45 protein-coding genes (1 of these 45 cut by a window edge) are annotated in these 57671 nt (G+C 50.6%); 18 read left to right on the plus strand and 27 right to left on the minus strand.

Annotated features, from left to right (window positions below; all coding sequences use genetic code 11):
- The first annotated feature begins 15 nt into the window (after window positions 1-15).
- Window positions 16-1008 carry a 3'(2'),5'-bisphosphate nucleotidase gene (locus tag P9L94_15570; protein MDP8245503.1) on the plus strand — a complete coding sequence of 331 codons (993 nt, stop codon included), beginning with the start codon at window positions 16-18 and terminating at the stop codon, window positions 1006-1008.
- On the opposite strand, the gene P9L94_15575 is transcribed toward P9L94_15570, so the two are convergent.
- Genes P9L94_15575 through P9L94_15595 form a run of 5 tightly spaced genes read right to left on the minus strand, consistent with a single transcriptional unit; the run spans window position 1005 to window position 6569 of the window.
- Complete coding sequence (locus P9L94_15575; protein ID MDP8245504.1) at window positions 1005-1757, minus strand: TylF/MycF family methyltransferase; 753 nt, start codon at window positions 1755-1757, stop codon at window positions 1005-1007. The two genes, P9L94_15570 and P9L94_15575, sit on opposite strands and share 4 nt — an antisense overlap.
- Window positions 1758-1762: 5 nt before the next feature.
- Complete coding sequence (locus P9L94_15580; protein MDP8245505.1) at window positions 1763-2596, minus strand: ABC transporter permease; 834 nt, start codon at window positions 2594-2596, stop codon at window positions 1763-1765.
- The gene (locus P9L94_15585) at window positions 2593-3519 is read right to left on the minus strand and encodes an ABC transporter permease (GenBank protein MDP8245506.1); all 927 of its coding nucleotides are present in this window, start codon (window positions 3517-3519) and stop codon (window positions 2593-2595) included. The genes P9L94_15580 and P9L94_15585 overlap by 4 nt, the downstream gene beginning before the upstream one ends.
- Window positions 3516-5090, minus strand: coding sequence for an ABC transporter substrate-binding protein (locus P9L94_15590; GenBank protein ID MDP8245507.1), 1575 nt, complete (start codon window positions 5088-5090; stop codon window positions 3516-3518). The genes P9L94_15585 and P9L94_15590 overlap by 4 nt, the downstream gene beginning before the upstream one ends.
- A 9-nt stretch (window positions 5091-5099) precedes the next feature.
- On the minus strand, window positions 5100-6569 hold the full coding sequence (locus P9L94_15595) for a sodium/solute symporter (GenBank protein ID MDP8245508.1): 1470 nt from the start codon (window positions 6567-6569) through the stop codon (window positions 5100-5102).
- A 177-nt stretch (window positions 6570-6746) separates the two neighbouring features.
- Here P9L94_15595 and P9L94_15600 point away from each other — a divergent pair, with 177 nt between their 5' ends.
- The 10 genes from P9L94_15600 to P9L94_15645 all read left to right on the plus strand — a co-directional run bounded on the left by P9L94_15600 (window position 6747) and on the right by P9L94_15645 (window position 22365).
- A complete protein-coding gene (locus P9L94_15600; protein ID MDP8245509.1) occupies window positions 6747-7799 on the plus strand; it encodes a 5-formyltetrahydrofolate cyclo-ligase in 1053 nt (350 codons plus the stop codon).
- Window positions 7800-7806: 7 nt separating this feature from the next.
- Entirely contained in the window at window positions 7807-8511 is a 705-nt protein-coding gene (tsaB, locus tag P9L94_15605) for a tRNA (adenosine(37)-N6)-threonylcarbamoyltransferase complex dimerization subunit type 1 TsaB (protein ID MDP8245510.1), read from the plus strand.
- Entirely contained in the window at window positions 8508-8963 is a 456-nt protein-coding gene (gene rimI / locus P9L94_15610) for a ribosomal protein S18-alanine N-acetyltransferase (protein MDP8245511.1), read from the plus strand. Before tsaB ends, rimI begins: the two co-directional genes overlap by 4 nt.
- A 91-nt stretch (window positions 8964-9054) precedes the next feature.
- A complete protein-coding gene (locus tag P9L94_15615; GenBank protein MDP8245512.1) occupies window positions 9055-11814 on the plus strand; it encodes a hypothetical protein in 2760 nt (919 codons plus the stop codon).
- The gene (gene argS, locus P9L94_15620; protein MDP8245513.1) at window positions 11804-13459 is read left to right on the plus strand and encodes an arginine--tRNA ligase; all 1656 of its coding nucleotides are present in this window, start codon (window positions 11804-11806) and stop codon (window positions 13457-13459) included. Before P9L94_15615 ends, argS begins: the two co-directional genes overlap by 11 nt.
- A 69-nt stretch (window positions 13460-13528) precedes the next feature.
- Complete coding sequence (locus P9L94_15625; protein ID MDP8245514.1) at window positions 13529-14518, plus strand: Gfo/Idh/MocA family oxidoreductase; 990 nt, start codon at window positions 13529-13531, stop codon at window positions 14516-14518.
- A gap of 18 nt (window positions 14519-14536) precedes the next feature.
- Window positions 14537-15532: a Gfo/Idh/MocA family oxidoreductase gene (locus P9L94_15630; GenBank protein ID MDP8245515.1), complete on the plus strand. Its 996-nt coding sequence runs from the start codon at window positions 14537-14539 to the stop codon at window positions 15530-15532.
- Between the two features lie 27 nt (window positions 15533-15559).
- Window positions 15560-16795 (plus strand): response regulator, encoded by a 1236-nt coding sequence (locus P9L94_15635; protein MDP8245516.1) that lies wholly within the window; start codon window positions 15560-15562, stop codon window positions 16793-16795.
- A 17-nt stretch (window positions 16796-16812) separates the two neighbouring features.
- Window positions 16813-18015, plus strand: coding sequence for a glycosyltransferase (locus tag P9L94_15640; GenBank protein MDP8245517.1), 1203 nt, complete (start codon window positions 16813-16815; stop codon window positions 18013-18015).
- 135 nt (window positions 18016-18150) lie between these two features.
- Window positions 18151-22365, plus strand: a complete 4215-nt coding sequence (locus P9L94_15645) for a response regulator (GenBank protein MDP8245518.1) — start codon at window positions 18151-18153, stop codon at window positions 22363-22365.
- A 5-nt stretch (window positions 22366-22370) separates the two neighbouring features.
- Here the strand turns inward: P9L94_15645 and P9L94_15650 are convergent, their stop codons facing one another.
- The 3 genes from P9L94_15650 to P9L94_15660 all read right to left on the minus strand — a co-directional run bounded on the left by P9L94_15650 (window position 22371) and on the right by P9L94_15660 (window position 25972).
- The gene (locus P9L94_15650; protein ID MDP8245519.1) at window positions 22371-23219 is read right to left on the minus strand and encodes a response regulator; all 849 of its coding nucleotides are present in this window, start codon (window positions 23217-23219) and stop codon (window positions 22371-22373) included.
- Between the two features lie 246 nt (window positions 23220-23465).
- Window positions 23466-24755 (minus strand): Gfo/Idh/MocA family oxidoreductase, encoded by a 1290-nt coding sequence (locus P9L94_15655; GenBank protein ID MDP8245520.1) that lies wholly within the window; start codon window positions 24753-24755, stop codon window positions 23466-23468.
- Between the two features lie 287 nt (window positions 24756-25042).
- On the minus strand, window positions 25043-25972 hold the full coding sequence (locus tag P9L94_15660) for a PmoA family protein (GenBank protein ID MDP8245521.1): 930 nt from the start codon (window positions 25970-25972) through the stop codon (window positions 25043-25045).
- 83 nt (window positions 25973-26055) lie between these two features.
- Between P9L94_15660 and P9L94_15665 the strand changes: the two genes are divergently transcribed.
- Window positions 26056-27165: a hydrogen peroxide-inducible genes activator gene (locus P9L94_15665; protein ID MDP8245522.1), complete on the plus strand. Its 1110-nt coding sequence runs from the start codon at window positions 26056-26058 to the stop codon at window positions 27163-27165.
- 185 nt (window positions 27166-27350) lie between these two features.
- Window positions 27351-29585 carry a catalase/peroxidase HPI gene (katG, locus tag P9L94_15670; protein MDP8245523.1) on the plus strand — a complete coding sequence of 745 codons (2235 nt, stop codon included), beginning with the start codon at window positions 27351-27353 and terminating at the stop codon, window positions 29583-29585.
- Between the two features lie 158 nt (window positions 29586-29743).
- Here the strand turns inward: katG and P9L94_15675 are convergent, their stop codons facing one another.
- The 15 genes from P9L94_15675 to P9L94_15745 form a co-directional block, all read right to left on the minus strand.
- Window positions 29744-30958 (minus strand): flagellar export protein FliJ, encoded by a 1215-nt coding sequence (locus P9L94_15675; protein ID MDP8245524.1) that lies wholly within the window; start codon window positions 30956-30958, stop codon window positions 29744-29746.
- Window positions 30955-32352: a FliI/YscN family ATPase gene (locus P9L94_15680; protein ID MDP8245525.1), complete on the minus strand. Its 1398-nt coding sequence runs from the start codon at window positions 32350-32352 to the stop codon at window positions 30955-30957. Before P9L94_15680 ends, P9L94_15675 begins: the two co-directional genes overlap by 4 nt.
- Window positions 32349-33074 carry a FliH/SctL family protein gene (locus tag P9L94_15685; GenBank protein MDP8245526.1) on the minus strand — a complete coding sequence of 242 codons (726 nt, stop codon included), beginning with the start codon at window positions 33072-33074 and terminating at the stop codon, window positions 32349-32351. Before P9L94_15685 ends, P9L94_15680 begins: the two co-directional genes overlap by 4 nt.
- Before the next feature lie 73 nt (window positions 33075-33147).
- Entirely contained in the window at window positions 33148-34164 is a 1017-nt protein-coding gene (gene fliG, locus P9L94_15690) for a flagellar motor switch protein FliG (protein MDP8245527.1), read from the minus strand.
- A 65-nt stretch (window positions 34165-34229) separates the two neighbouring features.
- Window positions 34230-35831, minus strand: a complete 1602-nt coding sequence (gene fliF / locus P9L94_15695) for a flagellar basal-body MS-ring/collar protein FliF (protein MDP8245528.1) — start codon at window positions 35829-35831, stop codon at window positions 34230-34232.
- Window positions 35832-35885: 54 nt separating this feature from the next.
- Window positions 35886-36152 (minus strand): hypothetical protein, encoded by a 267-nt coding sequence (locus tag P9L94_15700; protein ID MDP8245529.1) that lies wholly within the window; start codon window positions 36150-36152, stop codon window positions 35886-35888.
- The gene (locus tag P9L94_15705) at window positions 36149-36790 is read right to left on the minus strand and encodes a hypothetical protein (GenBank protein MDP8245530.1); all 642 of its coding nucleotides are present in this window, start codon (window positions 36788-36790) and stop codon (window positions 36149-36151) included. Before P9L94_15705 ends, P9L94_15700 begins: the two co-directional genes overlap by 4 nt.
- A gap of 234 nt (window positions 36791-37024) precedes the next feature.
- On the minus strand, window positions 37025-37348 hold the full coding sequence (gene fliE / locus P9L94_15710) for a flagellar hook-basal body complex protein FliE (protein MDP8245531.1): 324 nt from the start codon (window positions 37346-37348) through the stop codon (window positions 37025-37027).
- Window positions 37345-37653 (minus strand): hypothetical protein, encoded by a 309-nt coding sequence (locus P9L94_15715; GenBank protein ID MDP8245532.1) that lies wholly within the window; start codon window positions 37651-37653, stop codon window positions 37345-37347. Before P9L94_15715 ends, fliE begins: the two co-directional genes overlap by 4 nt.
- A gap of 31 nt (window positions 37654-37684) precedes the next feature.
- Window positions 37685-38125: a flagellar basal body rod protein FlgC gene (gene flgC, locus P9L94_15720; GenBank protein ID MDP8245533.1), complete on the minus strand. Its 441-nt coding sequence runs from the start codon at window positions 38123-38125 to the stop codon at window positions 37685-37687.
- Between the two features lie 24 nt (window positions 38126-38149).
- Window positions 38150-38575 (minus strand): flagellar basal body rod protein FlgB, encoded by a 426-nt coding sequence (gene flgB, locus P9L94_15725; GenBank protein ID MDP8245534.1) that lies wholly within the window; start codon window positions 38573-38575, stop codon window positions 38150-38152.
- A 146-nt stretch (window positions 38576-38721) separates the two neighbouring features.
- Window positions 38722-42465 carry a tetratricopeptide repeat protein gene (locus tag P9L94_15730; GenBank protein MDP8245535.1) on the minus strand — a complete coding sequence of 1248 codons (3744 nt, stop codon included), beginning with the start codon at window positions 42463-42465 and terminating at the stop codon, window positions 38722-38724.
- 19 nt (window positions 42466-42484) lie between these two features.
- On the minus strand, window positions 42485-43879 hold the full coding sequence (locus P9L94_15735; protein ID MDP8245536.1) for a sigma-54 dependent transcriptional regulator: 1395 nt from the start codon (window positions 43877-43879) through the stop codon (window positions 42485-42487).
- The gene (locus tag P9L94_15740; GenBank protein MDP8245537.1) at window positions 43879-45102 is read right to left on the minus strand and encodes an ATP-binding protein; all 1224 of its coding nucleotides are present in this window, start codon (window positions 45100-45102) and stop codon (window positions 43879-43881) included. The genes P9L94_15735 and P9L94_15740 overlap by 1 nt, the downstream gene beginning before the upstream one ends.
- Before the next feature lie 77 nt (window positions 45103-45179).
- Window positions 45180-45641 (minus strand): hypothetical protein, encoded by a 462-nt coding sequence (locus P9L94_15745; protein ID MDP8245538.1) that lies wholly within the window; start codon window positions 45639-45641, stop codon window positions 45180-45182.
- Window positions 45642-46251: 610 nt separating this feature from the next.
- Between P9L94_15745 and P9L94_15750 the strand changes: the two genes are divergently transcribed.
- From P9L94_15750 to P9L94_15770, 5 genes are all read left to right on the plus strand, one after another.
- Entirely contained in the window at window positions 46252-47964 is a 1713-nt protein-coding gene (locus tag P9L94_15750; protein MDP8245539.1) for a hypothetical protein, read from the plus strand.
- A gap of 106 nt (window positions 47965-48070) precedes the next feature.
- Window positions 48071-48844: a glucosamine-6-phosphate deaminase gene (gene nagB / locus P9L94_15755; GenBank protein MDP8245540.1), complete on the plus strand. Its 774-nt coding sequence runs from the start codon at window positions 48071-48073 to the stop codon at window positions 48842-48844.
- A gap of 40 nt (window positions 48845-48884) precedes the next feature.
- The gene (locus tag P9L94_15760) at window positions 48885-50141 is read left to right on the plus strand and encodes a putative sugar nucleotidyl transferase (protein ID MDP8245541.1); all 1257 of its coding nucleotides are present in this window, start codon (window positions 48885-48887) and stop codon (window positions 50139-50141) included.
- A gap of 140 nt (window positions 50142-50281) precedes the next feature.
- Window positions 50282-51430 (plus strand): LysM peptidoglycan-binding domain-containing M23 family metallopeptidase, encoded by a 1149-nt coding sequence (locus tag P9L94_15765; protein ID MDP8245542.1) that lies wholly within the window; start codon window positions 50282-50284, stop codon window positions 51428-51430.
- 55 nt (window positions 51431-51485) lie between these two features.
- Window positions 51486-51857 (plus strand): PilZ domain-containing protein, encoded by a 372-nt coding sequence (locus tag P9L94_15770; GenBank protein MDP8245543.1) that lies wholly within the window; start codon window positions 51486-51488, stop codon window positions 51855-51857.
- A gap of 1 nt (window position 51858) precedes the next feature.
- On the opposite strand, the gene P9L94_15775 is transcribed toward P9L94_15770, so the two are convergent.
- From P9L94_15775 to P9L94_15790, 4 genes are all read right to left on the minus strand, one after another.
- Window positions 51859-53631, minus strand: a complete 1773-nt coding sequence (locus P9L94_15775) for a hypothetical protein (GenBank protein MDP8245544.1) — start codon at window positions 53629-53631, stop codon at window positions 51859-51861.
- 62 nt (window positions 53632-53693) lie between these two features.
- Complete coding sequence (locus P9L94_15780) at window positions 53694-56465, minus strand: secretin N-terminal domain-containing protein (GenBank protein MDP8245545.1); 2772 nt, start codon at window positions 56463-56465, stop codon at window positions 53694-53696.
- 52 nt (window positions 56466-56517) lie between these two features.
- Window positions 56518-57213 (minus strand): hypothetical protein, encoded by a 696-nt coding sequence (locus P9L94_15785; protein MDP8245546.1) that lies wholly within the window; start codon window positions 57211-57213, stop codon window positions 56518-56520.
- Window positions 57210-57671, minus strand: partial view of a GspMb/PilO family protein gene (locus P9L94_15790; protein MDP8245547.1) — the 3' portion only. 114 nt of this gene lie beyond the right edge of the window; only the last 462 of its 576 coding nucleotides appear in the window; its start codon lies off the right edge, out of view; it ends in the stop codon at window positions 57210-57212. The genes P9L94_15785 and P9L94_15790 overlap by 4 nt, the downstream gene beginning before the upstream one ends.

Here is a 57671-nt window from a genome sequence, read left to right on the forward strand (position 1 = left end):
TGACAAAGAGGAAGTATGAACTACGAAAAAGAACGACAGGTCGCGCTGGATGCGGTGTGCGCGGCGTCGCGGTTGTGCCAGCGCGTCCAACAAACCCTGGTCACCGGAGAAACCCTGACGAAGAAAGACCGCTCGCCCGTCACCGTGGCTGACTTCGGTTCGCAGGCGGTCGCGTCGTTGCGGCTGTTGGCGGCGTTTCCTGATATTCCAATCGTTGGTGAAGAAGATGCGGGCGATTTGCGGAAGGATGAGAACACTGTATTGAGGCAGCGCGTGTTGGAATGTGCGGCGCCCGAAGCCAACGGCGCCAGCGAAGAGGAGATTCTCGCCGTGATCGATAAAGGCAACGCGGCGGGCGGCGCCAGCGGGCGCTTTTGGACGATTGACCCCATCGACGGCACAAAAGGCTTTCTGCGCGCGGAACAATACGCGGTTGCGCTCGCGTTGATCGAAGACGGCGAAGTTGTCTTGGGCGTTTTAGGGTGCCCGAATTTACCCGTTGATCCGAAGCAACCTGACGGAGACAAGGGATGTATGTTTGTCGGCGTCAAAGGCTGCGGCGCAGTGCAGATGACTTTAAATCAAACGGATGAAACGCCGATACGCGTGTCTGATATTTCTGATCCTGGCTCTGCGTCATTCGTTGAGTCGGTTGAATCCGGCCATACATCGCACGGCCATGCGCAGCAAATCGCCGGGCGCCTGGGGGTGGTGAATCCACCCGTACGGATGGACAGCCAGTGCAAGTACGCTGCGGTGGCGCGCGGCGAAGCGTCGATCTATTTGCGCCTGCCCAGCCGTGCGAATTACGTCGAAAAAATATGGGACCACGCGGCGGGCGTGATCGTCATTCAAGAGGCGGGCGGCGTGGTGAGCGACGTCAACGGCAAGCCACTCGATTTTTCGCAAGGCCGGGGGCTTGAATCCAACCAAGGCGTCGTGGCCAGTAATGGGAAATTTCAAAGCAAAATCGTCGATGCTGTGAAAGACGTATTCAGTAATCGTTAATTCAGCATCTGCTGTTTTCTCCAGCAGGCGCCAGTCCAGTCGATGGGGTGGATTTCGGCGGTGATGTTATTGGCGTCGCGGAAATCTTCAACGGCGGTTTTGCAGGCGGACACGGCGCCGTAGTCGTCGACGATGACGAACCCGCCCGGCGCTAGTTTTTTATACAACGCTTCAAGCGCCTCCCAGGTGGATTGATACATATCGCCGTCTAAACGTAACAGCGCCAGCTGCTCAATCGGCGCATCCGGCAGGGTCTCTTGAAACCAGCCCTGCAAGAACCGTACGCCGTCATCCAGTAATCCATACCGCTTGAAATTGGTTTTGACTTCATCCAACGAAACCGCTAACTCCGGCGCGGCGAAATGCTGATCGCCCTCATCAAGCGGGTAGCGCTGTGCGTCGGGCTTCGGCAGCCCCTCGAATGAATCCGCCGCCCAGACGGTGCGCGGCAGGTTGTGGGCTTTCATATACGCCCGCATGAAAATCGAAGCGCCGCCGCGCCACACGCCGGTCTCGATCACGTCGCCGGGGATGCTTTCCGCTCGGATTATATCAAGACATTCATGCAGGTGGTCGAGGCGCTTGCGTCCGATCATGGTGTGCGCAAACTGCGGCCAGTCGCGGCCTTCATGTCGTAATGAAGGATCAAACGCCTGCTCAACGCCGCCGGTGATGGAACCGTCTTGGTAGAGTTCGCCCAACAGGCAGCGCTTGAGTAAGTCTAGGTAGAGTTCAGTTGCGGTCGTCATATTAATTAGGCCGTCTTCTTTGCGCCTGCGTCTTTCACGTCAAGTACGTCGCGCAGGCCTTCCCCCAAAAGATTAAACGCCAACACGGTCAGCGCCAACGCAGCGCCAGGGAAGATCGACGCCCACGGCGCTACGCGAATTGCTTGCGAGGCGAAATTAATCATGCCGCCCCAGCTGGGTGTCGGCGGTTGCGCGCCCAAGCCGAGAAACGATAAGCCTGCTTCCGCCATGATCGCTTGGGCAAGCCCCATTGTCCACCAGATCAGCGCGGGCGCATAACTGTTGGGGATGATGTGGCGCACAATGATATTGAAATCTGACGCGCCGTACGCGCGCGCGGCGTTAACGAATTCGCGCTCTTTTACCACCATCACTTGCGAGCGGATCAATCGCGCCGCGCCCGCCCACATGACCAGGCTCAACGAAACAAATACCGCCAGAATGCCGCTTGGGAAAATCACCGCAATGGAAATCACTAATAGCAAAAACGGAAACGCCAGGGTAATATCGACAAAGCGTTGTAGAATCATATCCACCTTGCCGCCATAAAAGCCTGACAAACAACCGACGATCATACCGATCAACAAACTGAAGGTCCGCGTGGTGACGCCGACGCCAAGCGAGATGCGCGCGCCGTAGACCACCCGCGAAAAAATGTCGCGGCCCACTTCATCGGCGCCAAACCAATGCTGCCAGGAGGGCGGCTGATAGTAGGCGTCGAGGTCAATTTCATTGGGATGATAGGGGCTGACCAACGGCGCGAAGATTGCGATCAACACCAACGCAAGCGCGATGCCGCCGCCGACAATAATATAAGGATGCCGCAATGCTTTTCTCATTCGTAGCGTATCCTTGGGTCGAGATAGGCGTATAACAAATCGACCAACAGGTTAATCGCCAGAAAGATCACCGCGAAGAATAATACCGCCCCATTGATGACCGGATAGTCGCGTTGCGAGATGGCAATGACAACATGGCGGCCTAATCCTGGCCAGGAAAAAACTTTTTCGGTCAATACGGAACCCGACAGATAACTGGCGAAGTCAACGCCGATAATGGTGATAACGGGAATCACCGCGTTCGCGAAAGCATGTTTGCTGATGACCTTCCACGGCGCGAGGCCTTTTGCATACGCGGTGCGCAGGTAATCTTCGCGCAAGACTTCGAGCATGGTCGCCCGGGTCATGCGCGCCAACAGCGCGACCGACTGCGTACCCAGCGCAATGGCGGGCAATACCAGATAGCGCCAACTGCCGTCGCCGTAGCCGGACGGCGGAAGTAGTTGCAGTTGTACGCTGACGAAATACATCAGCAGCAATCCCAGCCAAAATACTGGCGTCGAAATTCCCAACATCGAAAGCACCATCGCGGTGCGGTCATACCACGAGTTTGGAAGCAGGGCGGAAACAAGCCCCGCCGATACGCCTAAAATTATGGCGACGATCATCGCCGCTGCTGCAAGTTTGAAGGTATAAGGGAAACGCTCCGCGATGATTTCCGTCACCGGACGATGGCTGTCATACGACAGACCCAAGTCGCCGCGCAACAAGTTCGCCAAATATTTTCCATATTGAACATACAGAGGTTGGTCGAAGCCGTATTTCTCGGCAATCATTTGTTTCTGCTCTTCGGTGGCGCGTTGTCCGGCCATGGCGTCAGCAGGATCGCCCGGCGCAAGGCGGCTTAAAAAAAACGCAATCGTAATCACGCCGAACAAGACCGGCAGCATCAACAACAGGCGGCGAAAAATGTATGACGTCATTGCGTTTCGCCCTCCGGTAAAACAATGTGTTCAGTAAGATAACGGACGCCATTAAAAATTAACGGCGGTTTGTATCCTTTAACATACGGGTGTTGCACGGTGTATTGGGTGCGATGCCAGAGAAATAGCGCGGGCGCTTTCTGGTATAATTCGTTATTGGCGCGTTCGAGCATGGCGACCCGTTTGGTTGCGTCGAGTTCAATGCGGGAGGCTTCGATGAGCGCGTCCATTTCGGGATCGTTCAAGAAGGTGAAGTTGCTTTGCCCACTCTGCGACGAATGAAAAAGCGGATACAAAAAATTATCGCCGTCGGGATAGTCGGCGTACCAACTGCGATAGGCCGCATCAAATTTGCCTTCGCGCAGCGCCTGTCGATAGGTCGCCCATTCTAATTGTTGAACGCGGGCGTTGACGCCGGCGCGTTTCCATAACGCTTGTAAGACTTCGCCGGTCGCGCGGGTAAAGCCTTCGCGTTCAGGAAACACCAGCAATAACTCGCGATCAAATAAACCTGCATCGCGTAAAATATTTTTGGCTTCATCCTGCGTAATTGCAAAAAGCGTTCTCGTCTTGGCGCCGCCGGGTAGGCTGGAAGGGATCGGCCCGCCGCTAGGGATGCCTGCGCCGAAGCGTACGCATTGTAGCACTTTTTCGGTATCAACCAGCGAGACCAATGCGCGGCGCACTGCGGGGTCATCGAACGGTGGTTTCGAACAATTGAACAACACCATATCAGTGTTGAGTTGCGGCGCGGGTTTCACGTAAGGCTCCCAGTTTTTGTCGGTCGTCCAGCGGGGAATTTCCGCATCCGGCAACTCTTCGACGATGGTGAGATTTCCAGTTTCAAATTCTGCGACCGCTGTGAAATGGTTGGGAATCACGCGATAGATAAATTTCGCCATTTTCGGCTGCTGCAGCCAATAATGTTGATTGTGTTCAAACACGATATGGCGGTCATGCAACCATTCAACCATGCGCCAGGGGCCGCCGCCGACCGGGTGCGTTCCAAAGGGGATGTTTTCACGCTCGCAGCGTTCGATTTCTTCTTTTGGAAGTATCGAGCCGACTGGCATGGCGAGCTGCCCGATGAACGGCGCGAAAGGTCCGCTTAACGTAAGTCGCAACGTGTGCGTATCAATGGCCTGCATGGTTTCGATTGGCTCAAGCGCCCAGCGGTTGGGCGCGGCGGTTTCTTTCGATAAGGCGCGTTCAAACGAATAGATCACGTCGTCGGCGGTGATGGGGCGTCCGGTTGAGAACTTCGCGTTTGGGTTCAGGTGAAAAGTGTAAGTTGTCCCGTCATCTGATATCGTCCAGGATTGCGCCAAGTCAGGAACGATCTCGGCGTCGCGATTGAAGTGGACTAGATTGCAGAACAACATTCCAATCAAGCGTCCATCGGCGACGCCCCAAGAGCGATGGGGGTCGAGCGTAGGTGGATCAAAAATGTCAAAGGTAATTAACGTATCGGGGTCTTTGAGGGCGACGTAAAACGCGCCATTGTTATCGCCGCAATTTGTGGTGATTAAACAAAGAAGACTTATGATAAGGCTGCGAAAGTTTGCTTTCATCGTTGCGCCTTATGCTGTTTGTGAATGGTCATCTGCCAGTATCCGGTCGAGCAGTAATGCGCTGATTGTTGAGGTGAGCGCGCCTGCGGGCACCCAGACGGTCCAGTGGAAGCCTGCGAATGAAACCGAGACGACAGCGACCACGCCAACGATCATACCAATTGTCACTGCGCGTTGGCTTCGCATCGGCGTAAAGATGCCCAAGACAAACGCCGCCAGTAAACTGCCGAATGTGTAACTGGGGATGCTGAGCGCCAGGTCGAGAATATTCTCTTGCAAGGTGCTCGAAATCAGCGCGATGCCGATCAGGACGATCATCCATAAGACGGTGAATGCGCGTGAAAGTAAAACCAGTTTGGAATCGCACAATTCTTCTTTCAACGAAGGGATGACAAAGTCGGTGATGGTGGTGGATGAAAGCGAATTCAGCGCGGAGGCGGTGCTTGACATGGCGGCGGACAGTATCGCCGCCAACACGAACGCGCCTGCCGCTGGGGGCATGACATCCACGGCGAAGAAGGGCAATATCTCGTTGGCTTTGGTCACGCCTTCCGGCAGTGCGCCGTCGTAAAAACGGTTGAGCATGACGCCGACGAAAAGTAGAAAACTAAACAATACAAATACCACGCCGCCGCTGAGCACCATCGCCCATTGTGCGCTGCGCAGGTTGCGGCATGAAAGCAGGCGCTGGACTAGATCTTGATCGGCGCCGTGAGAGGCGAGGTTCAAACAGAAGCCGCCGATTAGCCCGAGTAGAAAACCTTTGCCGCTCCAATCCCAATGGAAAACGGTGAATTTCCCGGCGCTTGAGCCGTATTCTATTATCGTCGGCAGCCCGCCGGGAATGGTGTTCAGGATATAAAAACAAACAAACAATCCGCCCAACATCATCACGGCGAATTGGATCACTTCCGTCCAGATGACGGCGGCGAGGCCGCCCATGACGGAGTACAAAACAGCGATGATTCCAGTGATAATGATCGCAGTGGTTACGTCCCATCCGGTCATGGCTTGAATGACGACCGCTGCGGCGAAGTGCCGTACGCCCGCCGCCATGGCGCGGGTGATAAAGAAAAACACGCCGGACGTTTTTTGCACTTCCTTACCGAAACGGCGGCCTAAGAATTGATAGATGGTGACGATTTCGTGTTCAAAGAACTTCGGTAGGAAAAAGTACGACAATACAAAACGCGAAAGGATATACCCCATCACCACTTGCAGAAACCAGAAGTCGCCGCCTTCGACGAACGCCTGCGCAGGCGCGCCGATGAAAGTCACCGCGCTGGTTTCGGTCGCGACGATCGCCGCCAGCGCCGCCCAGGTAGGCATGCTTCGCCCTGCGACGAAAAAATCCTGAATCGACGATTGGCGGCGCGAACACCATACGCCAATGGCGATTAATACGGCGAGATAAATAAAGAGAATCAAATATCCGGTGGTTGTCATAGGTTCGGTGTACAAGTGCGGAATTTGCGCCACTAAGCATACTTCGCACTTGCTTGAGTTCCAACCCGAAATCATCTGGATTCATCAAAGAATTGTAGATTCAATACAATGTAAAATGATTAAATTGTAAGATTGGCGATTATCATTCCAATTCAAAGCCGGGTTGGATACAATTTGTTGCTGTAATAATTAAAGAACCGAAGAGCCTCAATGAACCAAGACTCCATGAGCCGTTTGAATGAATTAAAGCGGATTGCGTTTCCTGAGTTGGTCGGTAAACAGACGCTGCGCGATTTGATGCGTAAGCGCCGCCGCGCAATGGATTCGCGCCTTTCGCTCTATAAAAGCAAGCGTATTGCTGAGCGCATCCTTGCGATGAAGGAATTGAATAACGCATCCACCATTGCGATGTATGCGTCAATGCCGGAAGAAGCGTCTACGGATGGACTGGCGCAAGCGTTGTTGCAACGGGGCGCGGCTTTGTTGTATCCCGTCACCAGCGGCGATGCGATTGAGTTTTATAAAATCACTTCGCTTGAGTCGCTTTCGGTGAATGGCGCATTCGGCATTCGCGAGCCGGACATAAATATATGTCCTCGCGTTGCGATTCAAGAAGCGGATGTAATCCTGGCGCCTGGAGTCGGCTTTGATGTGTTCGGTGCGCGCATCGGCTTCGGCGGCGGTTATTATGACCGGCTGTTAATCCAAAAACGGGAAGACGCGCTTGTTGTTGGCCTCGCGTTTGAGTCGCAAGTGGTCCATGCGGTCGAAACCGAAACGCATGACATGGTGATGGACGTCGTCGCCACCGACGATACGCTTTATCGCCCGCATCTGTCTGAAACCGTTTGTGAAAACGAAGATGAAACCCGGCGTCTGGCGCGTTCAATTTTAGAGAAAAAAAGTGACGGCGTGATTGCGTTGCACGGCAACCTGGGCGCGGGCAAGACGTGTTTCGTGAATGGTCTTGCCGAGGCGCTGCATACTCGTGAAGCCGTTGCCAGCCCGACTTTCGTCTACTGCCGCGAATATCACGGCGATAAACTTTTGATTCATGCTGACGCGTATCGACTTGAATCGGTTCCGGAATATGAGACCGACTATTGGGCGCAACTATTTGAAAGCGACGGCGTGGTTGCGGTCGAGTGGGCGGAGCGACTCGGCGGCTTACTGCCCAAGTCGGCGGTGCATTGTTTTAGCGAAGTGGTTTCTGAAAATACCCGGCGCTGGACGCATTTTAAAACTCGCGCTGAGGGGGAATAATTTCTGAATGATTTTACTCGCGATTGATACTTCTACTTCAACCGGCGGCGTTGCCTTGCGCGATGAGGAGCGCTTGATTGGCTCGCTCAGCGTCAGTGTGGATTTAACGCACAGTGAAGGCTTGATGCCCGCGTTGGATGCATTGTTGCAACGCTGCGGCGTTGCGCTTCAGGATATCGGCGCCGTTGGGTGCAGCGTGGGGCCAGGCTCGTTTACGGGCTTGCGGGTGGGTATCGCTACCGCGCAGGGAATTGCGGCTGCGCGTGACTTGCCATGCGTCGCCGTCCCGACGTTAGACCTCCTGGCGTGGCAGGCGCCGCACGCGGGCGCCCAACTCTGCCCGCTGATCGCTGCGCGAAAAGGTTGGATTTATACGCGCTTGTTTGCGTGGGACAATGGAGAGCCTCAGCCGCAAAGCGATGAACTCTATATTGAAACAGATGAATTGTTCCCGTTGATTCAAGAGAAGACGATCATTTATGGGCCTGCGGCGCCGATTTATTGTGACATGTTGCGCGAAGTGCTTGGCGACGATTTTCTCGAAGCGCCAGATACATTGAATACGCCGAACCCCGCCGTCTTGGCGGAACGGGCGTTCAAGGAAATTCAGGATGGCGGCGCCGTTTCAGCCGACGCATTGCTGCCGCATTATCTGGCAGCGTCACAGGCGGAAGTGACCTGGAAACAACGCCGGAGCGCCACAAAGTCATGATTCACATCGTTGATCTTTCGTCGAGTGACTTAGATGCGGTTTGTTTGATCGAAAATCTGTCATTCGGCGATCCCTGGAAACGTGATTTTTTTGAAGCCGAATTTCAGGTGGAATCGTTCAATTATTTTCGCGGCGCAAAAATGGACGAGCGATTGGCGGGGTATTGCCTGTTCTGGTTGTTTCCCGAAGATGATATTCAGATTACCAACATCGCCGTGCATCCTGATTTCCGCCGCCGGGGGGTCGCGACGTTTCTCTTGCAGGACGCGATAAAATCCGGGCGTGAAAAACAAGCGCAGCGAGTGATTCTTGAAGTACGCGAGTCGAATCTTTCAGCGCGTTCATTCTATGAGGGATTGGGGTTTGAACAAATCGGGCGGCGAAAGCGCTATTATGAAGACCCTATCGAAGACGCTCTGCTTTTAGGACTTTCGTTAAACGAAGCCAATTGAAAAGCATCTCCACCCTTTGGTCAGATTCAACCCACTGATACCATACGCCATGCTGAAAAATAACAAATATCGCATTGGTTGATTTAAATTGATGAAATGGCTTGACGCCTTACGGCAGCCGCCGCCAAATTCTCGCCCGATTACCATCTGGGGGCCTGATCCCAGTTGGGACGCCGCTGACGTCGACCGCCAGTTGCGCGCAATTCGCGACCGGGGTTGGGGCGGAGTGATGTTGGATGATATCAGCGTTGAATCGCTGTTGATTGATGAAGACGCGCCCGGTTTTTTCTTTCCGGCGATGCAGCGCGCCCGCGAGTTAGGGCTGAGCGTCTGGCTGCATGGCGGCCCGCTGTTTATTCACGGCGCGGTGGCGCGTGAATTGGCGTTGTCAGAACCCAAATACCGCTTGCAATTAATCCAATATATAGATCGCAAAGAGGTTCTGTCGGGCGAGAGCGTCCGTTGGGAACTAAGCGAACGGCTCGATCAAGCCTTCATTCTTGGTATGACCGAAGGCGGACGCGCGATGGATATCACGCAGTTGTATCGCGGCGGCGTGGTTGAAGGCATGGCGCCGCTGGCGGTCGACCGTTTTTTTGCGTTTGATATTCTTGAAGTTGCAGAGCGTATTCATCCCTTCCGGCCTGACGCGATGCGGGCGTTATATCGCGAGACCTTCGGCCTGTTGGCTGATGTGTTTCGTGAAGAACGCACTCTGGTTGACGGCGTGTTTCTCCCGCCTGAAGAAGTCGACTTTGCCTTACCCATGACCGCGCCTTGGTGTGACGAAATGGCCGAGGCCTTTACGCTGTTATACAAAACGGATGTATTAGAATCACTTCCATTTCTCTTCACGCCTGACGCGGGCGGCGAAGGACACCGCTGGCTCTTTCGGGGCGCACTAAAAAAAATATGGCGCGAGGCGTTGCTCGAACCGCTCACAACCATTTCCGAACGGATGCACTGGAAGTTCTCCGGGCTGTCCGAATGGAACGAACCGCCGTTTCCGAGTTCTCCGCTGCCGCCTTCTACGCCCGTGTTGGATTGGTTGAATGGTGGGCAGGGTTGGGGCGTTCTTGGCGATGACGATTATGATTCCATTGGCGATTTGGCTGCAATCGCAGACCGTGAATTTCTGCATGGCTCACGTCAATTGGTGAATTTTTATCCCGGCTTAGTCGCGAAGCCCCGTCCAAACGGCGGCGCCAACGACCCGACCGAAGACCCGACCGAAGACCCCTTAGAACCTTGGATCGACGGCTTTAACCGATACGCGGCGCGCATTGCATCGTTTGCGCAATCCGGCGCGGCGGACATTTCGGTTTTGGCGCTTGACCCATTCGGCTCCGCGCAAGCGGCGTTTTCGCTGGACCCGCATTGCCGGCAGCGCGCGATGGAGTGGGAGCACTCATTGCGCGAAACCGAAGACGCGCTTCAGTCGGCGGGGTACACATTTGATTGGATGCCGGAGGGGAAACTTGACGCGCTTCAATTCGACGAAGAAGGCTACTTTACGCTGTCGACGCCCAACGGCGCCAAACGGCGCTATGCGGTATTGTTGATTTCATCTGCGGTCCTCTTGCCTGAATCAACCATGAAGCGCATCGAAGGCCTCGCGTTTCAAGGCGGTCTGGTTTTATTTGCGGGCGACTATCCCTCCGTTGTGGCCGACAACGGCGCGACCGAATCCAGCGAAGTTCGTCTCAAGCAATGGATGGAAGAATGCGAGACGGTGCGGTATGCCGCAAGCCAGTGGTTACCGCTATTGAAAGAGTGGGTGCGTCCAGTGTTTTCCTGGACGCCGGGCAGCGCGTGGTTGCGAACCCGGCCGTTTCATACAGAAGACGGCCCGGCCTATTTAATGTCGAACGCGTCGCCGGATCGGTATCTCGATTCGATTTTGACGCCATCGGGCGCTCAAACCGTTTATATTGCTGATTTGGATACGGCGAAAGTCATTTATGAAGTAGACGCGAACACGTCTCTGCCCGTCGAACTCGAATCAAACGGCTCGCTGTTTTTGCTCGCGAGCACGACCAAGCCGGACGACGCGCTCATTGTCGAAACGCCTCAGACTCGCTCGGATGTGATTCCTGTCCCGGAGCCGTTTTTCTTTCATGCGCAAAATGGAAACGATTTGCTGCTGCATGAATGGATGCTGTCGCAAACCGCCGATCCGACCGCGCGTCCCGGTGAATTTGTGATGGAACACCGTTATACCACTTGGTTCCAAGTCTTAGAAACATTTGACCCGGCGTTGTTGATTGCGTATGGGTTGGATGAGAGCGATATTCTGTCGATCAATGGCGGGTATGTGGATTTCGAAGTCGATTACGGAGTAGCGCTGATTCCAATAGAGCCATTTCTCGTGTTGGGACGTAATACCATCGAGGTGGTTCGTTGCGTGGAATGGGGCGAGCCGCGTCCCGCGCCAAGCCCTTGTTGGATCCACGGAGATTTCGCTGTCGTTGAACAAGACGGGGACCTCTTTTTGGCGACCCCGTCTCTCAAGATGCCCGCCGAGTCTTGGGCGGACAACGGCTATCCATTTTATGCGGGCGTCGGCGTCTATCGCCAGAATGTGGTGGCGCCTGAAGAGCATGTCAATCGCCGCTTGGCGCTAACGTTCAGCGATGTGTGTTCAGCGGTTGACGTTTATATCAATGGCGAACGCGTAGGCAAATGTTGGCGCGCACCCTGGCGGCTCGATATCACCGGAAAAGTAAAAGCCGGTCAAAATTTATTTGTCTTTCATGCGGCGAATCAGAATCGTAACCGTTATTCAATTGAGGCTTGTCCGGCGGGCATATTGGGGCCGGTGAGCGTGGAGGTTTTTGAGCGTGTACTATGACGTTGTCAAACGGCTGAACGCCGTCTTGGCGGAAACCGCAAACCAACTGGCGCAGGGTTCGGCTATTGAATTGCCTGCGTTGGAATTTTTTCCTACGAAAGACCTAACCCACGGCGATCTGTCGACCAATGCGGCTATGATCCTCGCCAAACCATTCAAAAAATCGCCGTGCGAATTGGCGCAGCAATTTGTGGATGCGCTCAATCAAGTTGATTTTGTTGAAACCGCCGCCATCGCCGGTCCGGGTTTTATCAATGTCACAATGGCAAACTCAATCTTGATTGAGATGCTGAATTCAATCATTCATAACGGTGGTGACTACGGGCGCTCGAACCGGTACGCGAACAAAACCGCGCTGGTGGAATTTGTCAGCGCAAACCCGACCGGCCCGCTGCATGTCGGCCATGTGCGCGGCGCCATTGTCGGCGACGGCGCTGCGGAATTGTTAAAGGCGGTCGGGTACGGCGTCACGCGGGAATATTATTACAACGACGCAGGCGTCCAGATGGAAATGTTGGGGCGTTCAGTACAGACGCGCTATTTGCAACTACATGAACGCGAGGCGGAGTTGCCCGAAAATGGATACAAGGGCGACTATATCCGCATCATCGCCGCCGCGCTGAAAACCGCTCGCGGCGACGAACTGCTTGATTGTGATGACTGGCGCCCATTCACTGAATTCGCCGCTGATGTGCTTATGTCGATCATCATGGACGATCTGCGTCGGCTGCGCGTGAACTTTGATACCACCTTCAGCGAGCGTACCTTGCATGATAGCGGCGCCGTGCAGAAAACGCTGGACGACCTCGCCGCCAAAGGCGCGACCTACGAAAAAGAAAACGCCGTCTGGCTTAAGACCACAGATCACGGCGACGACAAAGACCGCGTCTTGGTGAAAAGCGACGGCGAACCGACCTATGTGACGCCTGACATTGCGTATCACTGTGAAAAATATTCGCGGGGGTTCGACCGCCTGGTCAACGTGATGGGCCACGATCACCACAGCCAGGTCGAGCGGGTCAAGATTGCGCTGGGCGTGTTTGATTACGACATCTCAAATCTCATCTACCTGCTGAACCAGATGGTTAGCATTCAACGCAGCGGCGAAAAAATTAAACTTTCCACTCGTGAAGGACAATTTATGACATTAGCGGACATGGTGGAGGAACTTGGCGCCGACGTGACCCGCTATTTCTTCGCGCAACGCAGCTATAGTTCTCAAATGGTATTTGATTGGGACCTCGCCAAACAACAATCCATGGAAAACCCGGTGTACTATTTGCAATACGTTCATGCGCGCGCATGCAGCATGCAAGAAAAAACCGAAGAGAAGGGCGTTCCATTTTCCTTGGGCGAGTACAACCCGGAAATTCTTTCGGCGGAGCGCGAGCGGCAGTTGCTATTGAAGTTGTTTTATTATCCCCAAGTGGTGATGGACGCGGCGGAAAAACTCGAACTGCATCAGATCCCCGCGTATCTCGAAGACTTGGCGAAGGCGTTTCACGGTTATTATCAGGTGCAGCGCGTGCTCGACGCCGCCGACCCTGAAGGCAGCGCGGCGCGTTTGCATTTGGTCTTGGCGGTGCGTCAGGTGATGAGCAACGGCCTTTCGATTTTGAAGGTTGAAGCCCCCGAACGAATGTAGCATGATAGCATTGGGCTGCGCAGCATGGGCATGTATTTGAAATAGAACGAACAGGCGAGGAGATTATTCATGGTCCGTTTCGGTCTTATTGGCGCTGGCAATGTTGGATGCGCTCATGCGGAGTCGATTCGTCATATCCCAAACGCATCGTTGGCGGTTGTCGCTGATACGCACCCTGGCAGCGCGGAAAAAGTCGCAACCCCCATGCAGGCCCAAGCGGTTGGCGACGCGCAGACATTGCTGGAACGCGACGACATTGATGCGGTCATCATTGCGGCCCCCACTCCCTTTCATTTTTTTCACGTCCGCAACGCCCTCGAAGCGGGCAAGCATGTTTATGTAGAAACGCCCTTGGCGCGCGACGCCAAAGAAGGCGAAGAACTGGTCAAACTCGCCAACCAAAAAGGATTGACGTTGACCGTTGGCCATTCGTTGCGCGGCTATCGTGAATATCAGATGATGCGCGACCGCATCGCCGCCGGGGCCATTGGCGCACCGGGCGTTGTCAGGCTGTCGCGCCGTACGCCTCATCCGCGCGGGTGGTATTCAAACGTCGCCTCCAGCGGCGGCGTGGTGCTTGACGCGATGATTCACGAACTCGATTTTCTGACGTGGTGCTTTGGCCCGGTAGAGCGCGTGTTCTGCCGGGGGATGCATGGTCGCGCTGACATCAAACAATTAGACTATGCGCTGGCCGTTTTGAGATTGTCGAGCGGCGCCATTGTTCATGTTGAATCCTCTTGGTGCCATTATGGTCAATTTTGTTTGCAAGCCGAGGCGGCGGGCGACAAAGGCCTGTTGCGCTATGACAACCAAAACGCCTGGGCGCTGCAAATCTCGCTGATTGACTTCAAAAGCAGCGGGCGCAGTTTTTTCTCTGAAAGCCCGGTTATTAAGCCCGCGCATTTCGATTTATTGGAGCGTTTCGTGCAATGTCTCGAAGGCGCTGGCGATAATCCTTGTACTGGTGATGAAGGGCTGGAGGCGTTGCGGTTGGCGGATGCGGCGGCCCAGTCGATGGAACAGAAAGCGCCCGTTCATTTGAACGCAGTTGCATAATCAAACAAAGGTGAACTTATGGTTTCTCGCATCGGACTGATTTCATTCGCTCACATGCATGCGTTCCACTATGCGGAGGCGTTGCGGCAATTGCCCGACCGCGCCCAAATCGTCGGCGTCTATGATGACGATGCGCCGCGCGGTCAAGAGGCTTGTCGACAATTGGGCGTCCGTTTTTTTGAGAAACTCGACGACTTGTTAGCCGAGTCGGACGGCGTGATTGTTTGTAGCGAAAATGTAAAGCACAAAGACCACGTCATCCAAGCCGCAGCAGCGAAGAAGCCTGTGCTGTGCGAAAAACCGATTTCCATTACGATTCCTGACGCGCAAGCCATGATTGACGCTTGCGACGGCGCCCAGTCGCCATTGATGATTGCGTTTCCTTGCCGGTATAGCACATCAGCCTATCGCGTACGTCAGATTCTTGAACAAGAAAAACTCGGTAACATCGTTGCGCTCAAAGGGACCAATCGCGGGACCATGCCGGGCGGCTGGTTTGTTGAACCTGCGATGTCCGGCGGCGGCGCCGTGATTGACCACACCGTCCATGTGATTGATTTATGGCGCTGGCTGCTGCAATGCGAAGTCACGTCCGTTTATGCGGAGATTGAGCGGCGTTTTTATCCTGAACTTGCCGTCGAAGACGCGGGGCTGCTGTCGCTGGAATTTGAAGGCGGCGTATTCGCAACGCTTGATACGTCTTGGTCGCGTCCCAATCAGTCGTTTCCAACATGGGGCGACGTCACCATGGAAATCGTCGGCGACTTAGGGACGATTACGCTCGACGCCTTCAATCAAAAGATAGAGATATACAATAATGACGCCGTGAAAAGCGAGTGGGCGTATTGGGGCGATGATTTAAACCTGGGCCTTATTAAGGCGTTTTTAAAAGTCGTTCAAGAGCCGGGTACGCCGCCCATTACGGGACACGATGGCTTGAAGGCGGTTGAAGTTGCTCTCGCGGCGTATCGTTCCCGCGACGCAGGCGCGCAAATTGCATTGCCGTTGTCATAAAATGATCGAGATGAATTGGGTGGGAGAATGTCTGAAAAACGCTTATTGATTGTAGATGACAACGCGCAGTATCGCGCTGCGGTCAAACGAAATTTAACTTTAGCCGGATACCAAGTGCAGGAAGCGGACAATATGGACCGCGGCTTGGAATCGATCGGCGCGCATGACCCCAACGTGGTCATTACCGACTTGGATATGCGGACGCACGACGAGGGCTTGCAGTTCATTCGTGAAGTCAAACGCATGCACCCCAGCCTGCCCATGATTATGATTTCCGCCGTCGGCACATTTGATGAAGGCGCATTGGCGCGTGAATACGGCGCCATGCTGGTGTTGAGCAAGTCGCGCATCGACGCGGAAATCGACACGCTCTACAAAGGGCTGGATAAAATTTTCGACCAGTTAAACCGCATCCATCAAATGCATGAACGAGTAGATGAGTGTTTGCATAACGGAGGCGATTCAGAGGGCCTGCGTGAAGAAATTCAAATCATCTTACAAGATCAGGAACTCGATGCGGGCCTCAAAAGCCGCGCCTACGAAATGATTGACCAACTCGAATCGCCTCAACGCGCACCGGCGGAAGGGTATACGGATGCGGATTACGAAACCGCAATTGAATTGCTAAAGCAAGAATTGCCGGACATCGAAAAATTTGAAAGCGAAACCCGCACCATGCTGGCGCTGGCGGAGCACTTGCAGCAGTCGCCTTCGGCGTCGTCAGTTTCGGTTTCAAGAAACATTGGCTTTTCGTACTCGTTTGCGGTGGAGAATGAAGTCAAACAACGCATTGGCCGCAAAGTGAACCGGCTGTTGACCACGAGCAATATCGAAAAACTTGCAGACCAACTCTATGACTCTACGCTGCGTAATCTGGATATCTTTTTTAATCAATATCTGATCCGCTCCGTGCAACAGCAAAACCTGGAAATCAATTCAGATATTTCCCGCCAAGTGTTAGAGCGAATTATTAAGCATCGCGATAAATATAAACCCGACGGTCTCAAGGCGCTGGGCGTTATTTTGTTTTGTTGGGGACGTCATCATGAATTCTCCAACCGCAAGGGCAAGGTGATTATCAAAAATCCCCTAAATATGAAAGGGTTGGATGACGACAGCGTCACCAAACTGTCAAGCGAATTGATTATGTTGCAGCACTTGCGCAACCCGTTCATTCACCCGGAATTTAGCGAGCGCGAAAAAACCGAATCGGTGCGGGCGGCGGCGCTGCGTTGTCTCGCGTTGATTGGCGGCACTGCGTAATCTTGTCGGACGGCGCCGTGAAAATTTTATTTCTCTTACCTCAAATTCCCTATCCGCCCCACAGCGGCGGCCGCATCGTGACCTGGAACACCGTCAGGCGCTTTGCGCAAAACCACGAAGTTCATGTTGCTTGTTTGTATCATCATGCCGATGAATTAGACCACTTGTCGGTTGTTGAAAATGCTTGCGCCAGCGTCAAAGCGTTTCCCGCAAAACAAAAATGGGATCTGCTGACTCTGCTGCGTTCGTGTGTTTCAACTTGGCCGTATAAAGCGCACCGCTTTTATAATCGCGACATGGCGCGTTATGTGCAAGACATGGTGCGTAGTCGTCAAATCGATATTGTTCATGCGCAAAATTTTTATACGACGACAGCCATTCGCGGCGATGAACCCTGCTTGCAAATTCATTATAAAGAGAATATCGAAGGCAATGTGCTGTTGCGTTTTTCTCAGGCGACGCGCAATCCTATTATCAAAATGGCGGCTTGGTTTGAAGGGCGGAGGACGCGCTGGTTTGAACGCCAGGCTTGTTTGAAATTTGATCATGTGCTGACGATCTCGCCCATTGATCGCGACGTAATGGCGGGGCATGAACCCCGAATCAACATCGCCTACCAACGCCCCGGCGTCGACCTGCAGGCCTACCCCTATCTTGAGGAACCGGACGCCGCGCCCGCCATTGTGTTTACGGGGACGATGTCGTATTACCCCAATGCGGACGGCGTGCGGGAGTTTTTGAACGAGTGCTGGTCGTCTGTTCGAGAGCAGGTCTCCGGGGCGGAATGTTGGATTGTCGGCGCAGGGCCTCCCGCCGATATCCGGGCCTTTGATGGACGCGACGGCGTTCATGTGACGGGTCGAGTTGATGATATCTCTATCTATATGAAACGGGCTTGGGTGTATATAGTCCCGCTTCGGGTGGGTGGAGGCATCCGTCTAAAGATTTTAGAATCTATGGCGTCAGGCCGCGCAGTCGTAAGTACGCCGGTCGGTTGCGAGGGGCTGGGGCTCAACTATGGCGAACATCTTTTGGTGAAAGAACTCGGCCCGGAGTTCAGTGATTCGATTGTAGAATTACTGCGCGACGAAAAAACACGGAGGCGCTTGCGTGAATCCGCGCGCGCCTTGATGGAGTCGACGTTTGATTGGGACGTGGTCATTCGTCAGCAGATTGAAATGTATCAATCGTTGCTGAAGCGTAGGACTGATTCAGGTTGATATACGGTTTTTTGAGATCATCCGCTTTACAATTTTGAATTGTGTACATCGAGTTGCCTGAAAGCAGATAAAAAATATCTGGATAAGATCAACTTTCTATATATAATGATTCAACCAAGAGATATGGATTTTTAAGTGAAACAATTCTCCTGCTTTTCGATCTGTCTAAAGCCAATTTTTTTTTCATTCTTTATTCTACTAAACCCTTTCCCTGCGTCTGCAATTGGCGAATTGATTCGCGTCGAAAACGCCGATCTTCTTCAATGGCGCTATTGGCAAAAAGAAGGTGGGCTGTCCTCGGATTGGGTTACGACTCTAAATCGATCGACTCATGGACGCGTTTGGGTTACACACGGAAATGACGATAAATTTGCAAACTGGATTGATGGTTACAACATTGGAGAAATTCCAGCACCAGGACAGCATTTAGAAATTCACGATACTCCTGAAGAAATTATATGGGCCAGGCATGAGAATGGACTTCAGATTCTTGATAACAATCAATGGGTTGTCCATCTGATCGAAGGCGTTGACGGCGACCATCAAACCCAAGCCTATCATCATGGTGAATACTATATTCTCACAAAAAACGAATTGCTTTTTTATGACTTAAAAGAAAAAAATACCACAACAATACTACAAGCAGATCAAACGCTCTTAGAGTCATTTAATGAATTTTATCTTTCTCCAACTCAAAAGACGCTTTGGATCGCTGGTTTGACAGGTCTGGCGTCAATATCGTTGACAAATGGCCTCATTGACCAAGAACAATCGTTAAAACACTATCCATTTCCAAATAACTTAAAACTCCGTAATTTGAGATATTTGCACGCCTATGACAATGATGAAATTGTTGGGACAGCTGATATCGTTGGCGCTGGTGCATGTTTGTTACGCTTTCTTCAGGGCAATTGGCAACTTGTTCACAGTGGAGACTTCGTGGAAGGTTGGCTTGGAACAGAAAGTTCATATTGGTATTACAACTATGTGGCGAGGAACCATACTCATCAACTTGTTCATGTAAGAGACGGAAAAGAATATTTCCTCAAAACGAATAAGTTTATTCGAAACATTTATGATGTCATAACAGATTCTAAAAAACAATTCTGGATTGCATCTCCAGCAGGAGTGGCGCTATATTCTGAGCCTCTATGGCAAAATGTCGCAGCCCTTCCCGAAAATGTTGATCATATTCGGGAAAGTATGGTCGATTCACAAGGAAGAATCTGGTTTGTTGCAAGAAATATGCTGATCCACTTTGATGACAGCACATTCTCTTCCTATCCATTACCGCCAAATACTTACATCGTTCGTAATGGATTACATGAATCAGCGGATGGCGGCGTCTATGTCATTTCAATGAAACAGATATGGCATCTCAATTCAGACCTGGAGACGTTCTCTGAGTATTTTCCTGAGACAGGAAGAATTATCGTCGGTCGAGTTGAACAAGATCGCGATGGTTCTTTACTCATTCTAACCATGCTTGATGGGCGTCAACGAATGGAGCGTTTCATTGACGGGCGATATGAAACGGTTCATGACATTGCCATCCCGCTTAAGAATATCTCTTCGTTCATATCAGATGGCAATTCAGGGTTTTGGATTAGCGATAGGCATTCTGTTTACCATCTCAAAGACGGAACCATTAAAGACATGAGAGGAGAACTCGCCTGGAGCGGGAGGCCGGTTCATGTCATTCATCAAAGCAGTGATCGACGGCTATTGTTGGCCGGTGAAGATTTCATTGAAGAATCGTATCAGGGCGCGTGGCGTGAATTGCGTTCTGGCGGTCTGAGCAAAGTAAACAGTATTCAATCAGACGGAGAAGAAGGCTTTTGGGCGATCTCTAACACGGGCATTCACCATTATTCAGATGGCTCATGGCTCAGTTACTCCATCGAAGATGGTCTCCAGGACAGTGAAATATACACTTTGCTAAGGACATCAGATGAGAAAATGTGGGCTGGCGGACGTTTGGGACTATCTGTATATTCTCATTCGCATGACCTGAACCCGCCCCGAACAATTATCTCATCCAAGCAGAATGTCAGTGAAATTCCATCGAACGGTAAAGCCAATTTCGTTTTCTCCGGTCGCGATAAGTGGAACTACACCGAACCGGGACGCCTCTATTATTCTTATCGCTTGAACAAAGGGCAATGGAGTCCTTTCACAAATAATTCAATGGCGTTTTTCAATGGGTTGCCGGCGAGAGAGTATGTCATCGAAGCGCGTACGATGGATAGAAATGGCAACATTGATCCGACACCTCCTTTTTTCAACTTTACAGTATTGAAACCGTGGTATTTTCAATCAGCGTTTTTGATATGGTCCGCTGTTGCATCGACGTTTACTCTGATTTTTGCTTATTATGCGATAAGACGGCATGTTCAATTGATCGCAAGTAATAAAGCGCTGGCGATTAGTGAAGAACAATTAAAAAAATCTAAAGACAAAGCAGAGAAGGCAGCAGACGCCAAATCGATTTTTTTGGCGAGAATGAGCCATGAAATCCGTACGCCGCTGAATGGAATCATTGGCAATCTGGAACTGATGTCTATCGTCAAGAAAGAGAACGAAAAGCGCGATCTTATGCGTTCGGCTTCGCTGGCAGCGCAAACCTTACAGATTATCGTTGGAGACGTTCTCGATTATTCAAAGATTGAAGCGGAAAAGTTTGAATTGGATGAAGCGCCATTTTCTCCGCGTGAGTTGCTCGAAGAAATTATTTCTATGATGTGCATTCGGGCTTCTCAGCAAGGTCTTTACTTGATTGCCGACATTGATCCCTCACTTCCAAGACGATGTAACGGCGACTCTTTTCGCATTCGACAGGTGTTAATCAACTTGATTGGCAATTCGATCAAGTTCACTAAAACAGGAGGGATTTTTATACGAGTTGATTCGAAACCAAGATCATTTGGCCGGATCACGCTACAGATTCAAGTTATCGATACTGGCATTGGCTTTGATACGTCAAAAAAAGACCAACTGTTTCAAGATTTTTCTCAACAGCAAAGCGATTCGATCAATCTGGGAACAGGCCTTGGGTTGTCGATCTGCATGCGGATCATCAATTTGATGGGAGGCTCGATTGATTGTGACGCCATGCTTGGTCTTGGCGCCATTTTCTCATTTATGCTGCCTTTGCAGGTTATAGAAGAAGGTGAGGAGCCCCAAAATAATTCATCGCTGATTTCTGTTTTATTGGTCGATCCATCACAAATCGAATTAGCAAACCAAGTGGAGAGTGTGTTAACAGAGATGGGGATTCAATCTCATCGAATTAAAAACTGGGAATCATGGGACGGCAAATCGACGGTTTCTCATATAACTTCATCACTCGACAATCCACCACCTTTAAATTTAATGCCTCCTTCACTTCTATCGGCAATCGTTCTCATCAACCCGACTATCGATCCTTCAATCCAATTCGAAGCGAGGCGCATGGGCTATCATTATGTATTTCAGAGTATCCCCAACAGTGATGAATTACGACGTATTCATTCGCCTTCAAATCGTATCACTCAATCGACTTCCGTCTTTAAAGAAAGCGAACAGCAAAATCAATATCCTGACTTTACACAAACATATTCTCACCGTCCTCCCGTTTTAGTTGTCGATGATACAAAAAGTAATCGGGCGCTTGCTAAAAAACAGTTGGAACAATTGGGAATCCCTTGCGAGTTCGCTGAAAATGGTAAAGAGGCGCTTGATTTAACGGAAGCCAAAGAGTTTTCAATTATATTTGCTGACTGCTCGATGCCAGTGATGGACGGTTTTGAATTTACCAAGCGCCTTCGAGAGCGGGAAGCGGAGAATGATAAACACACCCCCGTCATCGCTGTGACCGCTCATGCCGTCGTTGGCGACCGTGAACGGTGTATTGCGTCGGGAATGGATGACTATCTCTCCAAGCCAGTCCGAATGGACCGACTGGTTGATATGCTGGAAAAATGGACGCCTGATGCTATTTCTGATGTTAGAGTTCAAAAACCTTCTGTGGATTTTGACCTGTTAAAATCTGATCTTGGCATCGATTCGAATGATCTGATTGATGAATTATTTGAAGCCTCTCGCGAGGACCTTTCAATTTATATTGATGCCGCAAGACAGGCGTTGAATTCACAAGATGCGGAGCAGCTTCGAACGCAAACCCATGCGGCTAAAAGCGCCGCGACTAGCATTGCAGCAATGCACTTGGCTGAACTCCTTAATCAAGTTGAAAATGCCGCTTTGGAAATGGATTGGCAAAATTTAGAAACGGGGCTGAACGCCATTGATAACGAAAAAGAAAATCTGTTTCAGTTTATGATGGACTTTAAAAACAGCGGCGGGAGTGCGTAAAATATTTATTCGACTTCTATCCAAATTTGGCCTACCGGTTCACCGATTGTCCGAAGATCTTTGAGGCTATTAATCATCCCTTTCGTTAATTTAACTCCGCTGGCGAGTAACTTTTTGTTTTTATAGCCGACAATATCTTCGGCTATAATCGAGTTTGGCTTAACGTGATCGAGATCATAACACTTTTTGGGTTTAGTCAGTTTCGGTGTTTTGCTAGTAGGAGGCGCAGCATCAATTAATGCATCTTCCTGTCTGTTTTTCTCTTCTATCAATAATTTTTTCGCTCTTATCTTGATGTCTTGTTTCGCACGATGATTTTCAACCGCTTTGGAGATCGTGTCATGATGATTTGTGGTGGATTCTGACACGATCGTCGGTTTACGTAATAACCCCTGTACTGCAGTCGTCACATCAATGTATTTGTATGATTCAACCGGCTTAACCCAGTTCTCACGAAACTGTAATATGCGGGCCAACCGTTCAAATAAATTATCTCTTCCCGCAGGCTTCAACAAAAATGCGTTGACATCCAGCGCCAAAGCAAGGCCGAATAGATTTCGGTCGCCGTGTCCTGTCAGCATCAATATGGGCAGGTCGCGTCTAATTTTTTCATGGCCTGTCCGAATCAGTTTTGCCATCGTTAAACCGTTCATGATCGGCATGTTGAAGTCGGCAATGATCGCATCCACCATTGTGGCAGTGCTTTGAAGCATGGATATCGCTTCGTGTCCATTGTCCGCGTGCATAATAGTCTCGCATCCAAAACTCTTAAGAATCCCAAGTAGTTTGATGCGAGTTGTTCGGACATCTTCAACAATAAGAATGGAATATGGTTCTAGCGATGTGATCGGCATATCGCTCATTTCTTTATAACTGACAGATCAATATATATTGCTGAATTATACATGATGATACGATTTGACAAAATGCTTCGGGGAACGTATTGAGCGAATTGTGGTTTAACAAATCATGTTTACCGCTTTTATTGATATTCGAAGTAATTATGACGCGCTATAAACATGTGCGGTTGGAATAGCACGCTTCACATTATGCTTGAAAAGGGCAATATGAAGCGTGCTATTTTTGAATTCCGTTATCGCTTACAAAACGATTTCTTCTTTTTTTTGATCGAACTTAATGGTCTTTTCATGGCGAAAAGCTAGCATGCCCATCTGTAACGCAGTCTGAACGTGAAACCCTAAATCCATCGGGCTAAGCGTATTCTTATCTCGTTTGCGAATACAGTGGAAAAAATCACCCCAGAAGCGAATGAAATCTTCGCCATATTCGATGGGAAAGGTTTGATCTTTCTTCGATGATTCTTCTGCATGGGTAAAGACGACGTCATCATTCCGAATTGTCAATGTTCCTTCCCAGCCGCGAATTATAGGAACGCGGTTTCCTGCGCCCCGCGCACTGGCGCCGGGGTAATTGTTGCCCTGGGTTCCCATAACAACAACCGTAAGTTGCTCGGGGTAATCAATGAGCATATTAAACGTATCAGGAATCTCGCGTTCCTGGTAACGGAACTTACCACCGGTTGCAACGACCGCATCAGGCATCGTGACTCCCAAAATACTGAGTACAGGAGTAAGCGAATGGGGGTATAAATCGGTTACCGGCCCCCCTGCATAGTCTTCATACATGCGCCAGCGAAAATATCGGCTGACATCAAAATCTCGTTTGGGAGAGTCGCCTAAAAAAGCGCCCCAATTTAAATCTCCGCCCGGTTTGGCGTTGGGGTCATCAATCGGCATGCCGCGTTCACCCCAATCACCCACGCGAAAATAGCCGCATTCGGCGTGAATCGGTTGGCCGATTTGACCGTCTTGAACTAGTTGTTTCATCAGGGCCCATGCGCCGTCAGCCATGCCTTGAGTCCCCAACTGTATTACCTGGCTGGATTGTTCAACCGTTTTAGCCAGTTGTTTGGTTAAATTAAACTGCCGCCAGTGAGTCACGGGTTTTTCACAATAGACGTCTTTTTTCGCATTGATTGCATCAATGGCCTGATAACCGTGAATATGGTCGGGAGTCGCGATACTGACTACATCAATATCAGGATCGCTCAATAAGTCGCGATGATCCATAAATTGTTTTTTTACATCGAAACGTTCAGCCGCGATGGTCATCCGCGGTCGATAGGCGTCGCATACAGCAATGATATCTACATTCGAATCATCCTGTAATTTTGCGACTGCTTGTAGATGGGAGTGGCCGCGTCCTCCCGAGCCAATCAATCCATACCCAAGACGATCATTCGCCCCCATAATTCGTGAGGCGGATAATGCTGTGAAGGAAGTAGCAGCCGTAGTAAAAAGGCCCGTACGCTTTATAAAACTGCGTCGATTCTGTTTCGGTTTCTCTGTGAGTGAATTTGTTTTCAACATTGGATCCCCCCTGCATTTGTTGGAAAAATTAAAATGCGTATTTTAAAATTTGCTTGTGGATGTAGAGCCATTTGGATGTTTCTGTATGGTCTCCTTCCTCATCGTTTTAAAAAATGAAAAAGAACAGAGCACTATAATAAGGGTTTTTCCGACTAAAGCGTACTTGCTTTAATCTACCGCCATGCCTGGTGCACCGAATTCAAAATTGAATTTATAAAATAGTGTCTAATATACGGAAGAACCATAATAATTGAGTGAAATTCGATTAAATTTGAAACTGATTTTCACTATTTTATATTGCGTTGAATCCACTCTTGGTATGACATTTCAATTTGTTTGTTCGTTTTGATTCCGTCCCATACCGCTACCGCATACCGCAAATTCAATGGAGAGTCTTTCGTAATCTCAAATGGTTTTTCATGGTATCGCAAAGTTGCCGAAAGATATGAGAAGGGGGTAGGCATAGTAAACCAGGTCGCCGGACGTTTGTTTTGGGGATCGTTCATCATACATACGGTAGCCGGAAACTCACCAATTACAGAATAGGCGCACCAGTTGGCGTTGGTTAAACGTTCTTCACCCCGAAAGATATCTCCATCCGCATTTTCAGAATTGGTAAATGCCCCTATCTTGTCCATTGATTCTATAAAGCGCATTCCCAAACCATAATAATGCGAGCCGCCGACACTGATTGCACCCTTGCCCGGAACAAGTGACGTCTCCCACGTTAGCAAAGTTGCTTGCTGTTTGGGCAAAATCTCAACTTGAATGGTCCGAAATTCATTGGCTAGGATTTCGTTGGCTGGATTTTTCCATACAAGAGATTCCCGAAATACAGAACGTGAACTTTGCTTATTCTCCAATTGTTGAAATGATTGATGTTCTTGTTTACCGGCATTTTCGCTTTCTTCCCAAAAAGAAATACCATTCAGGCTCACAGCAAACATCAGGGCGTGATGATGTAGATGGTCATGAGGCGCATCCCGCAGAATGTTCTTTCCCGTTGGAGTGAACAATTTTTGTACGTATGGTTTGAACGGCGTATTTGAAAATTTATATACCAGTAGCGGATGCTCGGGTGCATCCACATGGAGGGTGTCCTGTTGTATGCTGACTTTCAAGTTGTCTTTTGCATAAAGCATAGAAGGACATGCAATAAACACCACCCAAACTAGTAATAGACTTTTTAATCGGATTGTGATCTTAAATGATGTCATCGTTTTTTCCCTGTATATTGAACTAAACATAATGCCTTTGCATATTAATGTTCCCATATTATTGGTATAAATACAATCAGAATGTGCAAGGTTTATCGGATTCGTTCAAAATTGTTGTTGATGATAGAGTCTTTCCTCACTTTGAACCCTCAAACGCACTGGCCCTCTTTGCTATGATGAATTCGGCTGCACCAAGGCTGCTCGGGAAGGCAGTCAGTGTTGTTAAATATGAGGCGCAGGTGATTCTTATGCCGACAATTACTCAATTGCAGTACATATTGGCTGTGAACCAGACCAAGCATTTTGGCAGAGCGGCGGAAGACTGCTGTGTGAGCCAACCTTCTCTTTCCGCTCAAATTCAAAAAGTAGAAGATGAACTTGAAGTTACCATTTTCGACCGATCAAAAAAACCTATATTAGTAACAGAAAAAGGGAAAAAAGTCATTGAACAATCCAAAAGGATCGTGACTGAATACAAAAAACTTCTTGAAGTCAATCAAAATCAGGACGAAATTTCTGGAGACTTTCAACTTGGTATCATTCCAACCCTAGCGTCTTATGTACTTCCGCTTTTCATTGAGCAATTTTCAAAGAAATACCCCAAAGTTCAACTCACAATCAATGAATATAAAACACAAGATATCATTCGCGCTTTACATGATGATAGGCTTGACGCCGGACTAATGGCGACGCCTCTTAATGATGATCATCTTATTGAGAGAGTCTTGTTTTATGAGCCGTTTTATCTGTTTGTCTCACAGAATCATGAATTGTCAAAAAAGAAACAAGTGACAGAAAAAGACTTAGACACAGAATCGATTTGGTTATTGGAAGAAGGCCATTGTTTTCGAGAGCAGGTTCTAAGGCTATGTTCGAATAAAAATAAATGCCAGGTATTACATAACATCAATTTTGCAAGCGGGAACCTCGAAGCGTTGGTTAATCTGATCCGAAAGGGACGTGGATGTACTGTGCTTCCACACTTGGCAACTTTACAACTTCAAGACAGGGAAAAGGAGACTTTATTAAAACCATTTCATCGCCATATTCCCACTCGGGAAGTGAGCCTTGTCTATAGTCGTTCTTTTCTGAAGCAAGAAATTATTGATGCGTTAGAGCAGGAAATCTTGCATGGATTGCCTAAGGAGATATCTTCCAAAAAGAAAAAATCCTTTGAGATCATCGATATCTAATTCTCTTAAAGCCAATTCCTACAAAGGCTTACCTCAAACCGCTCCCCCTTTGCTGCAACCAATAGTATTTCACTATTGAAACATAGGAAAATACTATTTCCAATTGGTTTTGTCTGTGATAGTTTAAATAGGTATTAAGAATAGTTCTTATATAAAAGCAATGAATATCTAGGAGGAAAGAAACGATGAAGACAAGTAAATTTTTTATGGCAGGGCTGTTGGCGTTGTCTATGTTGATTCCCGCATCAATAGTCAACGCAGCAGATATGGGAGAAACAAAATCAAACCGCTTCTGGTGGCCTGAACAGTTAGACCTTTCGCCGCTTCGCGCACAAAGTCCAGAGTCGAATCCATTCGGAGATTCATTTAACTATGCCGAAGAATTTAAGAAACTTGATCTTGAAGCCTTAAAGAAAGACATTGATAAATTGTTGACCACTTCACAAGACTGGTGGCCCGCTGACTATGGCAACTATGGACCGCTGTTCATTCGTATGGCATGGCACAGCGCAGGCACCTACCGCACGGTTGATGGACGCGGAGGCTCTGATGGTGGTCAACAACGCTTTGATCCACTCAACAGCTGGCCTGACAATGCAAACCTCGACAAAGCGCGTCGCTTGCTTTGGCCGATCAAACAGAAATACGGTCAAAAAATATCATGGGGCGATTTGATGGTTTTGGCGGGAAACGTTGCGATGGAAAACATGGGCTTTAAAACTCTTGGTTTTGCAGGCGGGCGCGTGGATGACTGGGAGCCTGAAATGGTCAATTGGGGCCCGGAAACCAAGATGCTTGATAAAACCGAAACGCGCCGCGACGACAAAGGCAAACTGGAAGGCCCTCTTGCAGCGGTACAGATGGGCTTGATCTATGTCAATCCAGAGGGCCCGAATGGAAACCTGGATCCAATTTCGTCAGCCAACGCGATACGTGAGTCATTTGGCCGCATGGCGATGAATGACGAAGAAACCGTCGCCCTCATTGCGGGCGGACACACATTTGGAAAAGCGCACGGAGCACATGCGCCGGCTGAGAATGTTGGCCCCGAACCCGCTGCCGCGCCGATTGAAGAGCAGGGATTAGGTTGGATGAGCACTGCCGGCAAAGGCAATGCCGAAGATACGACCACAAGCGGTCTCGAAGGCGCATGGACAGCCTCTCCTGTTCAGTGGTCGCACATGTTTCTTGACTTCTTGTTCCGTTTTGATTGGAAACAAACCAAAACTCCAGCGGGAGGAACGGTATGGATTCCGTCCGATGATTCTGCGAAAAATCTAGTTCCTGATGCTCATATAAAGGGCAAGTTCCACGCGCCTATGATGTTTACCACAGACCTTGCTCTTAAAGAGGACCCCAAATATAGAAAAATCGCAAAACGCTTCCTGGATAATCCAGAAGAATTTCAAGATGCATTTGCACGCGCCTGGTTCAAACTCACCCACCGCGACATGGGGCCGAGCGCGCGCTATCTCGGATCGGATGCGCCTAAAGTTTCAATGATTTGGCAAGACCCACTTCCTAAAGTCGATCATAAGTTGATTGATGAAAACGATGTCAAAAAACTGAAATCTGAGATTCTTAAATCCGGGCTGACCGTTTCGGAACTCGTACGTACGGCCTGGGCGTCGGCCGCTACTTATCGCGGAAGCGATATGCGCGGCGGCGCGAATGGGGCGCGAATTAGCCTTAAACCGCAAAACAAATGGGAAGTCAACGATCCGAAGGAACTCAACAAAGTACTCAAACAGTTCGAAAAGATTCAAAAGAGTTTTAATAGCTCGCGTTCGAATGATGCAAAAGTTTCACTTGCTGATTTAATCGTCTTGGGTGGAGCAGCGGCTGTCGAAAAGGCGGCGAGTGATGCGGGCGTTAAAGTTGAGGTCCCGTTTGCTGCGGGCCGCGCTGATGCAACCCAGGACCAGACGGATGTTGAATCATTCGATTTGCTCGAACCAAAGGCGGACGGGTTCCGCAACTACTACTCGAAAGAATGCTACATGCCGCTGACCGAAATGTTGGTCGACAAGGCGAGTTTGTTAAACTTGACCGTTCCTGAAATGACCTTTCTGGTTGGCGGAATGCGTGCGCTGAATGCAAACGCCGGAGCATCCAAAAACGGCGTGTTAACCGACAAACCCGGCGTGTTGAGCAATGACTTCTTTGTGAACCTGCTTGATATGTCCACGGATTGGAAAAAATCAGAGAAAAACGAAGGGGCGTATGAAGGCTATGACCGTAAGACGGGCAAACTGAAGTGGACGGCGTCTTCTGTTGATCTGATCTTTGGTTCGAATTCTGAATTGCGAACAGTCGCAGAAGTCTACGCATATAACGGTTCGAAAGAAAAGTTTGTGCGTGACTTCGTCGGCGCCTGGGTCAAGGTCATGCAAAACGACCGCTTCGATCTGGATTCCTAAAGATCGCCTATCCCTTACCGTCGGGCTCTCGCGATGAGAGCCCGACGCACTGGATGGCGCGAGTAAAGAGAAACCATCCCGCATCTTTTATTCACATATTAGAACGTATCTGAAATAGCGATTGCTAGAGCGGTCTGTTTGTATAACAGCGAGTCATCTCAGTTAGATTGCGCGGCGCTAGTCGCTGACGGAATTTCCGTCGGAGACGGCTCAATGCCGTATAATTCTTCTGTCGTTAAACTGAGATAATCGTCCATCATTTGAGAAGCGACTAGCGGATTGTCTTTTTGAAATTGGGCGAACAATGTGCTCAGCGATTTGTCGGGCATGCTCCGAATCAAGCGAACGGCCCGCAGTTGTTGTTCACGTTTTTCGTCTTCATCGACGACATTATTTGCTTGATAAAGCGAGATGATTAGATTTGATATTTCTTTAGGCTTGGCTTTTGCGAGCGCGGCAGACATTTTTTGTTCGAGTTCACTCAGCTCGCTTTTTTCTTCTTCTTCGCGCTTGCGTCGTAAATCTTGAAGGGTTTCCAATTGTTCTGACGCCGAGTCAACATAGCCTGAAAGCGAATTTTGCAGCGCTAACAGCGAGGCTTCTTTTTTCTTGATTTCGTCTTCACGTCGCGCAAGATCTTCTTCTTTTCGGCGTTGTTGCTCTCTAACGTCAATTATATTGTCGAGTAAATCCGGCATGGGTTTATCAATATCGCCGAGCAAGTCTTCCACTGTATAAGCGTCGGCGACTGCGGTGCTGGTTGCGGCTTGTACTTCATCTGTGGCGCTTGCCACTCCACCCTGGAAAAAGGGCAGGGGAATTTTTTGGAGCATTTCCTGGTCGATCACGCCGGTGTACCAACCGATGCCTGCTGCGGCGCCAATGAGTAAGATCGGCACCAATAAATACAACAGGATGCCGCCATGTTCGTAATCTCGTCGGTTAAATCGCTGCGCACCGATTTCATCCATTGCCTTGTCCTCCTCACGTATGGTTTCCGCTTGCCAATCGGTGTGTTTTTTCTCGCGCAATTTTTCGAGAATTTTTTCTTCTTGATAGAGACCGATTAGTTCTTGTCTGCGTTCATTTTGTTCAGTGCGCAGGCGTTCAATTTGCGCTTGTTTTTCTTGTTCGACCTTATTGATATACGCCCGGAACTGGTCGAGCGTTTTTTGCTTTTGGGTGTATTCACTGTCGCTAGATTGTTCAAGCAAGCGCTGACGAAACGCTTGGACGCTTGCTCGCCCGTCTTCAATCGCTTGTAATAAGTCTAGCACTTGATCTTCAAGGCGTTGAATCTCTTGTTCTTTTTCTTCGATCTGATACCGCTTCAACCGCATGACGGGGTCAAGTCGAAAGTGAAAATTTTTCATTTTACGCCGCCCTGTTTCTGCGTCTTCGTCTGAGGCGCATTTTCCGGTTTCGCAGTGCGCGGCCCGCACATCCCCGCGATATCCATCATTTGACCGACAACTTCATTGTAGTCAAATGATTCTTGAATGCCTTGTTGGAGAAAGGCGTCAATCGTCGGCTTCATGTCGATGGCAAGATCAATTTCGGGATTGCTGCCTTTTTGATACGCGCCGATGTTGATTAAGTCTTCAGAGTCGCGGTAGACCGCCAGTAGTTGGTTTAAGCGGCGCGCAGCTGCGACTTGTTCATGGGGGGTGATATCAACCATGACGCGGCTGATGCTCTGCAATACATCAACCGACGGATAATGGTTGTGGTGCGCGAGTTGGCGCGACAAGACGATGTGGCCGTCGAGGATGCCTCGCGTGGCATCGGCGATGGGTTCGTTCATATCGTCGCCCTCCACCAAGACCGTGAAGAGAGCGGTGATGCTGCCGACGCCTTCGCTAGTTCCGGCGCGTTCCATAAATGCGGGCAGCAGCGCAAATACGGACGGCGTATATCCACGCGTGGTGGGCGGCTCGCCTGCGGCGAGACCGACTTCGCGCTGCGCCATCGCCATACGCGTGACCGAGTCCATCATAAATAAAACGTCCTTACCCTGGTCGCGAAAATACTCGGCGATGGTCATTGCGGTGAGTGCGCCTTTGACGCGGGTCAGCGGCGGGTTATCGCTAGTGGCGACGACAAGAACGCTGCGCGCCATGCCTTCTTCGCCTAAATCTTTTTCGATGAACTCGCGCACTTCGCGTCCGCGCTCACCGATGAGAGCGATTACGTTTACTTCCGCTTCCGTTGAGCGCGCAATCATGCCCATCAGCGTACTCTTGCCGACGCCGCTGCCTGCAAACACGCCCAGGCGCTGTCCGCGCCCCCACGTTAACATCGAGTCAATCACTTTCACGCCGGTTGCAAGCGGCTTTTGGATGCGTTGGCGGGTGATTGCGTTCGGCGGACGGCTATAGATCGAACGAAGCGTCATGGTAGAGATCGGCCCTTTGCCGTCATTGGGATTGCCCAGGCCGTCGAGCAGGCGTCCCAGCAGGTGCTCGCTGCATTTGACTTTGGCGGGGCCGCCGGTCGAAAGAACTTCACAACCGGGGCGAATTCCGGTGATGTCGCCGAACGCCATCAGAATAACGCGCCCGCTGCGAAAGCCGACGATTTCCGCCGGGACGGGGTCGCTGTTCGGCGGGGCAATATAGACCAAATCGCCAACTGCGCCGCCGGGACCGCGCGATAAAATGACAACGCCAACCAGTTCGTCAACGTAACCCCGTTGACGGATCGTATGCGCATTGGCGATCAACCAACGCATTGTGTCCCAGTCGATAGCGTGAGGTGTTAAGGTCATTCGTTTTCAATCGTATCAGTTAAGATGTCAAGTTGGGTCTCGATACGGCCGTCAATGCCGCCGGATGGAGAGTCAATCATCACGCCGCCTTTGTCGACGCGTGGGTCAACCGCGATGTCAATTTTTTCAAGGTCGTCAAATTCTTTCATGAATTCAGGCGCCCATTCTTCGACGGCGGCTTTATCATCTTCGTGGAGGAGGATGCGGATGGATTTGCGGTCTGCGGTTTGTTGAATACACTCCTGGGTAATGCGGACCGCGATCTGGTCGTCTTCTTCGAGTTTTAATTGCAAAATACGCGACATCGCGTCGCAAATGATGCTGCGAATTTCCGGTTCCTGATCGCGAAACATCCCCTCTAGTATGGCCTGGCCTTCTACCGTCATGGCTTTGAGTTGTTGCACCAAACCGGCGATTTGCTGCTTTGATTCTTGCAACCCTTGGTTGAGGCCTTCTTGATGGCCTTGTTCTTTGGCTTGTTCACGAACAGCGGCGTTTTCTTCTTCCAACTGCGCTTTCATTTCTTCAAGTTCTTGTTGAGCGGCGTTACGTAGCGCTTCGGCTTCTTCATGCGCTTCTTCGCGAACCCGTTCCGATTCGACGCGCACGGCGTCAATCAATTCCGCCGCCTCGTCTTCCGCATGGCGCATCACTTTGTCGCGCTCAACAATGTTGTAATCGCGCTCAAATTGAATATTAGGCGCTTTAATGATTCGGCTCATGTTCGGGCTGCTTCCATGTTTGGGCGCTCTTCACTCAATTGTACTCGCATTCATACATCATTGCGGGGCGGTATTAATTGACCATTTCATCTTGTCCGGGGCGATGGATGATAATCTCACCATTTTCTTCCAGGCTGCGCAGGATGCTGACAATTCGTTGTTGCGATTCTTCAACCTGCTGTACGCGCACCGGCCCCATCAGGTCAATGTCTTCTTGTAGGATGCCCGCCGCTCGCGCTGATAAGTTGCTAAACACTTGTTTTCTGACGTCATCGCCAGCGCCCTTGAGCGCGGCGGCCAGTTCTTTCATGTCGATAGAACTCAAGACGCGCTGCATGGAACGGTCGTCGAGCATAATCAAATCGTCGAATGTGAACATGCGCTTTTTGACTTCCGCCGCCAATTCGACGTCTTGTTCTTGGATGGATTCCAAAATTTTCTTTCCAGAGGTCGGGTCGACTTGATTGAGCATTTCCGCCAGGGCGTCGACGCCGCCCGCTTCGCGGAAGTCGCTGGACAGGATGTTCGATAGTTTCTTTTCCAGGATGCGCTCAACGTCTGTAATGATTTCGGGGCTGGTGTGTTCCATGCTCGCGATGCGGATCGCGACTTCTTGTTGCGTGTCAGGGGGGAGTTCAGACAAAATCAGCGCTGCTTGATCGTTGGTCAAGTGGGCGAGAATCAGCGCAATGGTTTGCGGGTGTTCATTGCGTACGAAATTGATGAGTTCCGCTGCATTGACATGCTTGAGAAAATCAAACGGGCGCCCGGCAATCACGCCTTGCAAGCGCTCCAGTATTTCCATTGTCTTGCCTGGTCCCAGCGCTTTTTCGAGGATTTCTTTTGCGGTATTCACGCCGCCGTGGCTCATATACTGCTTCGCCATCGCGGTGTGATAGAACTCCTCGATCACCTGCGATTTATGTTCGCCGGTGACGTTCATCAGGTTGGCGATCTCTAACGTAATTTGCTCGATGTCGGAGTCAGCCAGACTCCGATAGACGTCGGCGGCGATTTCCGGCCCCAGCGACAGCATGAGTATCGCGGCTTTCTTTCGTCCTGTTAGCGTTCCCGGTTCTCTTGGAGGCACGGTCCTGCTCCCTTTACCCTAAGATTTAACAAATGCCAAATCGCGGCGCATCAACGCCGCAACCATTAACTGTTCAACCAGGCTTTGATAATCGCCGCGACTTCTTCCGGCTTTTCCGCTGCGTAGTTGATGACGTGCTCCTGCATCTTGATCCGCCGTTGTTCTTCCGCCGGCAGGTTCGCAACATCGCCGAATTCCGCCAGGCCCAATTGCTGTAGGCTGAGCTCGCGCGTTTCGGTAACCGGCTCGATGGGCACTTCTTCTTGGATCTCTTCATCTTCGATTACCGCCGGGGCAAAGGCGCGTTGGAAGAACAGATAGGCCAGATAACCCACTGCTAACAATAGAATCAACGGCAGCAGCGTACGGAACACGTTGCCTAACATCTGCCAGAATTCTTCGCGCGCTTGCATTTGTTCCAACGAGCGGTCGAACGGCGATTCATCCAGGACAAAAGTAATCGGCTCGCCGGGCAGGGGCATTGCGTCAAGCCCCGCTGCTACGCGCAGCGTCTCGGTCCATTGTGCGATGGTTGTGGGGTCGCGCTGTATTAAATTGCCGTCTTCATCTTCGGTGTAATCAATGGAAATGGAGACATATAAATCTTTGATAGCGCCCTGAGATTTTGCTTTGAGTATTTTTGACCAGGCATAATTGTAATTTGTAATTGCTTCTTCAATGGTTGTGCCCGTTTCTTCCGCTTCCGCTCCGATGCCTTCATCTTGTACATTGGCGGCAACGCCGGGGGGGCCGGAAATGCCCTTCGTTTTTGATTCTTCATTATAGGTTTTTTCACTGATGGCTGCTTGCGTCTCGGGGTCGATCACAACTTCTTCGGTGCTTTGCTTTTCCCAATCTAAAAATGCGCTGACGGAGATGTCATAATTGTCAGGGCCAACGATTTTTTCGAGGCGCTGTTCAAGCTTTTGACGAACAAAATTTTCAACCGAAACTTTAACTTGAAGTTGGCGGCTGGCTTCTTTAACGCCGGGTTCAATGTTGTTGTCTTCGCTTAACGTGCGGTTGTTTTTATCGGTGACGATGACCTGTCCTGCTTGCAGTCCTGTCACCGAAGCGGCGACCAGGTTTTGGATGCCTTTTACTTCTGATGAATCGAGGTCGCGCTTGGCAATCACTTTGACTGACGCGCTGGGTGCGACCTTGTCGCTCTTGAATAGCGCGGTGCGTCCGGGGTTGATCGCAACCCGGGCGGAATCAATCCGGGCGCCTTCGGTGATGACTTCCGAGAGAGTGTTTTGTAAGACGCGGCGGTATTGCGCGTCAAACATGCGGTCGGTCATGCCGAGTTGCACTTTGTCGAAGAGTTCAAATCCCGGGCCGGCGTCGAAGCCAATCAGTCCTTGTCCGGCGAGATCAATGGCGGTGATGTTTTTAATTTTCTCATCCACCATGATGCTTTTGCCGTCGGCGCTAATGCTGTATTTAATGTCATTTGCGTCTAAGTAGGTTTTGATTTCAGCCAGTTGGCCTACATCGCTGGTTTGGAGCAATTGAACATATTGCGGTTGGCTGACGTAATACACCGCTACGCCCATGGTCGCCAATAACAAGACGGGAATCGCAACAAATAGAATTTTTTGTTGCAGGCTGATTTGTTCCCATAGCCGGGTCAGCTGGTCTTGAAGCTGCTGGATGAAATCCTGCATGACGGCTCTCCTGTTTTTCTTTGCGCGTTAGCGCAGCAACTGCCTTCGCCCTCGTTAATTCTCTTTAACCGTTGTCGTCGTGGTCATTGTCTGTTTCGACTCGATCCCGGCGCCCTCGTCTTGCACATTGGAACTGATACCGGGAGGGGATGAGGTTCCAATGTGAATTGTCTCTTCGGTATATGACTTTTCGCTAATGACTACTTGCGTTTCTTGCATCAATGAATACGCAAGAGAATTGATGCCGATCAGCAACAAACAAACCGCAAGGATTCCAAAAAATTGACGACGGTGTTTGATGGTTTCGCTTGATGGTTTCATTGTGGTTCTCCAACATTATGGTCATTCGTCAAATTCGCCATACTGACCATGTCGAGAGTTTCTAATTCATTCGCGTGGGCCAACGATTGACGGGCAACGCTGCGGATGGTGATCTGGTTTTCAGCAAGCGTTGGCGCCAGCGTAGACACCAGTTGATGGAGTTCTTCGATCTCGCGTTGTTGAAGCGGCGCGTGGGTGACAAGACGAATATAGGCGTGGGCGTCTCCGTAATAAGCGAGTGCATTTGTATTGGGCGCAAGCGCAACCAGGGCGCGATCAATTTTTGCCGATGAATTTTCGATGGCTTGAGATAGCGACGTTTCAGGATCGGCGTCTAGGACGCTAAACAGGCGGGCGCCTTTGTTGAACCCCAAGAGCCCGCGTTGGGCCAGCTCTCCCGCCGTACGCTCGCGAACTTTTGAGCCGACCAAAATGTTATAGGTGCCTTTAACCAGGTAAGGGATGTTTTGTTCTTCGAGAAAACTGCGGATTTTCTGCGCGTGTGAGGCGTCAGGCGTAAACAACAACGGCTGAAGCAATCCCGTCGTTGGATACAATGCCGCGCAAAGAATCAACCATGTGGCGGTGGGGATCAACCATATCCCTGTTTTCAGGGTGCGTATCGACGCCAAACTCATCCCTCACTCCTTCATGATCGCCGCGACAGGCTCATAGACGCATCGAGGGCGAATCATTTCTAAATTTTGAATAGGGAATGAGGGTATAACAAAGACGCCGCGTCCCGCCGTTCTGGCTGGATGCGAAGCAAGGTGTGTCCCTCAAACCCGAATAACCGCGCCATTGCGCGATCAAAAATAAAAAGTAAAACCGAATCGCTTATATTGTTCCGCGAAACGTCATTTGATTCAATGCTAAACTGGCGTCCGTTTTAATTCGCTCCATGCTTGCATTAACTGCTTGCGAATTTGCATTAACAAATTAAACGCGACCCCGGCTTCTTCAACTGAAATCATCACTTCATGTACGTTGCTGATTTCGCCCGTCACTAACTTTTGTATTTTATCTGCAGCGCCGTGCTGCATGTTATTCACTTCATTGACCGAGTTCGCCAATAAGTCAACAAACGATCCGCCTGGCGCCTTTGGCGCAACCGGGCCGGATACGCCGTTCATCCCTTCGGTGCGGGGCGTTGGGCCAATCGGCCCAACCGGCATCTGGTCGTAGGGGCTGCTCACCCGTTCGTTTTCCCTTCGCCGTCAGCATTTGCGGCGTCGTTTTGTATGAGCGACTGCATCATTTGATGCATGTGCATCGTTCCACTAAAGGCGTCCTTGGCCGCGTCCATCGCCGATTGAACGTCGTCGAGGTTGGCTGGCGCGGACGATTCGATTTTTTCAACGTCCTGGCTGACTTTGCCCATCGCTTCAATCAGTTTGCCTTCAAACACGCCTTCTTGCGGTTTGGGCGTAGCGGGCTTCGGCGCAGCGGCCGGTTCGATGCCCGTGATTTGAGGCGGTATGCGTAACGGTGAATCATTCATGGTTCTGTCCTCAACGCGTCAGGCTTGTTTTTTATTGTCCGCCGATTCGTAACGCGCGCGTTTGCATCTGTTTGTAAGCGTTAAATGATGTGACGTTGGCTTCATACGCCCGCGACGCATCAATGATATTGACCATCTCTTTTGTGACGTTGATATTGGGACGTAAGACGATTCCGTTTGGGTCGGCGAATGGATGCCCTGGATCATAAATTTTCATAAATGCGTGCTCGGAGCGGTCTTCCGTAATTTTCTGTACCTTGACGCCCGTGCCGATGATTCGGTTCAAGCGGCGCCTGGCCGTCGACATCGATTCGGAAAATGTACGCCCTGGCGCTTCAAAGATGACTTCGCGTTTGCGATAGGGAGACCCTTCCGCCGTGACCATTGTGTTGGCGTTGGCGATGTTATTTGAAATGACGTCCATACGGATTCGCTGGGCGGTCATCCCCGATGCATTGATATGATAACTCATCTACTCTCTCCTAGCCGCCCGGGTTTAGCGGGCGCCTGCCTCTTGCAACACGCGGCGCAAGCCTTGGTAGCGTCGGCGGATCAATTCGCTGAACTGGTCGCTGCGCTGGCTGTTTTCCGCCAAGTCGGCCATTTCCTGGTCAATGTTTACGTTGTTTTTATCCGGGCGAAAACGGGTCATATTATCAATATCGACCCGCGGCTGCACCAATGGAATTGCTTCCGGCCCGCCGATGATAAAATGGGCGGGGTGGGTGCGTCTTCCGCTGACGTCGGTTCCTCTCAGAACGCGCTTGAGTTGGTTTTCAAAATCAACCGTAGCGCGCTGATATTTTGGCGTATCGACATTGGCGATGTTATTGGAGATCGCTTCATGCCGCTTACTTGCTCCCTCAATGCCCTTTTTGAGAACATGCAACGTCGTGTTATTAAACATTTGGGAAATCAGCATAAATCCGGTCCTTCAAATAAAAGAGTATCTAATTATTTAAGCAATAACCTTACCAATGTTTATCCTCGTGTAACTGCATATTCTGTATGTAGTTACAGTTATTCAATTACTGACGGGTTCCCCTTAAAGGGCAACTCTTGCCTCATTTAACCGCCTTGCAGCTGTTGATTGCGGGCCAATTCGCGTTGTTCGCGCAATCGCGCCAAAATGGAGGCGATCAGTTTTCTTTTTGTATCGGCTTCGGCGATTCGGTCTGCCGAGCCTGTAATCTTTACGCGGTTATAGGCTTCTTCCGCTTTTCGTAAGTATGTTTCATACATACTGTTATCGCCGTTTTGCTGGTATTGTTTGGCTTGTTCTTCATAAGCTTCACCCGTCAAAATTAGCGCGTCGGCGTATTGGGTGAGGTTGTCCATTGATTGTTCAGTTATGTTGCCGAGTTCGTTGACTGCTTGCGCGGGCTGGTTCATATCGAGATAGGCTTGACCAATCCGGTAGTGAATCATCCCGGTGCGTTGCGGCGCGTTGGCGTGGCGCAGATAGGCTTTATATGCGCTGATGCTCTCCGGGTAGTTATTTAAGCGATACTGAATATTGCCAATTGCATGTAGAGATTCTGCGTCATTGGGCAATTTTGCGTTATCCGGGAGCGGGTAATTTTTGGCCAGAGAGTCGAATGCGCCGAGCGCGTTGTTAAGTTCATCGTCGCTCTCTTGACCGGATTTTAAAGCCGATTCTTGAATGTGAGAACGGGCGATCTTTTTCAGAGACTCAAACCCCGGGCCTTTCACGCCTTTGGGCGTTCCATAGTCGCGGACGATGCGGTTGTACCATTCCCGCGCACGGTCGGGCGAGAAGTGGCGCAAATAGGCGTCTGCGAGTTTCATCTTGACGCGAGCGTTGGGGTCGGGGTAGGCCTCGCCCAAATAGTCGCGGTAATAATCAATGGCTTTGTCATAATTCGCCAGCAGTGCGTTGATGTCGCCTAGGCGTTCAATGGTTTCGGGGACGTGTTTTTTCGCGGCAGCGTCGTTTTGGTGTTTATCGAGCGCCTCTAATAAGTACTTTTCCGCGTCGCGTTGTTTGCCCGCAAAAAAGGCGCTGTGTCCCCGGTTGAACATGATTTCAATGAGATAACTTTTATTCTGGACATCAATGTATTTTGACAATTCGCGCGATTCGATGGCGCGATCATAGGTCAAGATCGCGTCGGCGTATTGCTGTTTTGCTTTCTCGCGAAGTTGTTGGGCTTGTAGTTGGTCGCTTTGCGCCTGTGATTTTGCCAGCAGGTCGTCCGCTTGCTGGTTGAGGTGCTGGCCGTATTCATCTTGAGCTTTGCCCATCCAATAGAGCGTCAAAAATGTGTAGTCGGTATCGGGGTAATTTTCTTTTGCGCTTTGAAAGCGGTTCAATGATTCTTCATAGTTTTTATCAACCAGGAAATAGGCGTTCGTCAAACGCAGTGTGGCCAAGTGGCTGATTTCGCCTTGACGTTCTTTGGGGAAGAAGGCGTCTTTCGCCAGCGCTTCACGGTAATATTTTTTGACGTTGGTATAATCTTTATTTTTCTTGGCCATTTCCCACGCGACATGGCCTAACAAATAATGCAGTTTGGCGTCTACGTCAGGGGATAATTTGGTTGTATTTTCCGTGTCTTCGCTTTCACCCAGGAGAATTTGCCCCGCCGCCATCGCTTCGGGATATTTTCGCATAATGAAGAGGGCTTCTGTTTTATTATAGATGATGTCTTCTTTGAGTTCTTTGTTATCGGTCGAAATCATCTCATCGTACAACGTGTTGGCTTTGCCGAGAAAATCTTGCGCCAGTTCGCGTTGCCGCGCCGCTTCATCGAGTAAGGTTTGGCGGTAGGTGATGCCTTCCGGGAACGATTGCGCGCCTTCCTCATTGCGGTTCCACAGTTCGCCGGCGGCGCGCCCACGCATCAGGTACATATCCGCCAACGGTTTAAAAATTTCATTTCGCTGGGCGTTCGAAAGGTTTGTGACCAAGCGCGCTTCGTTTTCTGCGGCTTCATAATGGCCAATTGATTCGCGCAGAAACGCATCGGCCTGTTCATTTTTTTCTTGTTCTTGGCTGCGTTCGTACAAACGATATTGAATATCGCCTAACTCGGCGTGTATTTGAGATAAAGCCAAACGGTTCTCATCGGGTTTTGTTTCGAGGCGTTCCAAGGCTTGTTTATAGCGCTCGGTCGCTTCATTGAGCATGTTGAGTTCTTCTTCTTTATCGGTCTTGGCCCATTCCTGATAAATGTCAGCGATTTTTTGAATCGCTTCAACCGATTCCGGCGAGGTGCTAAATCGTTGCGCGAATTGGTCGAATTGATCAATGGCTTCTTGATAGCGTTTGAGCTTTTGTTGGGACAGCGCAATGCGCCACAGGGCCTCTTGTTGGTATTCAACCGGAACAAATTGATCTTCGCCGGCTACGCCTTGCGAGACGGCGCGGTTGGCGATTTTTTGCAAGTAGTCTAAATAAGTATTGTAGCGTTGCGTGGTTTGCCGGTAGGCTTCTTCTGATTTCTTTGCAATCGGGTCGGTATCTTCTTCTCCGGCGTTTTCTTCATACAGGTTCGCCAGTTCAAAGGTGATGTCGCACCAATTGTAGTAGGCGTCTTTCGTTAATGGCGTTTCAGGAAATTCGGTAATGTACGTTTCAAATTTTACTGAGGCGGCTTCTAATTCTCCTGCGCGTTCTTTCCAGCGTTCAGCGCTGAGGTAATCATATTCCGTCACAATGTCTCGGGCGCTTTCCTGGTGTGCGACTGCTTGGTCATAGATATCTTTTTGCGCTTTAGGGCTGAACCACATCCACCACGCAACGACGCAGACCAGCACAATAATCATCAAACTGAAAGCGCCGCCGATCAACGCCCAGGTTTCGCTGGGGGAAAGGTGGATGCGACTGAGGATTTTTTCGAGGAAGTTGGGAACGTATTCTTCTTCCTCTTCGCTGATGACGTCGCCGTCGCCAGCGCCGCCAGCGCCGCCTTCTTCACCGTCTAGTAGTTCGAGGTCTTCTTCATCTAACTCAACGCCTTCCATTTCATCTTCAAGGCCTTCAGTCAGTTCATCGGCGGCGTCATCAATATCATCAATGTCATCGGCGACGCCTTCCAGGTCAGCTGCGTCCAGCCCGAGTTCTTCACTCAAGCCCGCTAGGTCATCGTCAAGACTAGCGTCTTCCAGGTCGACGCCTTCCAGGTCTTCCATCATATCGGGGTCGAGCGCCATGTCTTCGAGACCCGATTCTTGCAGCGTGTCCATTCCCTCGAGGCCGTCATCGCTTACTTCATCCTCATCGGGCATGTAATCATCAATGGCATCGAGTTCCGGCGCCGAGAGGTCATCCTGTTCGCTTGCAGGCTCTGGCTCTTCTTGTTGTTCAAAGGGAGAGCGGCTTTTTGTTTCTTTGGGGACGGAAGTAGAAAAGAACGTATTTAATTCGTCAGGCGTGTATTCGCTGTTTTTTAGCGTCCGGGCCAAATTTTTGGCTTTTGAGAACATGCGGGAGAAAAGCGAGGGCGGTTTGTCAAACGACGATTCCAGCGTAATCTGGCGCGGGATGTTGCTTTCAGAGAACCCGGCGGAACTCGCGCCAAGCGCTTGAGTAACGGCTTCATCGTCGACAATGGGGTCGTCGGTAAGTTGGCGGCGCCCTTTGCCGGAGATCATTGACTGGGGCAACTCGCCGTTGTCGACCATTACTTCGACCAGGCGTTGCTCAAGCAACGAGTCGACCTCTGTCATGGGGTCGTCTACGTCATAACCGGCCGATTTCATGGCGCGCAGAATGGTCTCCGACCGCACGCCTAATTCAAGCGCCAGTTCTAACGCAGTTTTTGAACCATCCATTGGTCCAGCCGCCATTTGTTCTGGTCCTTCCGGTTTATGAACCGGTTTGCATCATGACCGGCGCGTCGCCAGTCTTTTTGTATTCGTTCAGTTTATTTCGTAACGTTCGAATGCTGATGCCTAAAATTTCCGCCGCCCGGGTGCGATTGTTTTGCGTATGCTCAAGCGTTTTGAAAATCAGCTGCTTTTCCATTTCCGCCACAGTCAGCCCGACTTCCATCGTGTTAACGGGCGCCGCCGAATCTCCGACGCTGTTCGAGACGACGTCGGCAGATAAATGTTGAATTTGAATCATCGGCGTTTTGCATAAAACCACAGCGCGCTCCAAACAATTTTGCAGTTGCCGTACGTTGCCCGGCCAGTTATACCGGATTAACGCCTGTTCAACTTCGGGAACGGCCCCGCTGATCTTTTTGTTCATCTGCTGATTGTATTGCTGAATAAAATGATTTGCCAATTCTAAAATGTCGCCTTTTCTCTCTCTCAAGGGCGGGAACTCAATCGTGACGACATTGAGGCGGTAATAGAGGTCCTCACGAAACTCGCCTTTTTCGATGGAATCGTGCAAGTTGCGGTTGGTGGTCGCCATGACCCGTACGTCAACCGAAACCGGCTCGCGTCCGCCCACTTTGTCAACTTCTTTCTCTTGCAAAACGCGCAGCAACTTCGCTTGCAATTTGGGGCTCATTTCCGACACTTCGTCCAGCAAAATTGAGCCGCCGTCAGCCAGGACGAATTTCCCCTCATTCGAGCGGATCGCCCCGGTAAACGAGCCTTTCTCGTGCCCGAACAGTTCGCTTTCGAGCAATTCTTCTGAAATGGCCGCGCAGTTCACTTTGATAAAGCGTTTGTGCCGCCGAGAACTGTGATAATGAATCGCGCCCGCGATCAGTTCTTTACCGGTCCCGCTCTCTCCTTGAATCAAGACGGTGCTGGGGGTCGGCGCGACGGTTTTAATCAATTCAAAAATTTCCTGCATTTTTCCGTCGGAGCCGATGATGGTATCCAACCCATAACGTAGGCCCGCCGCTTCGCGCAGATGTTTGTTTTCCTTTTTAAGATCGGCGACTCCAAGGCATTTATTGATGATGATTTTTAATTCTTCGACGTCAAACGGCTTTTTTAAATAATCAGCGGCGCCCAGTTTCATCGCGGAAACCGCGCTTTCGACGGTGGAGTGCGCCGTTAACATGATCGCTTCAATGCTTTCAGATATCTCTTTGAGTTTGGCCAGCGTTTCGATGCCGTCCATGCCGGGCATTTTTATGTCGCACAATACCAGGTCGGGGACGTCGTCTTGGGCCAGGGCGACGCCTTCTTCGCCGCTGCCCGCCGTACGGACGTCAAACCCTTCGCCTTTGAGCACCCGGAACAGCAAGTTCTGGATGCCCACTTCATCATCAATGACTAACAGTTTCGTTTGCGGCATTATGTTCCCTCAATGGTTTCATCGGCGGCTGGCAAAAATACCCAAAAGCGGGCGCCGTCGCCGATTGTGCTTTCCACTCGAATAAACCCGCCGTGCTCTTCAACAATACGATTGGTTAATGATAGACCTAACCCGGTTCCCGAACTCTTGGTCGTGAAAAACGGGTCAAACAAACGGTCGATGATATTTTTGGGGATCCCCGGGCCGTTGTCAGCGACTTCGGCGACGACAAACGGTTTCAGCGGCGCGTCCGGCGCAAGGCGCTCTTCTTTTTGCGAGAACCGGACTTGAACTGTCCCACCGCTACTCATCGCCTCCGCAGCGTTGACGAACAGGTTGATGAACACCTGTTTGATGCGGTCAACGTCAACCCGAATCGTGGCGCGGGCGTCGCTGTCTGCGATCTCAATTTTAACGCCGGAGTCGTCCAGTTTGTCCGCTAAAAAGGTCGCGACGGATTGCACGGTCTCATGCAGCGTAACCGTTTGCTGTTCAGGAGAAATCGGCTTCGCCATATTGAGCAAATTGTCGGTCAGGCGGCTCAGGCGGTCAATTTCTCGAATCAAATTATCTGAAAATTCCGTGATGAATTCTTCGTCATCTTTATTTGAGGGGAGAATCTGCAAATAGCCGCGAATGGTGGTCAGCGGGTTGCGCATTTCGTGGGCGACGCCCGCCGCCAGTTCGCCCAATGCGGTCAGGCGGTCTTGGCGTCGCGCTTGTTCTTCTAACAGGCGCTCCACGCTGTAGTCTGTGAACAGGCACGTATAGCCAATCGCCTCGCCTTTTCGGTCTAACAGGGGAGAGAAGCGCCCCCGCGCATAGACCGGCTCGCCATGGGTATTGGCGAAATGCAACTCGCAACGCCCCTCTTGAATCGAATGGGCGAGATAGTCGGCGAAGGCCGGCGCGCAAATCGGCAGAAATTCGCGAAAGGATTGTCCTGAGGCGGTGCGCGATTCGATTTCGAATAGGCGTTCTGCTGCGCGATTGCAAGTCAGGATGTTTTCATCTTTATCCAGAGTGATTAAGGCTTCGGTGATGGAATTATAGATATTGTAGGGATCAATCTCACGAAAGCGTTGTTCGAGACGTTCAAAGGCAAGCCGCAGTTTTTCGGTATTTTGGTTATATTGGGCATAGAGTTGCTTGAGCGCGTCTACATCAATAGACCCGCTTTCCACGCCTACGGCTGCATGGTCCTGCAGAAAATCTTGCTTCACATTACCCTCAACCTGGATCGTTCAACCCGTTTGGCTGCAACGGTGAAAACCCGGGAAATTAAAAAAGATCAGTCAGTCTATTTCGTCTTATCAATATAACGCGGCGGTCGGACGTCTAGATTGCTGTAGTACGCCTTCGCGCTTTTTTTTTCTTTTTGCAAGTTCAACAACTGCTGGTTGATTGCGCTCATCTTGTCGCGTATGCCAACCGTGATCTCGTCTTCCAGCCGTTTTAATTCATCAATCAATGCCAGCAGCGCCTCTTTGGCTTCGGCTGCGGGCTTTCGTTCGTCTTCACTGTAGGAGGTATGTACCTCTTCCCAAGACGATTTGATGGGCTGGTGGGTTTCTTCAAGCGCTTGGGCTTGTTGAATCCACTCCCATTTCTCGTTCATCAACCGCGCAATTTGTTCGGTATCTTGTTTTTTTTCTTCAATCAATTCTATTTGCGCTTTTGAGAGCGCAAGAATTTTGTCATAGACCGTTTTTTCTTCTGCAAACGCGCTTTCTAACTGCTTCAGTAGGTCAAGATTTTGCATGGAGTGTTATGGGGAGCCTCCACTCTCGCTAGAAACCATTTTAGACAAAAATACGTATCTCTCGCTGTGAGTATAGGTTATATAAAAAAACCAGTCAAGGAAAAATTTTCCGCTTTTTGGATTTTGTAACATTCTTTCTTCAGCTTGTTACAACCTGCCCAACATCTCGACTGCAACGATCATATATATGCTTCGGCAGCCTGGGAAAAGAGTTGACTTTTCAATGATATTTTCACAGATAATTGTTTACTTGATGATGCATTAAGGCGGTTGATTACTGACCAATGAGACTATTTATAAAATCCTGAATCCCCCCTGCCCCCCTTTCAATAAGGGGGGTGGCGCTGCAAGCGCCGGGGGGATAAAAGTAGAGCAAGTTGAATCCGCGAGTTAGAATTTCTAAGTTTTTCGTTGAAAGCCTTGGCGCGTTGTGAGCGCCTGTGCAAAAGGGCATGAAAGCCCGCACCGAAGCGAATAGAGATGTACCCATGCCTTATATAGTTTTCTGCCTTGGGAATCATGTTTGGATGAGATTTTTTTTCTTGTTTGGAAACGTTTCTCTAATCGTCTCTATCATGCAGCGGTGAGTTCTATTACGATAGTTCAAACCATGAACCAAAATGAAATAGCGAAGACTTGTATGCTCAGTCGGCGCGGAGAATTTCGCGTTGTATTGCTGTATGTCCCGGCGGTGTTGATTTACGGCCTGCTCGCCAATGTCGGGACGCCGGTTCTCGAAGTCATTTGGGACATGGTGTTCTATAAATCCATGGCTTTCAGTTTGCATAATTGGTCGTCGTTTGATTTATCGAAAAACCAATCCGTCCCGCCGCTGTATCCCGCGATTCTCTCGGTCGCCTTTTTCGCCAAAGACTATCTGACGGTCGAATTCATTCAGTCGTGGATCAACCCGGCGTTGTATTTTATCGGATTGTTTCCTCTCTATCGGTTGGCGCGTATGTTTGCCGATCCTGTTGCGGCGCTAACCGCGTGTGTTTTTTATCTGTTTTATCCCGCTGTGGTTTATACCCAATGGTCGATGAGTGAAAACTTGGCGGCGCCGTTGACGCTGTTTCTTTTTTGGGCGGCGGCGGTTTTGTTGCAGGCCGACCGTTCTCGCTGGCTGGTTGCGGTCGGGTTCGCCGTCGTTCTTGCAGCGCTTTGCCTAACGCGCATCCAGGCGTTGTTGTTATGTGGATTCATTGGCGTGTGGGTCCCGTTCCGGTGTTGGAGAACGAAGAAACCTATCGCGCCTCCATTGGTGGGAGCGCTGCTGTCAGGGCTGATCGTGATTGGCGTCTGGTGGGGCTTGGGCTTTTTGGGCGTCGAGCGGAATTCGCCGTTCTATTTTGATCTGGAAAAACCGGACGCGCTTGGCGCGGCGGCGGTCGCATCAAAATTTTTGACCTTACTGGCCGCGCACGGCGCGGCATTATGGGTCGAAGGCGCTTTGTTACTAACGCCGATTTTGTTGGGCGCGTGGCTGGTTTCGATTTTGGTTCCTAAGTGCTTGACGCCGCTTGAGCGTGAATATGCGTTGATGATTGGCTGGGCTTTGTGGTTGATCGTCGGGTTCGTCGCGTTGTATTACATTCTGCGCGCGCCCTATGAAAACTGGTCGATTGGCTTGCGCTATATTTTTTATCTCAATCACGCCGCCTTGCCGTTGGCGGTTGCTTTTTTGGGGCGTTTTCGTTTGTCGAAAGACGACGCTTCCGTCCCCGGCGGCGCATCAATCATTTTCAGCGCGGTCTTTTTGTTTGCAGTATTGATTGCGTCCGGCGTGTTGTGGACGGACGTTTGGCCAGCGCTCGGGGCGCATAAAACCTTCTTTACGAATGCGCCGTCGTTAGATTTTCTTACGCAACTGCGCAATGAAGGGCCTTGGGTCGGCGGCGGAATTTTATTGCTAATCTCAGCGTTGATCGTCACGCTTTGGTTTTCAACGAAGCGTTTTGGGTTGGTGTTGGCGGCAGTGGTCATGCTGTACATTCAGTTCGCGACGTTGGAAGGCGCCATCGGTATCCGCAAGGCCGCCGCCCAAACGTTATGGGGAGAAAGCATCCATTATTTCTGTGATGACATACAACACAACAAATGGGGCGATGTTCCATTATATTGTCAAGAAGAATTCCCGTTCCTGATCCCCAATTTATATTATTGGGTGCAACGCCCCGTCGGGGCAGCGCCTGCTGACGGTTCGGGTATAAATCCTCCCTATGTGTTGCTGACGCCTGGCGAGTGGTCAGAAGGAGAACTGGTATTTGCTCACGGCGGTTTGAAGGCTTACTTTGTTGGATCCTCGCCCAGTGTTTTACCTTAGTGTCTTTTTCGATTGACTGCCTATTCAGAAACAATGGCGTGTAGTGTATTCTTATGGGGCGCAACTATATTTGACTTTTTGGGATTTGTTGAAAGGAAAGAGCATCATGGAAGTGGTGGTTCTTAAAGACTATGACGAAATATGCCAGCAAGCAGCCAAGCAAGTTTCAGAACTTGTGCGGACAAAACCCAATTGCGTCTTAGGGCTTGCCACGGGTAGTACGCCCATCGGCCTCTATCGAGAATTGATCCGTCAATATCGCGACGAGGGCTTGGATTTCTCAAAAATATCCACGTTCAATTTAGATGAATATGTGGGCATTCCCACTTCGCATGAACAATCCTATCACACCTTCATGCACGTGAATCTGTTTGATCAAATCAATATTCAACCCGAACGAATTCATATCCCCAGCGGCAATGCAAACGATGTAAAGGCGTTTTGTAAGTGGTATGAATCTGAAATGAAAAAACTCGACGGAATCGATCTCCAAATTCTCGGCATTGGCCGCGACGGCCATATTGCTTTCAACGAACCCGGCTCTGCGTTGGGGTCGCGCACCCGAATCAAAACATTAACCCGCGAGACCATTGAAGACAACGCGCGCTTTTTTGGCAGCGTTGACGAGGTGCCTCGCTTTGCGATCACGATGGGCGTTGGCACCATCCAAGAAGCCAAACGCGTGATCTTAATGGCGAGCGGCGAGAGCAAGGCCGATATCATCGCCAAAGCAATCGAAGGCCCTATGACCGCCCAAGTGACAGCATCAGTGTTGCAATTGCACCCGGACACCATTGTGTACCTGGATGAAGCGGCGGCGTCTAAACTCGAACGATACGACTACTACAAGTGGGTATACGAAAACAAGCCTGATATGTAAGATACCCTCGACGTAATTTTTATTGCTTGAGGGGCCAACAATGAACAATATCATTCTGTTTGAGGATGAGGGGTGGAAACAATTGCGTCCATTGACTTGGACGCGGCCCGCCTACTTGCTGCGATGCGGCGTAAACCTGTTGTCTGAAAAAGCCGCCCAAGCCTTTCATACAAAAAACGTGTCTTACCACGCCCGGCCTGCTCTACAGAACTGGCTCGCCGCTGAGGGAAAACCCACCTGCATAAACGGCGCCCCAAGCCACGCCGCCCTACTTTTAAATGGACGGGCCGTTTGGTGTTTATCTTTAGCCGAACAGATTACGCAAGGCGATGACGATTGTTGTTTTGTGCAAGACGGCGTCTTGGTTGCCGTCCGGTGTTCTGCGCAACGCGTATCGAAAATTGATTGGGAACAACTGATTTCCATCACAGATTTTTCCGACCTGCCCCAGCGTAAAATCTCGGCGACGGTCATCCAATATCATTGGGACTTAGTCTACGAGAACCCCGCTGAGATCGTGTCCGATATCGCGGCATCAGGAAAATCCGGCGCGCGCGAAGGGACAATTCACCCCGGGGTAACGATTGTCGGCGACCATGCGTTGACCTGCCGCCAGGATTCAGAAATTGACCCTTGCACGTTCATTGATACCCGCAAAGGCCCGGTGTGGCTTGGCGAAGGCGCGAAGGTCATGTCGCACTCGATGCTGCAAGGCCCCTGCGTCATCGGCACCCATTCGATTGTGAAATCGGGGGGCAAAATCTATAGCGGGACCACCTGCGGCGAATGGTGCAAACTCGGCGGCGAAGTCGAACAAAGCATTTTGCTTTCGTATAGCAACAAACAACATGAAGGCTTTCTTGGTCATTCTTACGTCGGCGCCTGGGTTAACATCGCTGCGTCGTCAAATACCAGCGACTTGCGCAACGATTACGCCAACATTATGTGCATCATCGACGGCGAGCGAGTGTCAACCGGGCGCCAGTTTGTCGGCGCTGCGTTTGGAGATCATACCAAAACCGGCATTCAAGCGATGATTAACACAGGCGCGGTCATTGGGGCGTTTTGTAATTTATTTGGTTTAGGATATTCGCCCCGCGAAATTCCATCGTTCGCCTGGGGCGGCCCGGTGGGGTGGTCGGAGCATCGCTTCGATAAAGCCTTGGAGGCGGCGTCGCGTATGATGGAGCGCCGCAGCCAATCGTTGACGCCGGAACTCGAAAAACTCTACCAATCGGTTTATGAACAAACGCGCGATGAGCGAGAGCGAATTTTTCATCAACAGGCGGAGGATTAATTGCTGCGCCGCGCCGGGTTGTGAGTCGGGCGTTTCCAAATAATAATACGTCAATGGTCGGGGCCGCGTAGCCTGGGCTGTTCATTGACCGTTATGCTTAAGAGCCGACGGTTCAATCATGTTGATATGGAGATGTTCGAATGATTCGATTTGGGTTGACGGCAGTAACAGCAATTTTCACCATCCTTCTTTTTGTGGGAGGATGCGCCAATACGCCGTTTAATTCGTTTAATGATGCGACCGACGTCGTCATCATGGACGGCGTGATGCATCCTGTGAACGAGGGCGAAACGGTTAACGCGATCGCCCGCGCGTATGAAGTTTCTCCCCAGTTGTTGGTCCGCGTGAATAGCGTTGATCCAAAAGGCGAATTAAAAGCAGGCAGCCGCTTGTTTATTCCTGGTGCGCAAGACTATAAAATGGTCACGCCTGCTCATCAAACCATTGCCATCGCAGATGCCGTCGCAGACCCGGGTTCCCACTCTGTTATTCAAATCGTTGAACCCACGCCTGCGCCCGTGCCCGAAGTGAAAGACGGATTATGGCACATGGTGAATAAAGGCGAGACGCTGACGGCAATTGCAGACGCCTACGAACTCAAGTCCAGCGAATTACAGCGCGTGAACAACTTGCCCGATGCATCAAAACTACGAGCGGGCCAAGTGCTTTGGGTTCCCGGCGCAAAGCAAGTCGAAGACGTTGAAATTATCAAACGCACTGTAGTAACGCAAGAGCCTGTCAAAGAATTGAATAACAATCCCGTCGTCGATCAGGTTATCAAGCCAGCGCCCACAGCGACGCCGAAACCCGAAGAAGTAGCCAAGGAGCCCGAGCAGGAGTTCCCGCGCAAGGTCAGCGAATTTGCTAACATGCGTTTTCAATGGCCGATCAAAGAGAACTTCCGCATTATTCGTCCATTTAGTTCGTCAACCAGCGCGATGAACGCCGGCGTTGATTTAGGCGCGCCCATCGGCACAGAAATTTCCGCAGCCGCAAAAGGAAAAGTGCAGTTGGTCGGCGGCGTGGCGGACGACCTGGGCGGCAGTTTTGGCAACTTCATCATCATTTATCATGGGAAATATAAGAATGATGATGTGAGAACCATTTATGCGCATAACAGCGAAAATAGGGTGCAAGTCGGCCAAATTGTTGAGCGTGGTCAAATAATTGGTAAAGTGGGCAAGAGCGGAACGCCTCCCGCCAGCGAAGCGGGCGTGTTGCATTTTGAAATTCGCCAAAGCACGACTGCGCTAGACCCGATCCGAATTCTCCCCGCGCTCAATGAATAAAGTGGGGTTGACGGGCAGACAAATATATTGATGATGGCGGCGACTGGAGACCAAAATGAACGAACGGCGCATATTTGAACGAGAAGAAATTCGCATCCCATTCATCTATAGTTTTGATGAAGGCGAGTCTTTGCACAGCGGCGAATGGTTTGAAGCCATTACATTAGACATCGGCCCGGTATTGGTCGGCGGCCTGGCTTTTCACTGTGAGCAGCCCTGTGAAATGGGAAAAAATATTCGCCTTTCATTGTTTATGGATATGGAATTAATGAACACCTGGAAAGACAACCCCGAAGAACATCCCCCCATCTATCATGGCAAAATTTGTCGGATCACTGACGACGACGGCAAGCAGAAACTCGCCGTCGCCTTTAAAGGAATGGAAGAATTGGATTTGGGCGCTGGAGCAATGGGCGGAACGGAGTAATCTACTTCGCTCCATGCAACCAACGATAGCCGTGGATCGCGGTCAACAGGCTTTCGACCAGAATGCTCGATTCATCTTCCACATAGACGTCAACAAACCATTCTTTTCCATCAAATCCTGCGCTTGCCGCCGCTGGTTTTAAATGCGGGGCAAGCGCTTCGATTAACAATTCAAATTGTTCCGTTGCCGCGCCTTGTTCGTTAAGGTGCGCCATTTCAGAGCGCAGAATAAAATCAAACCAGTCGCGTGAAACAGCGGCTTGCGCCTGTGCGGGCGACCGGACTTGCGAGAGCAACTGACGCGCTTCGTTGCTGCGCCGTTTTTTTCCGTCCGGGTCGGTATTTTTATCGCCCATATAATTTCGCGCCGCAACGCTGGAGTCAAACAAATACATGGCTCCATCGCGTTCAAGCGCAATCAACTCGCTCAAAGGCGCCGCGCGCCGTTTGCCCTCTTTGAATTGATAGTGCGTTCCAGGCAAGTTTGCGATTTCAATCTCTTCGGATTGAACACGCGGCGCTTGTTGAAATGTATCAAGCAACGTCCCGTTTGAGTCAAATTCCGGGAACGCAAAGGCCATCGAAGGCGCTCCTTGATAAAACCCAAACACGTTAAATGAAAAAATCTGGTTCGGTTTGGCCATGCTGAAAAAATCCATCATGCCGTTGCTTGCCATGCCGCCTTGTGAACCGCCGGGCTGGTCTTCGCTCATTTGCGCTTCGCGTCGCGCGGCCCGTTTTTTACCTTTGGCTTGCATCTGAAGCGAGGGGGCGGGCGTCTCATTTTTGCCTTGATTACCCTCGGTCGCTTCTAAAACGGCGTCAGGCGCTGGTCGGCGGAACGCGACTTCTAATAGCCCCGCCGGATCGTCGGCGCCGAACGGAAACGCTTGCATGGGCGTCCAGGCGGCTGTCCACGGCGGTGGGATTTCTGCTTGGGCGACTGCGGTGAGCCGGCCTTCGCCGTTGGGCCAATGCAGCACGACGTATGCAGAGTCCGCCCCCAAATGCGAGAGCAACTGCGGCGCCATGCCAGGAACGCCAGGCCCCGGCGGAATGGCGTGCGCAGAGTTTGTGAAGAGCGCAACCGCTGCATGAGGAAAACGGCGCATGGCTTCTTCGTGTATCGCTGGTTTCTCAGTGAGGCCAGGCGGCGCGGGCGTATTGAGAATGCCCGCGAGTTCTTCCGCCGCCATGCTCAGCCAGAGCAATTGTTCCTCTTGTTTGACGGCGAATTTTCCAAACGGCGTTTTGATGAGGTCAATCTGATTCGGCCCGAACGATTTGGTTTCGCGGTCGCTCTCTGGAATGTCTGACAATAACGAATCTAGAGAATCGTTGTCTCCGGTGAACGCCGCGATCCAGGTCATCGGAGCGCCTTCGCGGGGAGGAGGCAAAAAGAACAAGCGCATGGCGTCGCTGGCGCCGGATAAAGCCTGAAATGCTTGGGTGGCGCCAGAGGGCAACGCAGAGAGAAACTCGTTGCCGATGGTTTGTACGGCGTCGTCGTTCCAAAGAGAAGTGAACGCGTCTTTGTGTTCACCGATGCGCTTGAAATCCGCCAACACCCAGAAGACGGACGTGTTGGGCAATATCCGTTCAAGCACCACTTCAGGGGCAGGCGCTTCAGACGTGGGCGCTTGCTGTTCCGCGTTGGTTCCTGCGGCGACAGCGGGGCCGGGGGGCGATGAGGGCGCTGCCGTCAAATGAATCAAGTAGCCGCAGGCCAAGCCGCCGACAAAGAATAATAGGGAAATCAAGATGTGCTTTTTCATTCGAACCGTCCATCTTTTCGTTGCAATTTGAATTTGATTCACAGCGTAACTGTCCGCCTGGCTCATTCGGGCCGTCCGATGCGAACATTTAATTCTTTCATCTGGTTTTGGAACGAATCATAAACATTGATCCGCTCGCGATGCCGTAGAAACACGCGGTCGCGGTCTTCTGCTGTGTTCAAGATATAGGGCGTGATGAACGCCATTAATTCTTTATTGGTTTGTTGTTTCTTTTTTGATTTGAACAGGTAGCCCAAAATGGGAATATGCCTCAGGCCGGGGACGCCGTCTTCAATATCAGAAAAACTGGTGTCAATGACGCCGGAGAGTACGGCGGTTTCTTCGTCGTTTATCATGAGTTCTGTTCTCACGCGGCGGCGGTTAAACGCGGGGATTTCTGAATCGCCGACGCGAAGTTGAAATTGGTTCAGCACCTTGCCCGTTTCTAAATCAACATTGATGGTGACCGTGTCTTCATCATTAATGTGGGGTTGCACCGTTAACACCAAGCCCACGTCATTATAAAGCGTGCTTTGCAGGTTGCCTGCGTTGCCTTGTGAAATGCTGCCCAGCGTGGGAATTCGATCAACCACTTCAACATACGCACTTTGATTATCGCCGGTCAATACATCCGGTCGCGCCAGCACATTGGTCTTATCGCTTTTGGCGAGAAACCCTAAAACCGTTTCAAAACTAGAGCGAGAGATAACCGTTGAGCGGTCTAGGCTGAATTGGTTGAACGACTGGTTCAAATCGAGGTCGGCTTGAATGGGGACGTTGTCGGGCCAGTTGATGCCGAGCTCATTGTTCTTCAAGTCAACAATTTCAATGATCAAAATTTCAACCAACACCTGGCTGATCTCACGGTCGAGTTCTTTGATGATATCTTCGACCAGATCAAAATATTGCGAATTGGTTGTGACCAGAAGCGAGTTGGTGCGCGTTTCTGAAACGATGCGGACGTTGCCGATTAGGTTGCTGACTTCCTGTTCTCCGCCTTGCGACGATTGATTGAGGTACCAATAAAAGCCCCGGTTGCCTTGATTGCTTTGATCTTCTTGAAACAATTGCGTCAATTGCTGCGATAATTCCGCCGCATCAGCGTTTTTGAGTTGAATGACTTTCGTTCCGCCGAATTCCGGCGCCAGACGGTCTAGTTTCTCTACCAGCCGTTCAACGATATCAAATGCGCGCGGCGTTGCTGCGATGACGATGAGCGAATTGGTGTTCGGATCGGCGATGATTTTTACCTTGCCGGTCAAGCCTGTAATACCGGAGGATTGATCGTTTCCAAAATAGAAGTAGTTAGAATTTGAACTTTCTTCTTCAAATAATGCCTCGATCAGATAGGCCAAATCAGAAGCCCGAACATGCTTGACTGGATACACGCGGGGTTCTTCCGCCGACTCGGGCAGCGGTTGGTCTAACTGCTCGACCAGCGCTTCAATCATCGGGAAGTCGCCGGGCTTGGCGGTAATGACCAGGGCGTTTTGCCTTTGGTCTTCGATAATCGAAGTGTCTTTTTGATCGTTGCCGGAAGAATACCAGCGGTAGCGCGAATTTGAATTGCTGTCTTCCTGGTTCAGCAGTTGGTCCAGCATGGGTTTTAAAATGATCGCATCAGCGCTTTCCAGGCGGAAAATTTTGGTGAGTTTCTCATAACTCTCTTTGCTGTCCAAAACTTGAATCAACTTACCGACTTCTAAAACGTCTTCGGGATACGCTGAAACCACGATGGTGTTAGTGCGTGAATCCGCAGAAACGCCGGGCCTGTAGTTACTGGTTTGGCGCCCTTGGGCGAGTTGCGTCAATGTTTGAACAATTTCGGTCGCATCGCCGTTTTTTAGCGTGAAAGTCTGCGTATGTAATTCTTCTGTTTTGCTGGTGTCTAATTTTGTGATGAATTCTTTGACGGCGTCAATCGCTTCGGTCGGCGCAGAAACAATGAGCGAGTTGGTTTGGCGGTCAATGACGACTTCAACCGGCGCTTGCTGGCGGCGCCCGCCGCGACCTTCTATCAATTGCGCTTGAACAATATTGCCTAATAAATCATCGAGATCGCGCCCAATGTCATTAGCGTTCAGGTATTTCAACCGAAACACTTGCACCGACATGTCGCCAATCGCGCTCTCTTTGTCTAACTCACGGATGATGTCTTCCAGCCGTTGGATGTTCGCCGCTGTATCGGTGATGATGAGCGAGCGCGTACGTTCATCCGCGATGACGTTCGCCGTGTCGGGAATCAATGGCGATAGCGATTCTTTCAGAGAAGACGGCGACGCGAAATTCAACTTAATGACCTGATGTTTCATGCGCGAACCCATGGTGTCATCGTCGGCGCCGGATTTTACTTCCAGCCCTTTTTGTTTCGCGCCCGACACGGTCATCACGATAATCATTTCGTCATATTCAATGAAGGTGATGCCTTTGAGAAGAAACGCTTGGTCGATGATTTCCATCGCTTGTACGGCGGTGACTTCATTGGGGTTGATAATATTGATCTGGCCTTGTACGTCGTCGCTTTTGAGGACGACCTTCTTGCTCAAGTCGCTGATGAATTTCAACACTTGCTCGATCGGGGCGTTGTTAAAATTCAGGCTGAACTTTTCTGGTTCGCCTTCATCGCTTCCATCCACCGGCTGGGCGGATTTTCCGTTCGGTGAAATCACGCTGAACATCCCTTTTACGGTATCCGCCAGAATGCTGCCCAAACCTTTGGCGGATTCGCTGCTCGTCTCTTCGCTGCTTTCTTGCGCGAAGGGTTGCAGGGTGGGCGCTGCGATGAACAACAACAGGCTCCCCAAAATTAGTGTGATATAGATCGAGCGTTTCATAGTCCCACTCCTTAGAATTTTCGTATTGTGATTATATTGAATTGACAATCCCTCAGCCTCCCTGGCCCATGCGTCTCATCATTCGTTCGCGAACCTGGGGCGGCGCGTTTTCCAGCATTTGACGTCGTTGCTCTGGTGGCATGTTGCGCATTGCTTCACGCATGCCCGCACCGCCTCCACCGCCCATTTGCATGGCTGGCATTGGCGATGACATATCGCCGCCGGGCATTGGCGGGCGCTGTGACTTCCTTCCCGAACGATTGTTGACCGGACGGCCGCCACCGCCGCCGTTTTGTCCGGTGAACATTTCAAACATGCGTGGTTGGTCTTCGCCTTCAATCTCAATGGTCACACTGAACGATTCGATTGAGACTAAGGTCGCGTTGCCGATTCGGCCTCCAACCGCGACGGGCTGTCCGTTAATCACGGCTTTGTCGAGATAAATCGCGGTCAACATAAATTTGGGTTCCTGAAAACGAAAAATATCTTTTTCGGGTTTTCGCGGTTGCCCGCCGCCCTGATTGCTCGGCCCCATTTGTGGATTCGGCGCCTGTTCTTCGTTTTTATTTTCTTTTGAATCGCTTGACTCGGCTTGTGCGATGAGCCGGTCGACATGGCGCAATTCCAATAGGCGATACAATGTTCCGCCAATTTGAAATACCAGCACGGCGCCCAGCAGGGCATAGACGATTTGCTGCCAATAGGCGCGTAGGTAACCGATGGCGCGTTCACGGAGTTGGTAATTCATGCGCCGCCTCCTTGCCGCAGGTTTGTCGGCGCGTTGTTTTCAAAACGGGTGTTCAGCAAGTACGTGGTCAATTTGAGTTGCACTTGCAAGTTCGGTTGATTGGCGTCTTTCAGCGACGCCTTTAAGTTAGACGGTTGCAACAAAATTTCTGATTTAGAAAAATTGTCCAACAATTGAATCAACTGTGGGTATTGGCATTCCAGTGAAAGGTTCGCTTCCAGTTGCGGCAGCGGCTTTGCGCGCTTGTTGATGGTGCTCGAATAATTTTTGACTTGGACGCCGCTTTGCCCGGCGACTTTTTCAATTTCTGCATATAACTGGCTAACATCTTTTTCGCTGATGAAACGTCCGGTTTCATTGCCGATCTTTTTTCGCCAGTTCATGTTTTTCGCTTTCTGATCTTCGACGGTCGCCATCTGTTCGAAGAGCGTATCAAAGCGGTCCGCCGTGGCGGAAGA

It is taken from the genome of Candidatus Hinthialibacter antarcticus (assembly GCA_030765645.1).
Taxonomy (GTDB): Bacteria; Hinthialibacterota; Hinthialibacteria; order Hinthialibacterales; family Hinthialibacteraceae; genus Hinthialibacter; species Hinthialibacter antarcticus.

What these genes read in the sequence shown, in the direction of transcription:
- P9L94_15765 (MDP8245542.1), top strand. Translation starts at nt 50,282, where the DNA reads ATGATTCGATTTGGGTTGACGGCAGTAACAGCAATTTTCACCATCCTT.
- P9L94_15575 (MDP8245504.1), bottom strand. Translation starts at nt 1,757, where the DNA reads ATGACGACCGCAACTGAACTCTACCTAGACTTACTCAAGCGCTGCCTG.
- P9L94_15685 (MDP8245526.1), bottom strand. Translation starts at nt 33,074, where the DNA reads ATGAGCCGAATCATTAAAGCGCCTAATATTCAATTTGAGCGCGATTAC.
- P9L94_15675 (MDP8245524.1), bottom strand. Translation starts at nt 30,958, where the DNA reads ATGAAAAATTTTCACTTTCGACTTGACCCCGTCATGCGGTTGAAGCGG.
- P9L94_15730 (MDP8245535.1), bottom strand. Translation starts at nt 42,465, where the DNA reads ATGGCGGCTGGACCAATGGATGGTTCAAAAACTGCGTTAGAACTGGCG.
- flgB (MDP8245534.1), bottom strand. Translation starts at nt 38,575, where the DNA reads ATGCTGATTTCCCAAATGTTTAATAACACGACGTTGCATGTTCTCAAA.
- P9L94_15785 (MDP8245546.1), bottom strand. Translation starts at nt 57,213, where the DNA reads ATGAATTACCAACTCCGTGAACGCGCCATCGGTTACCTACGCGCCTAT.
- P9L94_15590 (MDP8245507.1), bottom strand. Translation starts at nt 5,090, where the DNA reads ATGAAAGCAAACTTTCGCAGCCTTATCATAAGTCTTCTTTGTTTAATC.
- P9L94_15680 (MDP8245525.1), bottom strand. Translation starts at nt 32,352, where the DNA reads ATGACCTTAACACCTCACGCTATCGACTGGGACACAATGCGTTGGTTG.
- P9L94_15585 (MDP8245506.1), bottom strand. Translation starts at nt 3,519, where the DNA reads ATGACGTCATACATTTTTCGCCGCCTGTTGTTGATGCTGCCGGTCTTG.
- tsaB (MDP8245510.1), top strand. Translation starts at nt 7,807, where the DNA reads ATGATTTTACTCGCGATTGATACTTCTACTTCAACCGGCGGCGTTGCC.
- P9L94_15780 (MDP8245545.1), bottom strand. Translation starts at nt 56,465, where the DNA reads ATGAAACGCTCGATCTATATCACACTAATTTTGGGGAGCCTGTTGTTG.
- P9L94_15775 (MDP8245544.1), bottom strand. Translation starts at nt 53,631, where the DNA reads ATGAAAAAGCACATCTTGATTTCCCTATTATTCTTTGTCGGCGGCTTG.
- P9L94_15715 (MDP8245532.1), bottom strand. Translation starts at nt 37,653, where the DNA reads ATGAATGATTCACCGTTACGCATACCGCCTCAAATCACGGGCATCGAA.
- katG (MDP8245523.1), top strand. Translation starts at nt 27,351, where the DNA reads ATGAAGACAAGTAAATTTTTTATGGCAGGGCTGTTGGCGTTGTCTATG.
- P9L94_15700 (MDP8245529.1), bottom strand. Translation starts at nt 36,152, where the DNA reads ATGAAACCATCAAGCGAAACCATCAAACACCGTCGTCAATTTTTTGGA.
- nagB (MDP8245540.1), top strand. Translation starts at nt 48,071, where the DNA reads ATGGAAGTGGTGGTTCTTAAAGACTATGACGAAATATGCCAGCAAGCA.
- P9L94_15655 (MDP8245520.1), bottom strand. Translation starts at nt 24,755, where the DNA reads ATGTTGAAAACAAATTCACTCACAGAGAAACCGAAACAGAATCGACGC.
- P9L94_15580 (MDP8245505.1), bottom strand. Translation starts at nt 2,596, where the DNA reads ATGAGAAAAGCATTGCGGCATCCTTATATTATTGTCGGCGGCGGCATC.
- P9L94_15660 (MDP8245521.1), bottom strand. Translation starts at nt 25,972, where the DNA reads ATGACATCATTTAAGATCACAATCCGATTAAAAAGTCTATTACTAGTT.
- P9L94_15600 (MDP8245509.1), top strand. Translation starts at nt 6,747, where the DNA reads ATGAACCAAGACTCCATGAGCCGTTTGAATGAATTAAAGCGGATTGCG.
- P9L94_15650 (MDP8245519.1), bottom strand. Translation starts at nt 23,219, where the DNA reads ATGCCGATCACATCGCTAGAACCATATTCCATTCTTATTGTTGAAGAT.
- P9L94_15615 (MDP8245512.1), top strand. Translation starts at nt 9,055, where the DNA reads ATGAAATGGCTTGACGCCTTACGGCAGCCGCCGCCAAATTCTCGCCCG.
- P9L94_15570 (MDP8245503.1), top strand. Translation starts at nt 16, where the DNA reads ATGAACTACGAAAAAGAACGACAGGTCGCGCTGGATGCGGTGTGCGCG.
- flgC (MDP8245533.1), bottom strand. Translation starts at nt 38,125, where the DNA reads ATGAGTTATCATATCAATGCATCGGGGATGACCGCCCAGCGAATCCGT.
- P9L94_15705 (MDP8245530.1), bottom strand. Translation starts at nt 36,790, where the DNA reads ATGAGTTTGGCGTCGATACGCACCCTGAAAACAGGGATATGGTTGATC.
- rimI (MDP8245511.1), top strand. Translation starts at nt 8,508, where the DNA reads ATGATTCACATCGTTGATCTTTCGTCGAGTGACTTAGATGCGGTTTGT.
- P9L94_15635 (MDP8245516.1), top strand. Translation starts at nt 15,560, where the DNA reads ATGTCTGAAAAACGCTTATTGATTGTAGATGACAACGCGCAGTATCGC.
- P9L94_15760 (MDP8245541.1), top strand. Translation starts at nt 48,885, where the DNA reads ATGAACAATATCATTCTGTTTGAGGATGAGGGGTGGAAACAATTGCGT.
- P9L94_15630 (MDP8245515.1), top strand. Translation starts at nt 14,537, where the DNA reads ATGGTTTCTCGCATCGGACTGATTTCATTCGCTCACATGCATGCGTTC.
- P9L94_15745 (MDP8245538.1), bottom strand. Translation starts at nt 45,641, where the DNA reads ATGCAAAATCTTGACCTACTGAAGCAGTTAGAAAGCGCGTTTGCAGAA.
- fliF (MDP8245528.1), bottom strand. Translation starts at nt 35,831, where the DNA reads ATGCAGGATTTCATCCAGCAGCTTCAAGACCAGCTGACCCGGCTATGG.
- P9L94_15770 (MDP8245543.1), top strand. Translation starts at nt 51,486, where the DNA reads ATGAACGAACGGCGCATATTTGAACGAGAAGAAATTCGCATCCCATTC.
- P9L94_15735 (MDP8245536.1), bottom strand. Translation starts at nt 43,879, where the DNA reads ATGCCGCAAACGAAACTGTTAGTCATTGATGATGAAGTGGGCATCCAG.
- P9L94_15750 (MDP8245539.1), top strand. Translation starts at nt 46,252, where the DNA reads ATGAACCAAAATGAAATAGCGAAGACTTGTATGCTCAGTCGGCGCGGA.
- P9L94_15625 (MDP8245514.1), top strand. Translation starts at nt 13,529, where the DNA reads ATGGTCCGTTTCGGTCTTATTGGCGCTGGCAATGTTGGATGCGCTCAT.